This is a genomic window from Pseudomonas sp. BF-R-01 (assembly GCF_019946615.1).
In the GTDB taxonomy this organism is placed as follows: domain Bacteria; phylum Pseudomonadota; class Gammaproteobacteria; order Pseudomonadales; family Pseudomonadaceae; genus Aquipseudomonas; species Aquipseudomonas migulae.
This window is the reverse complement of the sequence record NZ_JAGYFX010000040.1, coordinates 1-55775: the sequence shown is the minus strand read 5'-3', so window position 1 is coordinate 55775 and position 55775 is coordinate 1. Positions and strand designations below refer to the sequence as shown.

Annotated in this window: 51 protein-coding genes and 1 pseudogene; 19 read left to right on the top strand and 33 right to left on the bottom strand. The window is 58.8% G+C overall.

Features of this window, described 5'->3' with window-relative positions:
- Positions 1-133 precede the first annotated feature (133 nt).
- Together KGB27_RS16545 and KGB27_RS16540 are read left to right on the top strand one after the other, a co-directional pair.
- Positions 134-1318: an acetyl-CoA C-acyltransferase family protein gene (locus tag KGB27_RS16545; protein ID WP_008033866.1), complete on the top strand. Its 1185-nt coding sequence runs from the start codon at positions 134-136 to the stop codon at positions 1316-1318.
- 114 nt (positions 1319-1432) lie between these two features.
- A complete protein-coding gene (locus tag KGB27_RS16540) occupies positions 1433-3820 on the top strand; it encodes a DUF3772 domain-containing protein (protein WP_008043081.1) in 2388 nt (795 codons plus the stop codon).
- 1 nt (position 3821) lies between these two features.
- Here the strand turns inward: KGB27_RS16540 and KGB27_RS16535 are convergent, their stop codons facing one another.
- Together KGB27_RS16535 and KGB27_RS16530 are read right to left on the bottom strand one after the other, a co-directional pair.
- Positions 3822-5312: an aldehyde dehydrogenase family protein gene (locus tag KGB27_RS16535; protein ID WP_192229066.1), complete on the bottom strand. Its 1491-nt coding sequence runs from the start codon at positions 5310-5312 to the stop codon at positions 3822-3824.
- 47 nt (positions 5313-5359) lie between these two features.
- Positions 5360-5749 carry a c-type cytochrome gene (locus KGB27_RS16530; protein WP_008033873.1) on the bottom strand — a complete coding sequence of 130 codons (390 nt, stop codon included), beginning with the start codon at positions 5747-5749 and terminating at the stop codon, positions 5360-5362.
- 276 nt (positions 5750-6025) lie between these two features.
- On the opposite strand from KGB27_RS16530, the gene KGB27_RS16525 reads away from it, so the two are divergent.
- The 3 genes and pseudogenes from KGB27_RS16525 (at position 6026) to KGB27_RS31590 (ending at position 9671) form a co-directional block, all read left to right on the top strand.
- Positions 6026-7348, top strand: a complete 1323-nt coding sequence (locus tag KGB27_RS16525; RefSeq protein ID WP_207285952.1) for a hypothetical protein — start codon at positions 6026-6028, stop codon at positions 7346-7348.
- 67 nt (positions 7349-7415) lie between these two features.
- Positions 7416-8813, top strand: a pseudogene (locus KGB27_RS31595) (HAMP domain-containing protein); the annotation flags it as partial.
- Between the two features lie 27 nt (positions 8814-8840).
- Entirely contained in the window at positions 8841-9671 is an 831-nt protein-coding gene (locus KGB27_RS31590; protein WP_411736706.1) for a methyl-accepting chemotaxis protein, read from the top strand.
- Positions 9672-9844: 173 nt separating this feature from the next.
- On the opposite strand, the gene KGB27_RS16515 is transcribed toward KGB27_RS31590, so the two are convergent.
- On the bottom strand, positions 9845-10993 hold the full coding sequence (locus tag KGB27_RS16515) for a hypothetical protein (protein ID WP_223555363.1): 1149 nt from the start codon (positions 10991-10993) through the stop codon (positions 9845-9847).
- Between the two features lie 457 nt (positions 10994-11450).
- On the opposite strand from KGB27_RS16515, the gene KGB27_RS16510 reads away from it, so the two are divergent.
- Positions 11451-12395 carry a hypothetical protein gene (locus KGB27_RS16510; protein WP_223555361.1) on the top strand — a complete coding sequence of 315 codons (945 nt, stop codon included), beginning with the start codon at positions 11451-11453 and terminating at the stop codon, positions 12393-12395.
- Between the two features lie 109 nt (positions 12396-12504).
- On the opposite strand, the gene hpaC is transcribed toward KGB27_RS16510, so the two are convergent.
- Positions 12505-13017, bottom strand: a complete 513-nt coding sequence (hpaC, locus tag KGB27_RS16505) for a 4-hydroxyphenylacetate 3-monooxygenase, reductase component (RefSeq protein WP_008033884.1) — start codon at positions 13015-13017, stop codon at positions 12505-12507.
- A gap of 261 nt (positions 13018-13278) precedes the next feature.
- On the opposite strand from hpaC, the gene KGB27_RS16500 reads away from it, so the two are divergent.
- Entirely contained in the window at positions 13279-13908 is a 630-nt protein-coding gene (locus KGB27_RS16500; RefSeq protein WP_008033885.1) for a response regulator transcription factor, read from the top strand.
- 728 nt (positions 13909-14636) lie between these two features.
- On the opposite strand, the gene feaR is transcribed toward KGB27_RS16500, so the two are convergent.
- The 9 genes from feaR to KGB27_RS16455 all read right to left on the bottom strand — a co-directional run bounded on the left by feaR (position 14637) and on the right by KGB27_RS16455 (position 22637).
- On the bottom strand, positions 14637-15557 hold the full coding sequence (gene feaR, locus KGB27_RS16495) for a transcriptional regulator FeaR (RefSeq protein ID WP_223416539.1): 921 nt from the start codon (positions 15555-15557) through the stop codon (positions 14637-14639).
- Positions 15558-15708: 151 nt separating this feature from the next.
- Positions 15709-16656 carry a PDR/VanB family oxidoreductase gene (locus tag KGB27_RS16490; RefSeq protein ID WP_223555359.1) on the bottom strand — a complete coding sequence of 316 codons (948 nt, stop codon included), beginning with the start codon at positions 16654-16656 and terminating at the stop codon, positions 15709-15711.
- 234 nt (positions 16657-16890) lie between these two features.
- Complete coding sequence (locus tag KGB27_RS16485; protein ID WP_192229059.1) at positions 16891-17631, bottom strand: SDR family NAD(P)-dependent oxidoreductase; 741 nt, start codon at positions 17629-17631, stop codon at positions 16891-16893.
- A 10-nt stretch (positions 17632-17641) separates the two neighbouring features.
- Complete coding sequence (locus KGB27_RS16480) at positions 17642-18142, bottom strand: aromatic-ring-hydroxylating dioxygenase subunit beta (protein WP_207285947.1); 501 nt, start codon at positions 18140-18142, stop codon at positions 17642-17644.
- Positions 18139-19422, bottom strand: coding sequence for an aromatic ring-hydroxylating oxygenase subunit alpha (locus KGB27_RS16475; RefSeq protein WP_207285946.1), 1284 nt, complete (start codon positions 19420-19422; stop codon positions 18139-18141). Before KGB27_RS16475 ends, KGB27_RS16480 begins: the two co-directional genes overlap by 4 nt.
- A 20-nt stretch (positions 19423-19442) precedes the next feature.
- A complete protein-coding gene (locus tag KGB27_RS16470; protein WP_223555357.1) occupies positions 19443-20591 on the bottom strand; it encodes an amidase in 1149 nt (382 codons plus the stop codon).
- Positions 20588-21073 (bottom strand): nuclear transport factor 2 family protein, encoded by a 486-nt coding sequence (locus tag KGB27_RS16465; RefSeq protein WP_223555355.1) that lies wholly within the window; start codon positions 21071-21073, stop codon positions 20588-20590. The genes KGB27_RS16470 and KGB27_RS16465 overlap by 4 nt, the downstream gene beginning before the upstream one ends.
- 3 nt (positions 21074-21076) lie before the next feature.
- Entirely contained in the window at positions 21077-21448 is a 372-nt protein-coding gene (locus tag KGB27_RS16460) for a hypothetical protein (protein ID WP_008033901.1), read from the bottom strand.
- A 25-nt stretch (positions 21449-21473) separates the two neighbouring features.
- The gene (locus KGB27_RS16455) at positions 21474-22637 is read right to left on the bottom strand and encodes an acyl-CoA dehydrogenase family protein (RefSeq protein WP_223555353.1); all 1164 of its coding nucleotides are present in this window, start codon (positions 22635-22637) and stop codon (positions 21474-21476) included.
- Positions 22638-22975: 338 nt separating this feature from the next.
- Here KGB27_RS16455 and KGB27_RS16450 point away from each other — a divergent pair, with 338 nt between their 5' ends.
- The 7 genes from KGB27_RS16450 (at position 22976) to KGB27_RS16420 (ending at position 30068) form a co-directional block, all read left to right on the top strand.
- On the top strand, positions 22976-24457 hold the full coding sequence (locus KGB27_RS16450; protein WP_223555351.1) for a PAS domain-containing sensor histidine kinase: 1482 nt from the start codon (positions 22976-22978) through the stop codon (positions 24455-24457).
- 283 nt (positions 24458-24740) lie between these two features.
- A complete protein-coding gene (locus KGB27_RS16445) occupies positions 24741-25889 on the top strand; it encodes an amine dehydrogenase large subunit (protein ID WP_207285941.1) in 1149 nt (382 codons plus the stop codon).
- Positions 25890-25902: 13 nt separating this feature from the next.
- Positions 25903-26442 (top strand): MauE/DoxX family redox-associated membrane protein, encoded by a 540-nt coding sequence (locus tag KGB27_RS16440; protein ID WP_192229051.1) that lies wholly within the window; start codon positions 25903-25905, stop codon positions 26440-26442.
- A 3-nt stretch (positions 26443-26445) separates the two neighbouring features.
- Positions 26446-27072: a methylamine dehydrogenase accessory protein MauD gene (gene mauD, locus KGB27_RS16435; RefSeq protein ID WP_223555349.1), complete on the top strand. Its 627-nt coding sequence runs from the start codon at positions 26446-26448 to the stop codon at positions 27070-27072.
- 17 nt (positions 27073-27089) lie between these two features.
- Positions 27090-27611: a methylamine dehydrogenase light chain gene (locus tag KGB27_RS16430; RefSeq protein WP_008033908.1), complete on the top strand. Its 522-nt coding sequence runs from the start codon at positions 27090-27092 to the stop codon at positions 27609-27611.
- A gap of 125 nt (positions 27612-27736) precedes the next feature.
- A complete protein-coding gene (locus KGB27_RS16425; RefSeq protein ID WP_223555347.1) occupies positions 27737-28258 on the top strand; it encodes a cytochrome C in 522 nt (173 codons plus the stop codon).
- A 385-nt stretch (positions 28259-28643) separates the two neighbouring features.
- Positions 28644-30068 (top strand): undecaprenyl-phosphate glucose phosphotransferase, encoded by a 1425-nt coding sequence (locus tag KGB27_RS16420; RefSeq protein ID WP_008041091.1) that lies wholly within the window; start codon positions 28644-28646, stop codon positions 30066-30068.
- Here the strand turns inward: KGB27_RS16420 and KGB27_RS16415 are convergent.
- The 13 genes from KGB27_RS16415 to KGB27_RS16355 all read right to left on the bottom strand — a co-directional run bounded on the left by KGB27_RS16415 (position 30065) and on the right by KGB27_RS16355 (position 43200).
- The gene (locus tag KGB27_RS16415) at positions 30065-31216 is read right to left on the bottom strand and encodes a glycosyltransferase 61 family protein (RefSeq protein ID WP_008041090.1); all 1152 of its coding nucleotides are present in this window, start codon (positions 31214-31216) and stop codon (positions 30065-30067) included. The two genes, KGB27_RS16420 and KGB27_RS16415, sit on opposite strands and share 4 nt — an antisense overlap.
- Before the next feature lie 58 nt (positions 31217-31274).
- A complete protein-coding gene (locus KGB27_RS16410; protein ID WP_223555369.1) occupies positions 31275-32408 on the bottom strand; it encodes a hypothetical protein in 1134 nt (377 codons plus the stop codon).
- A gap of 375 nt (positions 32409-32783) precedes the next feature.
- Positions 32784-33518 (bottom strand): WecB/TagA/CpsF family glycosyltransferase, encoded by a 735-nt coding sequence (locus tag KGB27_RS16405; RefSeq protein WP_192229049.1) that lies wholly within the window; start codon positions 33516-33518, stop codon positions 32784-32786.
- Positions 33518-34705, bottom strand: coding sequence for a glycosyltransferase family 2 protein (locus KGB27_RS16400; protein WP_223555345.1), 1188 nt, complete (start codon positions 34703-34705; stop codon positions 33518-33520). Before KGB27_RS16400 ends, KGB27_RS16405 begins: the two co-directional genes overlap by 1 nt.
- On the bottom strand, positions 34702-35904 hold the full coding sequence (locus KGB27_RS16395) for a glycosyltransferase (protein ID WP_223555343.1): 1203 nt from the start codon (positions 35902-35904) through the stop codon (positions 34702-34704). Before KGB27_RS16395 ends, KGB27_RS16400 begins: the two co-directional genes overlap by 4 nt.
- Before the next feature lie 75 nt (positions 35905-35979).
- Positions 35980-36915, bottom strand: a complete 936-nt coding sequence (locus tag KGB27_RS16390) for a DUF535 family protein (protein ID WP_223555341.1) — start codon at positions 36913-36915, stop codon at positions 35980-35982.
- Positions 36916-36922: 7 nt separating this feature from the next.
- On the bottom strand, positions 36923-37900 hold the full coding sequence (locus KGB27_RS16385) for a glycosyltransferase family 2 protein (protein WP_223555367.1): 978 nt from the start codon (positions 37898-37900) through the stop codon (positions 36923-36925).
- Positions 37901-37943: 43 nt separating this feature from the next.
- Positions 37944-38468 carry a serine O-acetyltransferase gene (locus tag KGB27_RS16380; RefSeq protein WP_008041078.1) on the bottom strand — a complete coding sequence of 175 codons (525 nt, stop codon included), beginning with the start codon at positions 38466-38468 and terminating at the stop codon, positions 37944-37946.
- 8 nt (positions 38469-38476) lie between these two features.
- On the bottom strand, positions 38477-39433 hold the full coding sequence (locus KGB27_RS16375; protein ID WP_008041076.1) for a glycosyltransferase family 2 protein: 957 nt from the start codon (positions 39431-39433) through the stop codon (positions 38477-38479).
- A complete protein-coding gene (locus KGB27_RS16370) occupies positions 39430-40041 on the bottom strand; it encodes an acyltransferase (RefSeq protein WP_008041075.1) in 612 nt (203 codons plus the stop codon). Before KGB27_RS16370 ends, KGB27_RS16375 begins: the two co-directional genes overlap by 4 nt.
- A gap of 75 nt (positions 40042-40116) precedes the next feature.
- Positions 40117-41580, bottom strand: coding sequence for a GMC oxidoreductase (locus KGB27_RS16365; RefSeq protein WP_223555339.1), 1464 nt, complete (start codon positions 41578-41580; stop codon positions 40117-40119).
- Positions 41577-41771 carry a hypothetical protein gene (locus tag KGB27_RS16360; protein ID WP_223555337.1) on the bottom strand — a complete coding sequence of 65 codons (195 nt, stop codon included), beginning with the start codon at positions 41769-41771 and terminating at the stop codon, positions 41577-41579. Before KGB27_RS16360 ends, KGB27_RS16365 begins: the two co-directional genes overlap by 4 nt.
- 52 nt (positions 41772-41823) lie before the next feature.
- Entirely contained in the window at positions 41824-43200 is a 1377-nt protein-coding gene (locus tag KGB27_RS16355) for an oligosaccharide flippase family protein (protein ID WP_008041072.1), read from the bottom strand.
- Positions 43201-43295: 95 nt separating this feature from the next.
- On the opposite strand from KGB27_RS16355, the gene KGB27_RS16350 reads away from it, so the two are divergent.
- Genes KGB27_RS16350 through galE form a run of 3 tightly spaced genes read left to right on the top strand, consistent with a single transcriptional unit; the run spans position 43296 to position 48464 of the window.
- Positions 43296-44822, top strand: a complete 1527-nt coding sequence (locus tag KGB27_RS16350) for an O-antigen ligase family protein (protein WP_223555335.1) — start codon at positions 43296-43298, stop codon at positions 44820-44822.
- A gap of 5 nt (positions 44823-44827) precedes the next feature.
- Positions 44828-47443 (top strand): cellulase family glycosylhydrolase, encoded by a 2616-nt coding sequence (locus KGB27_RS16345; protein ID WP_223555333.1) that lies wholly within the window; start codon positions 44828-44830, stop codon positions 47441-47443.
- A 43-nt stretch (positions 47444-47486) separates the two neighbouring features.
- Positions 47487-48464 (top strand): UDP-glucose 4-epimerase GalE, encoded by a 978-nt coding sequence (gene galE, locus KGB27_RS16340; RefSeq protein ID WP_008041069.1) that lies wholly within the window; start codon positions 47487-47489, stop codon positions 48462-48464.
- Between the two features lie 46 nt (positions 48465-48510).
- Here galE and KGB27_RS16335 read toward each other — a convergent pair whose 3' ends face one another.
- The 7 genes from KGB27_RS16335 to KGB27_RS16305 all read right to left on the bottom strand — a co-directional run bounded on the left by KGB27_RS16335 (position 48511) and on the right by KGB27_RS16305 (position 54592).
- Entirely contained in the window at positions 48511-49242 is a 732-nt protein-coding gene (locus tag KGB27_RS16335) for a CpsD/CapB family tyrosine-protein kinase (RefSeq protein ID WP_223437084.1), read from the bottom strand.
- 86 nt (positions 49243-49328) lie between these two features.
- On the bottom strand, positions 49329-50894 hold the full coding sequence (locus KGB27_RS16330) for a GumC family protein (protein ID WP_008041067.1): 1566 nt from the start codon (positions 50892-50894) through the stop codon (positions 49329-49331).
- A gap of 20 nt (positions 50895-50914) precedes the next feature.
- Complete coding sequence (locus tag KGB27_RS16325; protein WP_207285928.1) at positions 50915-52033, bottom strand: hypothetical protein; 1119 nt, start codon at positions 52031-52033, stop codon at positions 50915-50917.
- Positions 52034-52059: 26 nt separating this feature from the next.
- A complete protein-coding gene (locus KGB27_RS16320; protein ID WP_207285927.1) occupies positions 52060-52617 on the bottom strand; it encodes a polysaccharide biosynthesis/export family protein in 558 nt (185 codons plus the stop codon).
- 14 nt (positions 52618-52631) lie between these two features.
- Positions 52632-52829, bottom strand: a complete 198-nt coding sequence (locus KGB27_RS16315; RefSeq protein WP_223451987.1) for a hypothetical protein — start codon at positions 52827-52829, stop codon at positions 52632-52634.
- Between the two features lie 154 nt (positions 52830-52983).
- Positions 52984-53481 (bottom strand): hypothetical protein, encoded by a 498-nt coding sequence (locus tag KGB27_RS16310; RefSeq protein ID WP_207285926.1) that lies wholly within the window; start codon positions 53479-53481, stop codon positions 52984-52986.
- A 283-nt stretch (positions 53482-53764) separates the two neighbouring features.
- Entirely contained in the window at positions 53765-54592 is an 828-nt protein-coding gene (locus KGB27_RS16305; protein ID WP_008033956.1) for an AraC family transcriptional regulator, read from the bottom strand.
- Positions 54593-54726: 134 nt separating this feature from the next.
- On the opposite strand from KGB27_RS16305, the gene KGB27_RS16300 reads away from it, so the two are divergent.
- Together KGB27_RS16300 and grxC are read left to right on the top strand one after the other, a co-directional pair.
- On the top strand, positions 54727-55245 hold the full coding sequence (locus tag KGB27_RS16300) for a carboxymuconolactone decarboxylase family protein (protein WP_223555330.1): 519 nt from the start codon (positions 54727-54729) through the stop codon (positions 55243-55245).
- 27 nt (positions 55246-55272) lie between these two features.
- Positions 55273-55524 (top strand): glutaredoxin 3, encoded by a 252-nt coding sequence (grxC, locus tag KGB27_RS16295; RefSeq protein WP_008041062.1) that lies wholly within the window; start codon positions 55273-55275, stop codon positions 55522-55524.
- The last annotated feature ends 251 nt before the right edge of the window (positions 55525-55775 follow it).

Here is a 55775-nt window from a genome sequence, read left to right as displayed (position 1 = left end):
CACCCACCGCAAATGGCAAAAAACACCACCCCCCTTGAGCACTTTCGACCTATCCCAACCAAACCACCGCCCCTAGACTCTTGCCCCCAATAACAGCGCCAAACGCGCACAAGAACGAACCAGGGAAACCCACATGAACCCATCCGACATTTTCGTTATCAGCGCCGTCCGTTCCGCCATCGGCAGCTTCGGCGGCTCGCTCAAGGACGTGCCACCGATTCAACTGGCCACCGACGTCTGCCGCGCCGCCATCGAGCGCTCGGGGCTGGCGCCTGAACACATCGGCCATGCGGTGATGGGCCATGTGATCCCGACCGAAGCCCGCGACGCCTACATCTCCCGGGCGGTGGCGATGAATGCCGGCCTGCCGAAAGAGACACCCGCCTTCAACGTCAACCGCCTCTGCGGTTCCGGTTTGCAGGCAATCGTCAGTGCCGCGCAAAGCCTGATGCTCGGTGATGCGGGTGCGGCGCTGGCCGGTGGCGTCGAGTCCATGAGCCGTGGCGCGTATCTGCTGCCGCAAGCGCGTTGGGGCGCACGCATGGGCGACATGCAGGCCATCGACTACATGCTCGGCGTGCTGCAAGACCCGTTTGCCGGTTTCCACATGGGCATCACCGCGGAAAACATCGCCGAGCGCTACGGCATCACGCGTCAGGCCCAGGATGAACTGGCCATGCTCAGCCAGCAGCGCGCCGCGCGGGCAATCGCCGAAGGCCGCTTCAACAGTCAGATCGTGCCAATCGAAGTGGCATCGCGCAAAGGCACCGTGACCTTTGCGACCGACGAACACGTGCGTGCCGAGGTCAATGCCGAGCAACTGGCCAAGATGAAACCGGCCTTCAAAAAGGACGGTAGCGTCACCGCCGGCAACGCCTCGGGCCTGAATGACGGCGCCGGTGCGTTGATCATGGCCACCGGTGAAATGGTGCGCGCCCAAGGCCTCAAACCAATGGCACGACTGGTCGGCTATGCCCACGCCGGTGTCGAGCCGGAACTGATGGGGCTCGGCCCGATTCCCGCCACCCGTCTGGTACTCAAGCGTGCCGGCCTGACCGTCGCCGACCTGGATGTCATCGAGTCGAACGAGGCCTTCGCCGCGCAAGCCTGTGCCGTGGCGCAGGAACTGGGCTTCGACCCGGAGAAGGTCAACCCTAACGGTTCGGGCATCTCACTGGGCCATCCAGTGGGCGCCACCGGCGCGATCATCGCGACCAAGGCCATTCACGAACTGCACCGCGTCCAGGGCCGTTATGCACTGGCGACCATGTGCATCGGCGGCGGCCAGGGCATCGCCGTGCTGTTCGAACGCGTCTGATACGTCCACCCTGCCCCCGTTCAACGGGGGCAGCCGAACAAACTATTGCTCGAAGGTTTGACTGATGACCTAACCTCATAGGCTGAATGACTAACAACAGAGTCAGGCACTCCTATGCGTCATGCACTGAAAGCCATGATTTTCGTCGCTTTCACGCTTTTCGGGGCGGGCCCCGGAATGCTGTTGGCGGCAGACCCTGCGGACATTTCAATGCCCAGGGCGGTTGCCGCGCCCCCCAGCGTTTCCCCAAGCGACCTCCAGGCGTTGCAACTTCGGCTGGACGCCCTCAAACAACAGATCTCGCTGGTAGATAACTACAGCCAGCTGGAGGCCCCGCAGGACCTCGTCCAGATGTTCATGCTGGATGTCGATCGCCTCTCGACCTCGCTGCTTCCCCTGCAGACTCAACTGCGCGCGCAACTGGGTGTGCTGGGGCCTGTCCCGCGCGATGACGCCGCGGCCGAGCAGCCCGATATCACCGCGCAAAGGGTCGCGCTCACCGAGCAAAAAAACAAAGTCGACGCCACCCTGAAAACCCTGGCCACCCTGAAAACGAGTGCCACCGACCTCATCACCCAGATTGCCGGCATCCGTCGCAACATGCTGGAAAGCGAACTGACCCTGAGCACCCGAAGCGTCCTGAACCCAGAGTTCTGGTCACCGATCCTGAGCCCCTCGATGGATGATCGACAGCGCTTCGCATCGTTCCTCGGTCAGGCAAGTGAGGTCGTCAAACTGGCCTGGCAACCGGGCCAACGCCTCTACACCAGCGTACTGTTGCTGCTGGCCCTGCTTATCTGGACGCTGGGCCGTCGTCTCGCAGAACGAGGGCTGACGTGGCTTTGCATTCACCGGATGCCAGAAGGACGCCTGCGCCGCAGTTCCCTGGCGCTGGCTTCCGTATTGGCCACGGTGCTGACGGTCGGCCTGTCCCTGCAACTGCTGTTTTATGTCTTCACACGCCAGGCTCCGCTGACGCCGACACTGTCGACGTTTTCCCAGGAATTCGAAAAAGTCGCCTACACCTGCGTGTTGATCACCGCGTTGAGCCGCGCCCTGTTGTCCACGAAACACCCGTCGTGGCGGCTGCCGGCGCTTGCCGATCAGGTGGCGCTGTCACTCAAGCCTTATCCGCGGGTTCTGGCGGGCGTGCTGCTGGTTCTGGTGACGATGATCCAAATTACCAACGCAACCGGCATGAGCAGCGGCATCGTGATCGCCGGTCGAGGGGTCGTCGCACTGGTTGTTACGTGCGTTCTGGTGGATTTATTGTGGCGCACCGGCAAGGTCCGCAGAGCCGTCGTGGCGTCTGGCGAAGCCTATGAAGCCGGCAGGACGTTCGCGGGCGTGCTTTACACCCTCGCCAGTCTTGCGATGGTGATCTGCCTGGTATCCCTCCTGACCGGTTACGTGTCCCTGGCCAGGTTCGTCACCTATGAACTGGTCTGGGGCTTTCTCATCCTCTCCGGTTTCTATTTGCTGATGCAGTGCTTCAAAGATGCCTGCGAATACTTTTTTTCAATCAAAAGTCCCAGCGGCAAAGCGCTCAAGCAGTTGCTCGGCATTGAAGACCGGCGCCTGGAGCAGATCTCGATCGTTCTTTCAGGGGTCGGGCGGGCCGGACTCTTGCTGCTGGCGCTGGTCACCCTGTTCGTCGGCGGGGTCGGCACGACGCTCGGGCAACTGCTCACCAACGTCTTTTCCATTCTCGGCGGCGCCGGGCTGCGCAAACTGAACATCATCCCCGGGCACTTGCTCAATGCCGCACTGGCCTTGCTGATCGGCATCTACCTGATTCGCACGCTGGGCCGCTGGCTGGACAAGGAGCTCCTGCCGAAAACCGAGATGGACCCTGGCATGCGCGCTTCGCTGACCACGCTGTTTGCCAACATCGGCTATGCGTTGGTCATTCTGCTGACGCTGTCATCGTTGGGCGTGCAGTGGACCAACCTGGCCTGGATCGTCAGCGCATTGTCGGTGGGGATTGGTTTTGGCTTGCAGGAGATCGTCAAGAATTTCGTCTCAGGCCTGATCCTGCTGACCGAGCGCCCGGTGAAAGTCGGCGACCTGATCAGCATCAGCGGGGTCGAGGGCGACATCCGCCGGATCAACGTGCGGGCCACCGAAATCCAGCTCAGTGACCGCTCGATCGTCATCGTGCCCAATTCGCAGCTGATCTCGCAAAACCTGCGCAACGTAACCCTGGGCGGCAGCGCCCAAGGGGTGGCGTCACTCGAACTGACCTTCCCCCTGGACATCGACCCCGAACAGGTGAAAGACCTGCTCTACAACACCTACCGCGAGCACGAGACCATTCTCGACAAACCGGCGCCGATGGTGCGCTTCAGCAAACTGACCCCCGAGGGCATCACGCTGACGGTCACTGGCTATGTCGGCAGCCCGAGAATCGTCGGCGTGACCAAGAGCGACCTGCTGTTTGAAATCCTCAAGCGCCTGAGTGACGCCGGTATCGAGCTGGCGAAGCCGGCACCCACAGTGTGAATCAGTGGGCGATGCACACTGATTTCAGCTCGGTGTAGGCCTCGATCACCGCACGCCCGAACTCGCGCCCCATGCCGGATTGCTTGACGCCACCAAACGGCATGGCCGGGTCGAGCAGCACGTGGGCGTTGACCCACACGGTGCCGGCCTCGATGCGCGGCACCAGGTTCATCGCTTTGCCGAGGTCATTGGTCCACAGGCTCGCGGCCAGGCCGTAGCGGTTGTCGTTGGCCAGGGCGATCACAGCGTCTTCATCGTCAAACGGCATCACCCCCAGCACTGGGCCGAACACCTCTTCGCGGGCCACCGCCATGCTGTGATCGATGTCGGCCAGAATGGTCGGCTGCACATAGAAGCCCTCGCCTTCCACCAACTCGCCCCCGGACACCACCCGTGCGCCTTCGCGACGCGCCAGCTCGATGTGCTTGAGCACGCTTTGCTGCTGCTTGCGCGAGACCAGCGGGTTGATCGCCGCTTCGCCGTTCATGCCTGCGCCGATGGGCATCGCCGATACGGCGGCGGCGAGTGCTTCAACGAATTGATCGTGGATCGAGCGATGCACGTAGAAGCGCGAAGCTGCCGCACACACCTGGCCGTTGTTCAGCAGACCGCCGAGGATTGCGCCCTGGACGGCTTTTTCGATGTCGGCATCGGCCAACACGATCATCGGGTTTTTGCCACCCAGCTCCAGCGAGAACCGCGTCATGTTTTCCATGCACGCCACACCGACGCTTTTGCCCACCGCCGTGGAACCGGTGAAGGACACTTTGCTCACCAGTGGATGCGCCGTCAGCACACCGCCGACATTGGCACCGCCACCGGTGACGACGTTGAACACGCCCGCCGGAATGCCCGCTTCCAGCGCCAGTTCAGCCAGGCGCATGGCGGTCAGCGGCGTTTCCATCGCCGGTTTGATGATCACCGTGCAACCGGTGGCCAGCGCCGGCATCAGCTTCCACGCCGCGATCAGCAGCGGGAAGTTCCACGGCACGATCCCGACCACCACGCCCACCGGCTCACGCTTGGTGAACGCGGTGAATTTCGCCCCCGGCGGCAGCGGAATCGACACGTCAAAGGTCTGCCCTTCGATCTTGGTCGCCCAGCCGGACATGTAGCGCATGAACTCCACGGTGGCGTTCAGGTCCAGTGCGCGCGCCATGTTGATCGACTTGCCCTGGCTCAGGGTTTCCAGCTGCGCCAGCTCTTCGGCATGCGCTTCTACCAGCGCAGTGAAGTTCAGCAAGATGCGTTCGCGGTCCGCCGGGCGCAGGCCCGACCATACGCCGGACTTGAAGGCTTTATGCGACGACTGCACGGCTTGCTCGACCACGTCCAGCGGCGCGTCGAGGGTTTCGCACAGGGTTTTTCCGGTGGCCGGGTTGACCACGGCAATGCGCGGCCCTTCGGCGAACACCCATTGGCCATCGATAAAGCAGCCGTGGCGGCGGTCAAGAAATGCAGCAACCTGCGGCAGGATTTCAACGTTGCTCATAAATCACCTTTGGTTCAGACGTGTTGTTCAGCCGGATAACGGGCTGATTACTGTTGTTCTTTGAGGAAACACACGACCGCCTGGCGATCGTCCGCGGAGGCCAGGCCCATGTAGGGCATGTAGGTCCCCGGCACGAAGGCCTGGGGTTGGGTGATGAGTTGCGCGATGTTCTCGGCCTGCCAGTTGATGTCTTTGCTGCGCATGGCCTGGGAATAGTTGAAGCCTTCCAGCGAGCCGGATTTGCGCCCGACCACACCCGCCAGGTTCGGCCCCATCATTCCCGTCATGCCCTTGGTCACCGAGTGGCAGACCGCGCATTCATTGGCGAAGACCTGGGCGCCATGCCCTTGGTCGGGCGCGCAGTCAGCGGCCAGCGCGGTGTGCGCGAGGGTGAGTGAGAGCAGGCCGATGAGGGGCAATCGCAGCGAGGTGAACATAGGAAAACGACCTTGAAAATCCGCGCTCATCCATTGAGCGGCAACACGGGAGCGCCGACGCAGCGGTGCATCGACAGGGTTGAGAGGGATTGTCGATGGTCAGTGATGCGCAGGTTTTGCCCTGCGTGCCAGTCGTATTGGCGAGGCTGCCAAACCGGGCATTTTGGCAAGCACAGCCAACTCTTTGGCAACCACACAAAAGGCCGGAAAAGTTCCGCGCCTTAGTATCGAAAAAGACCGCAAACCTGCGCTCAAGAACAAGAACGGATGCCACACATGCTCAAGTCCCCCTTGCTGCGTCTCTCTACACTTGCCCTGATGATCAGCGCCGGCCATGCCGGCGCGTACGAACTCTACGCCGATGACGACAGTCACCTGAACGCCACGCTGGAAGCGGTCTTCGGCATCTTCCACAGCCAGGAAAACTACGCGCTGTCCGGTCGCCTCGACCCGGGTTCTTCGTCGTGGCGCGAGGGCTACATCAAATATGGCCTGAGCTTCGACAAGGGCCTGGCCGGTGTCGGCACCGCGTATGGCGCGGCGAACCTGCTCAGCTCCGGAACCTGGGGCGACGGCGATGCCGCAGGCTTCAGCGACGGTTCGGAACGCACCACCAAATTCGAAGACGCCTACCTCGGCTGGCGTTCAGGCAAGCTGTTCGACGTGCTCGGCGAGGACGGCGTCGACCTGTCCTTCGGTCGCCAGAACATCGTGGTCGGTGATGGTTTCCTGATTAATGGCGACGCGCTCAACTTGGGCAAAGGTCTGGCCGACGGTGAGTTCAACCGCGGAGGCGCGTACTGGCTGGCGGCGCGCAAAGCCTTTGACGAGACTGCCGTGCTGCGCCTGGGAGGCAAGGAAGGCTGGCGTGGCGACCTGATGTGGTTGAAGTCCGATAACCGCGCACAAGCGAAAACCGAAATGTACGTCGGCACGCTTGAGCATGTCGCCGAAGCAGGCACAGTCGGTTTGACCTACATCGACACCACCGATGTCGACGAAGAATTCGCCTCCCCTTCGCAGCTTGAACGCGACGGCATGAAAACCTACAGCCTGCGCGCAGCCGGCAATGCCGGGGTGCAAAACCTGTTCCTCTCCGGCGAATACGCCAAGCAGGACAAACCCCACACCAGCACCGAAGACGCCTGGTACCTGGAAGCCGGCTGGACCTTCGCCGACGTGGCCTGGACGCCAAATGCCAGCTACCGCTACAGCCGTTTCTCGGAAGGTTATGACACGCTGTTCTATGGCTTCAGCCGTGGCTTCGGCACCTGGTTCCAGGGTGAAGTCGCCGGTAACTACGCCGGCCCGTTCAACACCAACTCGCGTATCCAGCAAGTCAAGTTCACCGTCTCGCCGCTGGAGAACCTGACGGTCGGTGCGATGTATTTCAACTTCGACACCATCGACCGCAACCTCGGCAATACCGATGGCCACGAAGTCGATCTGTATGCCGAATGGCACGTCAACGAGCACCTGACGGTGATGCCGCTGATCGGCCTCTATCAGCCGGACAAAAGCGCCGACGAAGGTGGCACGCAGCTGGGCAGCAACGACAAGAACCTCTACAGCCAGGTGATTTTCGCCACCACGTTCTAAGTTTTGTCCGACGCAATTCCTGTGGTAGCGGGCGAACCCCTGTGGGAGTGAGACCGGCTTGCCGGCGATGGCGGTGTATCAGGCAACACTAATGTCGACTGACACTCCGCCATCGCGAGCAGGCTCGCTCCCACGGGGCTTCGCGGGTTCCAACAAAATTGCGCGGCATTGCCCTTCAACGGAAACGGAGTTTCCAATGCACAAAAAATTCCTGACGATTCAGAGCAAGATCGCCCTGCTCGCCGGCCTCTGCCTGCTGCTGGTGGTGGGTTTGCTGATGGGGTTGTCGCTGTATCAAACCCATCGGAGCAGCCAGCAAGTGGCCGAGGCCAGCAGCGAAATGCTCGCCAACGCCGCCAAGGAACACATGCAGGCGCTGGGCAAAGTGCAAGCGATGCAGGTGCAACGCACCTTCATGCAGACGCACGAATATGGCCAAGGGTTGTCGCGCTATCTGCTCTACCTGAGGCAGTTGCAACATCAGGGCAACCTTACCCGTCCACAACTGCGCCAGGAGCTGAGCACCCAGCTACACCAGGCCCTGATCGACAAGCCCGACCTGCTCGGGCTTTATGTCATTTTCGAACCCGATGCCCTGGACGGCGCCGACGCCGGCTTCGTCGATCAGGCGGCCATGGGCAGCAACGAAACCGGGCGCTTTTCGCTGTATTGGGTGCAAAGCAAACCCGGCGAACTGCAAGCGGTGATCGGCGACGAAGCGCTGCTCGCCAACACCTCGCCCGGCCCCAGCGGCGCGCCCTACAACGCCTTCTACACCTGTGCCCGTGACACCCGCAAAGCCTGCGTTCTGGAGCCATATTTCGACGAGGCCTCCGGCAGCCGCAAACTGGTGACCAGCATCGCGTTCCCGCTGCTGGACCATGACAAGGTCATCGCCGTGGTCGGCCTCGACATCAACCTCGCCGCCCTGCAACAGAACAGCGAAGCCAGCGCGCTCCAACTGTTCGACGGCAACGGGCAGATCAGCATCGTCAGCCCGCGCGGGGTGATTTCCGCCAACAGCCAGGACCTCAGTCGCCTCGGGCAACCGCTGGACAACGCCGAGGTGATGGACACCTTGCGTCAGGGCCAGCCGAAAGTGTTCGTCGATCAACAGCAGATCAAAGTGCTTGAGCCGCTGGCACCGATTGCCGGTGCGGCGCAGTGGGGCGTGCTGGTCGGTGTGCCGCAGAACGTGCTGCTCGCCCCGGTCACCACGCTGCAACAGGAACTCGATGCGCAAGCCGTGCGAAGCACCGCGCTTGAGCTGTTGCTGGGCGGCGGCTCGGCGCTGCTTGGCCTGGTGTTGATCTGGTACGCGGCGTATCGCATCACCCGGCCGCTGCAACTGCTGACGCGAGTCATGGAGGATATATCCCTGGGCGAAGGCGATCTGACCCGACGCCTGGCCGTGCAATCAAGGGATGAAATCGGCCAACTGGCGACGGCGTTCAACCGCTTTGTCGAACGTATCCACCATTCCATTCGCGAGGTGTCTTCGGCGGCGCTCGGCGTCAACGAAGGCGCCAAGCGTGTGCTGCTGGCGTCCAACGCATCGCTGAGCAATTTCGATGAACAATCGACCCGCACCAACAGCGTTGCCGCCGCGATCAACGAACTGGGCGCCGCCGCCCAGGAAATTGCGAACAACGCCTCCGATGCCTCGCAGCAAGCCTCTGCCGCGCGCCAACAGGCCGAAGACGGGCGTCAGGTGGTCGAGCGCACGATTGCGGTGATGAACGAACTGTCCGGCAAAATCAGCGCGTCGTGCGTCAACATCGAAGCGCTGAACAGCAAAACCGTGAACATCGGGCAAATCCTCGAAGTGATCAAAGGCATCTCCCAGCAGACCAACCTCCTCGCCCTCAACGCCGCCATCGAAGCGGCACGGGCGGGTGAAGCGGGCCGCGGCTTTGCCGTGGTCGCCGACGAAGTGCGCAGCCTGGCCGGACGCACACAGACCTCAGCGGCAGAGATTCAGCAGATGATTGAAGCACTGCAAATCGGTGCGCGTGAGTCGGTGACAACCATGACCGAGAGCCAGCAGCACAGCGAGGAAAGCGTCAGCATCGCCAACCTCGCCGGCACGCGGCTGGGCAGCGTGACGCAACGCATTGGCGAGATCGACAACGTCAACCAATCGGTCGCCGCAGCCACTGAAGAGCAGACCTCGGTGGTCGAGGCGTTGAACGTGGACATCACCGAGATCAACACGCTGAACCAGCAAGGAGTGGAGAACCTGCAATCGACGTTGCAGGCATGTACCGAGCTGGAACGCGAGGCTGGGCGGCTGAATCAGTTGGTCGGGAGTTTTCGCATCTGAAGGCAGCGGTGCCTGATCTACCGCTATCGCGAGCAAACGGAACGCCGCCCGGCTGCTCCTACAGTGACCGCGTCCGTCCGGGCACCCCGGTCACCTGTAGGAGCGAGGCTTGCCCGCGATGAACGATAACGCGGTTCCTCAGTAATGGCCTGGACAGCCCGACAATGGTGGCTTCAATTCTTTGCAAGATCCATCTTGTACCCCGCACCCGGCACTCCTTCATGCAACGCTGCCTGGATGTTTCCATACAAGGCATTTGCCTCGGCGGTTGTGATTGAACGCGAACAATCACGCAGTACCACACGCAGAAGCACATTTTCCTGACCCGGCAGCAGCCCCAAGCGCTCAATTGCCTGCACGGGTAAATCCGAGAACGCCCAACGTCCCTTGATCTGCATCTCCTCGATCCAATCAGAGCAATCGCCGGCCGCCTGCAACATTCTTTCGGTCAAAACTTCCTCGCTCAGCCCTGGCGCCACGGCCAACGAAATATCCCGAGCAATCGAAGGTAACCGTGATACAGGACTCCATGGATGCAAATCATGCATCTGCACCTGCACTCGTACGTTCTGATCACGCAGCAAGCGAATATCCGGGATGCCCTTGCGTAGCATGGTCAGGCGATCCAGCCCCATTCCGAGCGCCAGCCCTCCATGGCGCAGCGGATCTATCTTCAAGCGATCTAGCAAAGACTTCGCAATGCGACCGCACTCCAGCACCTCGACGGGAGCGCCTTCATTTAACACATTCACTTCGATTCCACCCTCGGTGTAGTGGTGTGGACTGTCGCTGTAGACCCATGGTTTTTCAGGAACGGCAGACTTCAGGATATCGTTGACCAGGCGCAACAAATGTTCATGCGTCGAAAGCTGCGGATCACCCAACACCCAGATATCCATTTGATGAGGTTCTGCGCAGTGCCAACGATCCCGACTATCGCGGCGAAAAGTGATACCTGGTGCGGCCAGCAATATTGTCTCGCCAGCTTGCCGTGCATCAGCAGCACGCAGAAGTGCTGCCGGAATCTGGCTGGTGGTTTGCGTTCGCAGCAGCGAATACTCGTCGACCCACCGGGTGTGTTCACTGCCAAGCGTGACTTCTTCCGGGTCATAACCCAACAAACCGTAATTTTCTTCAGCGGACACAATGCGCGGCCCTGTTAGTAACTGTGCTTGAGGCCAGCCTTTTTCGGTAAGTCCCTGAAGGATCTCTTTCAGCAGTAATCGGACGGCGTGGTCTGGATCGTTTGTTTCGGTCAGGTCCACCAATAATAGAGCCTGATGGACTGACAAGTCTGTCAGATATTTCTTTGACGCATGCACTATATAAACCCTCAATCGGCACTTGAACATTGAGCAAAAAAATAAAACCCATAAATAAACCTAACGACACAAGATCATCAGCCGCAACCAAAATATGAAAAACATAAAATTTTCAGAACAAGACTACAGATCTATCCTACATAAATAACTGCCTGCAGCATCCAAGAACAAAAACCATCGAAACTATTCTAAAAAACACCCAGCAAACCATTTAATACATCAAAAAAATCTGTATTAATTAATTCTCTCCCAAGCAATTTCGGGAGAAAAAATCCAAAAAATGAAAAAGGAAGATCAAATGAAAAATACCGAGATCGTTAAGGAAAACCTAAACCGGATCACTTCGGGACCGGATAACTTTGGATGGGCACCGTTGGCGTGGGCTCATACTGAAGAGTAACTGATACCAATGCGCGGCAATCATTATTACCGCGCATTGGAAAACAAGGAGGGTTTTATGTCACTACCGAATATGATATCGACACTTTTCGGCCACGAAAAACCATCAATTATTGCAGACTCAGAAGACTTCCTCAGAGAATGCAAGCATTTAGGGTTCAATACGGCCAATATTTCAGACCTGGCAAACCTGCCAAAAAACAGTATTGTCTTTTCGTTTAGTAACGATGCCGCAAAAATGACTTTTGAACTGGCAAAAAACACGAAAAACAAGAAGAGCGTTTTCTGCGCGACTCAAGTGTTCGAGCCAACGGTAGCCAGCGCGCTCTATAGTCTGAAGCTTTTACTGAGCAGCAATTTTGAAAATGCCTTATGTACACAACGGTCTGTGTTAAACATGCTGAATTCAAATGAATCTTTTTTTCTGACTGGCAACGACGCCGATGCACGCGTCACAGTTTTCCCGCACGCCCAACCCTATGCACTACTCGCCGAAGACGTATCACACAATTTTGTTCAGTCCGTGGCAGAGTTCTTTGAAGTCCATTACGCTCACATGAACCCGCAAGAGCCATGTCCATTTTCATTTAGCGGCACGTTAAAAGTCGCAGGAATACTGACCGTACTGAGAAAGCCTAACTTGACACTCCCTGAGGGTTTGAAAACCTCACTCAAATGGTTGAGTGATCGTATTTCGGAGGAAGATACATTCTTATCAATTGAAGACAACACCGTGACGTCTCTAAAAATAAAAAACGAGGATCACATAAAGCTTTTGGATCTAGCGGCCGGCCCTCGGGGGCTCAAGCTGACTGAGTTCGCCATCGGCGTAAACGAGGCTATAGCTCAAAACATAGATTACAAAATCAACTCACAAATGAATGAAGGCATCAGCGGGGTTCATTTAGCCATTGGTGATGGATCTTCCGGCTACCACATTGACTTTCTTAGCCCGGCAGTGACCGTAACCCCAATAAACCAGCGATTTCCCCAGCAACTATAAATGGTACAAAAATCATCAAAACACCTAATTTAATACATTCTTTCAACGTGTCTTTTACAAGACATACCGCTATCGCGGGCTTGCCCGCGATGAACGATAACGCGGTGTTTCAGCAAGCCGCCACAGCATGCTCAATCCGATGAAACAACCGGTTGAAATACACCAGGCTATCGCCCTCCCCACGCACACCTACCTTCGACAATTCCACAAACATCACCGAATGCGACCCGACTTCCTTGCACTCGCTGATCCGCCCTTCCAGCTGCACCAGTGCATCACGCAGCACCGGCACGCCCGTGTCGCCGCCGTCCCACAAGTCCCAGGCAAACCGCTCGGCCATCGGCACCTGGGTCATGCCGGCGAAGTGTCGGGCCAGTTCTTCCTGTTCACCGCACAGCACGTTGACGCATAGCCGGCCGTTGGTGCGGAACACATCGTGGGTGGCGCTGTTGCGGTTGACGCACACCAGCACGGTCGGTGGCGAATCCGTCACCGAGCACACGGCGCTGGCGGTGATGCCGCAGCGTCCGCCGGGGCCGTTGGTGGTGATGATGTTCACCGCCGCCGGCAGTTGCGCCATGGCGTTGCGAAAGTCGATTTGCTGCTGGCTCAGGTTGGCCATGTCGGTGCCCCTTCCTTCAGGATGACCGCGCGTTCGCGGCCCGTGGGTGATGGAACAAGACTAAAGCCCGACGTGGCGCGCAACCATTCTGACGATCCCCATGCCGAGGTAGGCTTTCCGCTAGTCGACTAGGTGGTTTCTTTATCGTCAGGGCCCGTCGCAGTGGGTATTCTGCTGGAATGCACCAACATAGGTGCCGACGTCCGCCGCAGCGTGCACGCGTGCGAAAACAATAATTAGAAATTCTCGTGGCAACGCCTGATGGAAACCCGCAAACCGATTGTTTATATCGTTGATGACGACAAAGACCTGCGCACTTCGCTGGCCTGGTTGCTGGAGTCGGTCAGCGTCCAGGCGCAATGCTTTGCCGGCGCTGAAGAGTTCCTGAGCCAGTACGACCCCAAGCAACCGGCGTGCCTGGTGCTGGACGTGCGCATGCCGGAAACCAGCGGCTTTCAGCTGCAGGAAATCCTCAACCAGCGTGGCAGCACCCTGCCGACGATCTTCGTGTCCGCCCATGGCGACATTCCGATGTCGGTGACCGCGATGAAGAACGGTGCGCTGGATTTCGTCGAGAAACCCTACAACCCGCAGCAGATGATCGACCGCATACAAGCGGCGCTGAAGACCGCCGTGCATGCCCAGGCCGATCAGCAGCAACGCCAGCACCTGCAAGGCAAACTCGCCCTGCTGACCAGCCGTGAACGGGAGGTGTTGATGCTGGTGATCGATGGCAAGGCCAGCAAGGTCATCGCCCGGGAGCTGAACATCAGCGTGAAAACCGTTGATGTGCACCGGACCAAGATCAAGGAAAAGATGGGCGTGACCAGCATTGCCATGCTGGTGCGCGAAGTGCTGCATTTACCGGTGGATGAGCCGTCGCGGCATTAAGGGACCTGCGGCGGCCATGAGGCCGCCATCGCCGGCAAGCCGGCTCCTACAGGGATCTGCAGCGAACTCAAGGTATGTGCACGGCGAAGATCTACTGTAGGAGCCGGCTTGCCGGCGATGAGGCCGGCACATTCAACATCAATGGCGCCTGACACTCCGCCATCGCCAGCAAGCCGGCTCCTACAGGGGTCTGCAGCGAGCACAAGGTATGTGCACGGCGAAGATCTACTGTAGGAGCCGGCTTGCTGGCGATGAGGTCGGCACATTCAACATCAATGGTGCCTGATACTCCGCCATCGCCAGCAAGCCGGCTCCTACAGGGATCCGCAGCGAACACAAGGTATGTGCACGCCGAAGACCTACTGTAGGAGCCGGCTTGCCGGCGATGAGGCCGGCACATTCAACATCAATGGTGCCTGATACTCCGCCATCGCCGGCAAGCCGGCTCCTACAGGGATCTGCAGCGAACTCAAGGTATGTGCACGGCGAAGATCCAATGTAGGAGCCGGCTTGCCGGCGATGAGGCCGGCACATTCAACATTGATGGCGTCTGATGCCCCGCCATCGCCGGCACGCCGGCTCCTACAGGGGTCTGCAGCGAACACGAGGTATGTGCACGGCGAAGATCTACTGTAGGAGCCGGCTTGCCGGCGAAGGGGTCGGCACATTCAACATTGATGGCGTCTGATGCCCCGCGATCGCCGGCAAGCCGGCTCCTACAGGAGAGGTCAGTTGTGGCTGTAGCGCTTGCGATAGGCCCCGGGCGATACGCCGAAGCGGGATTTGAACGCCGAGGAGAAGTAGCTGGAATCAGAGAATCCCCAGGCGTAACACAGCGCCGAGAGCTTCTGCTCGTCAGGTGAGCGGCGCAGGTTTTCCGCGCAGAAATCCAGGCGTCGGTGCTTGATGTATTGCGCCACCACCAGGCCGCGCTTGGAGAACATCCGGTACAACCCACGCACCGAAATCCCTACCTCACGGGCAATCAGCTCGGGGCACAGGTCTTCGGCGCCGATGTGTTCGTCGATGTAGGCGATGATCTTGCGAAACTGCCGCTCGTGGGCATCTGCGCCGCTGTCGCGGGCACTGATCCCGGGCAACAACAGGCTGACCAACGCATCCAGCACCGCTTCGCTTTCCTGCATGTCCAGGCCTTCCTGCTGCCGGGTATCCAGCACCAAGCGGTTGGCCATCGCCGCCAGTGGTGTACTGGCCGCGATGCGTGTGGCGCAGTTGACTGCATTGAAATGCGAACCGCGCTCGACCACCTGACGCGGCAGGATCAGCGACAACTGTCGGGAATCCTCGTTGTAGGTCATGTCACTCGGGCGGCAGGCGTCGATCAGGGCGATGTCGCCCGTGCCCAGTTGAGCGCGGTTGTCGCCCTGCTCCAACCGGGAACTGCCACGCATCTGGAACACCGCGTAATAGTGGCCGTCGCTGCTGACGCTGACGTCCTTGCTGGTGCGATACAGGTGCACGTGCGCCATGTCGACGACACTGAGGTTGATCGCGCCGCTGCGATATTCCGCCAGCTCACCGTAGAAATCCGTATCCAGGGCCCGGGCATCGAAACGCCCGCAGGCCTGGTTGACCTGGCTCAGCCAGCTTTCGAACGCCTCGTTGCGAACCGCCGAAGAAGTCATCATCACTGCAAAGCCTCACGCATTTTATTGTTATTTTTCGACCGCTTCGTCGAGCGGTTCGGCAAATGTTACTTACCTTGGCTGTCTCCTCCTTCGACGGCCGCCGGGCCCTATTCAACAGGCTCCGGCGCTGGCTTGCCAGCCTTCCCTTGCGTTAGATGTCCAATACCAGACGGGCGGAAACGGCGCGGGAAACGCAGGCGCAAATCTGTTTGTTGGACGCCTTTTCCTTGTTCGACAAACAGTTGTCGCGGTGCTCCGGCACACCGTCCAGCACCTCGACGATGCAGGTGCCGCAGATGCCTTCGCGGCATTCAGTGTCGATGTCACAACCGTGAGCCTGCAACACATCGACCAGACTCGCGTTGGCCGGCACCTGAAGCACCACGCCGGAACTGGCCAGCTCCACTTCAAAACCGCCACTCGGACCGGCATTCGCTGCGGGATCGGCCTGGAAATGCTCAAGGTGGATCGCATCGTCGCAGCGGCTGCGCGCCGCCACTTCCACCACTTTGTTCATGAACGGCGCCGGGCCGCAGGTGTACACGTGTGCGGCACTGTCTGCCTGGTTCAGGCATTCACTCAACGTGGCATCCATGTCACCCGGCTCGATGCCGTAGTGGAACTGCACATGCCCGGCGAACGTGCTCGCCAACAGCTCGGCGAACGCTGCGTATTGCGGCGAACGGGCGAAATAATGCAGGCGCCACGGCTGGCCGTTTTCGCTCAGCCGATAAGCCATGCTCAGCAGCGGCGTGACGCCGATACCAGCCGCGCACAGCACATGCTCGGTGGCCGTCGGGTCGAGGCGGAACAGGTTGCGCGGCGCCCCCATTTCCAGCTCCATGCCCTCTTCCACCTCGTGCAGCGCCGCTGAACCGCCACGGGACTGCGCTTCTTTTTTTACCGCTACCAGATACGCGCGGCGGTCCTGGGGCGGGCTGCACAGCGAATATTGACGGGTCACCCCGGTCGGCCCGGTCAGGTCGACGTGGGCACCCGGTTCATAGGCGTCGAGCGGCTGGCCGTCACTGCGCACGAGGCGAAAGGAACGGATATCCAGCGCTTCGTCGACGATCCTTTCGATCTTCACCTTCATCATTGCATCACCTGAAATACGGTTGATTTTGTTATCACGGCGCCGGTGGGCGCCCTGTGTTTTATGCTGCAAACGACGTCTTTTGTAGGAGCCGGCTTGCTGGCGATAGCGGTCTTAAGACTTGCATCGCCAATGAGGACGTCATCGCCAGCAAGCCGGCTCCTACAGATTTGTATCGCCGATGAGGGCGCCATCGCCGGCAAGCCGGCTCCTACAGGGTTGTGTGTGAGGCCTTGCTTAGCGCATGAACAGGCCGCCGTTGATGTCCCAGCACGCGCCGGTTACGGAGGCGGCGTGGTCGGCGATCAGCAGCAACACGCTGTCGGCGATGTAGCCGGGGTCGCCGAGGGTGCCGGCCGGGATCATTTTCAGGATCTGTTCCAGACGCTCCGGGGCCACGGTTTCGCGCACCACCGGCAAGTCCAGCGGCCCCGGCGAAATGCTGTTGACCGTCACGCCTTGCGGGGCCAGTTCACGGGCGAAGACTTTGGTCAGCGTCGCCACGCCGCCCTTGGCCGCAGCGTAATGCGCGCCGGTGGCGGTGCCGCCGTTTTGCCCGGCGAGCGAGGCGATGTTGACGATGCGGCCAAAACCACGCTCGGCAAAGTGCGCGCCGAACACCTGGCACGCGACAAAAGTGCCGCGCAGGTTGATTGCCATCGACTCGTCGAACTCCTCAGGGGTGATGTCCATCAACGCCGCGACTTTCGACACGCCGGCGTTGTTCACCAGGATGTCGCAGCCGCCCCAATGCTCGACCAGCACGTCGCGGGCATGCTGGAAGTCGGCCTTGCTGCGCACATCCAGCTCAATGGCGACAGCACTGGCACCGCTGGCATCCAGCTCGGCAGCCAGTCGCCGCACGCCCTCGAGACGCACGTCCGCCAGGGCGACGCGATAACCCGCCCCGTGCAGACGGCGGGCGATGCACTCGCCCAGTCCGCGCGAGGCACCTGTTACAAGGGCTACTCGACTCATGATGTTGCCCTCACAGAAGGAAGCCGAGCGCGCTCAGGCTGTCGGTGGAATTGATCAGCCGCACCACTTTGCGCTCCAGGGTCGGCACGCCATCGGTGAAACGGATACGGTGGTTCAGGTCGGCCACAAACGGCGTGTGCACGCCGCGTTTGTAGGCGTACAGCAACTGCGCCGAGTTGACTTCGACGATGTCGCCAGCGGCTTCCACCAGGCGGAAACGCGAGATCGTGCGGATGGTTTTCGCCGCGTCCACCGCCGACGGTGAATAGCCGGCAGTCAGGCGTTCGATGCGCAAGTCACGCATGCGCGCATCGTCGTAGGCGTAGTTGAGGTTCGCTTCGAAGTCCTCGGTGTCCGGGTCGATCGGCACGATGTACTTGCCGCTGTCGCTCCACAAGGTCGCCCATTCGGCGTAGTTCTTGTGGTCGAGCAATTCGGCTTCGCGCCAGATGAATTCGATGGCCTGGGCCAACGGGCCGGAAAAACCGTTCAGGGTGTCGTGATTGCTCATTGGCTCATCATCCTTTTCCACATGTCATAGGCACCGCGCATGCCGCCTTCGTCGGTGGCGTGGCTGACCTTGTCGCCGTTTTCGGCGGTGATTTCGCGATTGAGGCCACGGTTGACCAGGATCGGCGCGTCGACGCCGGCGTACGAACCGCGCTGCACACGATCCCAGGCCTCGGCATCGTCCGGGCTACCGAAACCGAACGGCCCCTGGAAGTGCTCGTGAATGCGCATGCGTTCGCGGTTGGCGATTTCCGGGCCGCCGTCCATGCCGAGGGCAACGTGGCGGATCTCGGTTTCGGTCACAGACACCGGGCGCAGCACGCGGAAGAACGACATCGACATCGCGACGTTAGGGAACAGGTTCAGGTTGAAACCGGCGCCGTGCAGCGAGCGCACGATGCGACGGACTTGCGCAGGCTCCATGGTTTTCGACAGCTCTTCCGTCACGTGAGCGAAGCGCTCCTGCAACTGTTCCGTGCCGTCGTCGTGATCAAGATCGACATGCTCCGGCACCATCACCATCACGCTATGGCCGTTGCCCAGCGAATGGGTGACCGCTTGCTCGTCGGTCATGAACGAGAGCATTTCCGAGGTTTCTTCATCCACCGACGACATGAACGACTTGTGCACGATCGGGAAGTGATAACCGTCGGTGGTGTTTTCCAGCTGGATCTTCCAGTTGCCCTTGAAGCTGAACTTGTGTTCGCCCTGGGTCTTGATCGGGAAACCGGCGCCCTGCTTCATGAACAGGTCCATCCAGTGTTTGGCGCCGCCAAGAAAATCTTCCAGCGGCTCGATCTCGTCGTTGTAGCTGGCGAAAACCATGCCGGCGTAGCTTTCCACGCGCAGGCTGGTCAGCGGCAGCTCGGACTTTTCTAGAATGCCTTCGTAGCCGTCCGGATACGGCAGCGCACGGAGCTTGCCGTCCAGACCGTACGACCAGCTGTGATACGGGCAGGTGAAGCCGGTGGCGTTGCCCTTGTGTTTTTCACACACCGTGGCGCCACGGTGCCGGCAGCGGTTTTCCAGGACGTTGATGTTGCCCTTCTTGTCGCGCACCACAATCACCGGGCGACGGCCGATGGTCGCGGTCTTGAAGTCGCCGCTGTTGCGCACTTCGCTTTCGTGGGCAACCCACACCCAGGTGCGGTAGAAAATCTTTTCCAGCTCGGCTTCGAACAGCGCCGGGTCGTTATACAGCGAGACGTCTACGCGGTCGTGGCTGACCAGTTCGTCCGGGCTTTTCGATGATGCGATCAGCCGGTATTCATGAGTGCTCATGCGGTTCTCCTCATGGCTTTTTATGATTTCTTGTTAGGGGTCGACCGTTCGCCGGCCATGCTCTGTTGCAACTGCGCACCGAAGGCGCAGACCAGTTCGTCCTGACCTTTACGACCGACAATCTGCAGGCCGACTTTCAATCCGCTGCCCTCCAGTTCCACCGGCACCGTCAGCGCCGGATGGCCGCTGAGGTTGAACGGCCGCACCAACGGGGTCATGCCGGCCACCGCTTTGCTGGCGCTGCGGGCTTCGATCAGCGTCGGTGGCAGGCTGGGCATCGTCGGCAACAGCAGCACCGCGAATTCTTCCAGCGCGGCGTCCACTTGCTGGCTGAAGCGCGCGCGGACTTTCTCCGCTTGCGCCAGGTCCGCCGCACTCGTGCGACTCGCGGCCAGCAGGCGTTGCTCGACATCCGCGCCGATCAGGCCTTTGCCGGTGATGTGGCCGAACGCGGCCCAGTTTTCGAAATTGATGACGGTGAGTCCGGCGGCGAACGCGGCTTCGAAATCGCTCAGGTGCAGCTGGCTACGACGCCAGCCAGCACGGTCGGCGGCGGCGCCGAGGCATGCTTGAAGATGCGGGTCGCAGTCGACTTCAAGAAAACCCACCAACGCGTTGCCAGAGGGCAAACCCTGCACCTGGAAGCCTGGGCAAATCACTTGCATCGCCGCGATCAGATCCGCCATGTCGGCGGCAAACGGCCCGACACAATCGAGGCTGGACGCCGCTGGATGCGCACCGACCCGACTGACCCGCCCATAAGTCGGTTTCAACCCGGCAATGCCGCAGCACGCCGCCGGTACACGAACCGAGCCGCCGGTGTCAGTGCCGATGGCGATGTCCGCCAGGCCGGCGGCGACCGCTGCGGCCGAACCGCTGGAAGAGCCGCCCGGCACGCGGTCCGGTGCTTGCGGGTTGATCGGCGTGCCGGTCAAGTCGTTGATCCCGGTCACGCCAAACGCCAACTCGTGCATATTGGTTTTGCCAACGATTTGCCAGCCTGCGTCGAGGATAGCGTCCACCACGTCGGCGTTGCGCAGCGCCGGTTCAGCATCGGCAAACGCACGACTGCCCGAGCGGGTCGGATGGCCGGCGATGTCGATCGAGTCCTTGATCGCGACCCGCTTGCTGTCGCCACCGAGTAAAAATTCGCTGATAAACGTGCTCATGCGCCCGACTCCGAGGTGAAGAGGTCCGAATTGAACAAGCGTTGCGTGCGGAAATGCGCGATCAGCCAGACACCCTCGACACAGCGAAAATCGATGTTCAAGCGCGTGCCGAACAACTCGCTGCGCCCATCGGCGTAGGTCGACACCTGCTGCATGATCCACTGCCCCTGCGCGGTGCTGCCGTCGACCAGGATCGACTCGCTGGTGAGGTAATGCAGGTTCAGGCAAAAGTGCTCCGAGGGCGGCAAGTAACCGCCGACGAACGCCGCAATCGCCTCACGCCCGCGATGCTCGCCGAAGGTCTGCGCGGTGACGCTGCCGACGCCTTCCCACACGGCGTCGATGCAGAACAATTGCGCTAGCTCGCTGACGTGGGTGATCGCCCTCGGCACGTCGCACAGGTCCATGTAGCGCGCCATCAAGCGGCGCACCTGGCTCTCCCCTTCGAGCGTCGCCAGACGCTGCAACAAGGCCTCGTTCATGGCTTACACCCTGGCGGCATCGGGGATGGTCAGTGGACGACCGATGCGCGCTTCGACCTTGGCGTAACGCCACAGGCTGTACTCGTTCACCGGCGTGGTGCGGAACAGGTTGCAGGCATCGATCACCGACTGGTGGCAGTCGACGTCGGCCATGATGTAGACGGTCCATGGCGAGGTGGTGGACGGGCCGACCATCAGCCGGTCATCGTCCATCGCACCGAGTACGGTGATGCCGGGCATGGCGCCGAGCGAGCCCATCATCTGGCTGAAGCCTTTCCACACGCTCAGGCCTTCGCCGGTGGGCAGGTCGAAAAAGTTCTGGGTGATGCCGATGCAGAAGACGACGCGCAGCGGTTCTTGAGTGGTCTGGGACATGAATATTGATCCTTGAAGAGAGGGTTCAGATGTAGCCAGGGAACGGCGGCACGCCGAGGAACACCGAGCCGGCGCCGTCGTACAGGCCTTCGCTGAGGAACGCGTGCTGGGTGACCACCATCGAGTCGCGCAGGTAGCGCTGCAGCGGGTGGCGCAGGTAAATCGCGGTGGTGCCGGCGAGGCTGTACGCGCTCTGCACCACGGCGGCGCCCGCCTGGGACACGTGAATCGCGGACAAGCGCAACAGGCTGGTTTGTTCGGCGGTGACCGGGTTGCCGGCGAGGATCGAATTCCACACTTGCTCGGTGGCGTTGTAGAAGAAGCCACGGGCGGCGGCCAGTCGGGCTTCGGCCTTGGCGATCTCGATGCGCACGTAGGCGCGGTCGGCCATTTTCGGTGCGCCGGTGATGCCGCTGCCGGCGGCCATGCGACTGACTTCGTCGAGGGCGGCACGGGCCAGGCCAAGGTTGACCACGGCCAGCACTTGCGCGGCGTAGGCAATCGACGGGTAGCGGAACAGCGGCTCGTCGATGGTCGCGGCACCGCCACGGATGAAGGTCCAGCGTTCGTCGACGTGTTTGTCGCTGACGCGCAGGTCGTGACTGCCGGTGCCTTTGAGCCCGACCACATCCCAGTTTTCGATGATCTCGACCTGGTCCGCACGGAACACCGCAGTGCGCGGCTTGCCACCCGCCGCGCCAATCCCCACGCCGAGCAAGTCGGCGCCCTTGCAGCCGCTGGCGAATTTCCAGGTGCCGTTGACCTGCCAGCCACCCTCGACTGCTTCAGCGGGTTGCAGCGGGAACAGGCCACCGGCGAACACCAGGTCCGGGCTTTGGGTGTAGATTTCGGCGAGGGTTTCCGGCGGCAATGCGGCGAGGTAGACGCCGGCGCTGCCGAAACTGGCGACCCAGCCCGCAGAGCCGTCAGCTTCGGATATACGCTCGATCATTTGCAGGAACAGCGCCGGCGCCAGGGCGTCACCGCCGAAGCATTTCGGCGTGGCGGCGCGGTAGATGCCCACGTGCTTGAAGCGCTCGATCATGTCCCGTGGCACGTGGGAACCGGCGTCGAATTCATCGCGACGCTGGCGCACTTCCGCCAGCACCTGCTCAAAGGCCTGACGGTGGACGGTGTTGCCGTCGACGCCTGGCAGAGGGTCTTTCTCCGCGACAGCTGAACGCAGCATGGGCTTCTCTCCGTTTTACTTATTGTTAGTGGGCCGAGGCTGGACAACACCGATCCCTGTAGGAGCGAGGCTTGCCCGCGAACGAGGCACCGCGGTTTCAATGGCAGACCGCGTTATCGTTCTTCGCGGGCAAGCCTCGCTCCTACAGAGAAGATGCGTGGCTGCCCTTGCATTGAGGCCCAGTGTAAAAACCGCGTCGGGTCGCCACTATTGGTGCGTGCAGCCTCTTCACTAAAGGAATCCCCTAGCCCGCCCCCGGTTACCTCTGAGCGCATCCCCACGCGCAAGCGGGTATAAAAAGCCATACTTTCCCTTCACCGGTTCCTCAGGACTGCGCGATGTACCTGCCAAAACCGCACGACTTTTTCACCCTCATCGAAGCCATGCCGCTGTGCATCATTCTTCACGATGCGCAGAGCAAGGAGATCCTCTGGGCCAACACCGCCGCCCTCGACGCGCTGGGTTTTACCCTCGAAGAACTGACGCCGCTGAAAGCCCCGGACATGACCCGCGACGCGCCCAAGTACCGGCGCTCGGTCGGCCTGCGCTGGCTGGAAGGCGCAGCGCGCACGGGCCAGCGCGCCATCGAGTGGTGTTATCGCTCCAAGCAAGGCGTGGAAATCCTCTCCGAGGCGGTCGCGACGCTGGTGCATCTGGAGGGTCGCGATGTGCTGATGGTGCAGTTCCGCGACATCTCCAGGGAGGACAAGGTCAAGCGCGACCTCAAGCGTTTCGAAAGCCGGCTCAAGGCATTCATGCAGGACCTCGCCGAAGGTGTCGCGGTGCTCGGCCCTGAAGGTGATATCCGCTTCATCAGTGACTCCGGCGCGCACCTGCTCAACAGCGAAGAACACACACTGATCGGCGAAAACTTCCTGTCATGGTGCGACGACGATTCACGTGGGCGGCTGCTGCAACAGCTGGCCAGCGAGACCCCGGAACATGCGCCGTTCCGCGTGCACTACCACCTGCAACGCCGCGACGGTGAATGGCGCTGGCATGAGGCGACGTGTCGTTTTATCGAGATCGAAGACGACCTGGTCGGCCACCTGCTGCTGTTTCGCGACGTCACCGAACAAGTGCGCGCCGAAGAAGCACGGCGGGTCAGCGAGCAGAAACTCGAATACCTGGCGCGCTACAACGCCATGGGTGAAATGGCCGTGGCCATTGCTCATGAGCTAAGCCAACCGCTGGCCGCCACCCGCAACTTCATCGAAGGCGCGGTGATTCGCCTGGGCAAGGAGTCCGCCACGGATCAGGGCGTCGCCTGGGGTTTGCAAAACGCTGTGCGGCAAATCGAGCATGCGTCGCTGATCATCAAAAGCGTGCGCGATTACGTGGTCAAACTGGAGCAGGCCGAAGAGCTGATCGACCTCAACGAACTGCTGCGCGAAACCCGCTATTTCATCAGCCTGCGCGCCGATCCGAGCCTGGTCCGCGTCGAGATTGTCGCCAGTCCCGCGCCGCTGTGGGTGAGCTGCGAGAAGGTGCTGATCGGTCAGGTCATTCTTAACCTGGCGTTCAACGCGATTGAAGAAATGAGCGATCTGCCTGTTGAACGACGGGTGCTGCGCATTCACGCCAGCCGCGAAAACGACGTGGCGTTGGTGCGCATCGAAGACTGCGGTCGCGGCATTCAGGCCCAGGCGCAAGAGAAGCTGTTCGACGGTTTCTTCTCCTCCAAGGTCAGCGGCAACGGCATTGGCCTGGCACTGTGCAAAAACATCATCGGCCGCCATCGCGGCGATATCTGGGCGCAAAACCTTGAGCCCTGCGGCGCGGTGTTCACCTTCACCCTTCCCCTCGCAACTCCCGCCTGACACCCCCGAAGAACCTGAATCAAACCACGAACCTGTAGGAGCCAGGCTTGCCGGCGAAGGCGTACTCAAGGACGCCTTCGCCGGCAAGCCTGGCTCCTACAGGTCAGTGGTTTTGGCTTGCAATTGCGGTGTGTGCAGCCGGTTTTTCGAGACTGGCACAGACACACAAACGCTTGGCAGCCACAGCAATTCCCCCCTTCTGCCAGCGAGGCAGAATCGAACTGCAAAAATCTGCCAATGCACTTGCGATTTGCACGAACAATAATTCAGGGAGTTCCCCCTAATGCGAGCCACCAGGATCACCGTACAGTCAGCGCTGAGTCTCAGCCTGCTGGTACTGGGTTTGAACAATGCCAGCGCGGATCTGCCCGCTGACACGATCGGCCAGACTGTTCTGGCATTTCCGCCGGAAGTTCATCGGGCCTTTATCGTCGACGTCGAATTCGAAAGTTTCGTGGCGGGCCGTGTCACCGTGGTCGACCCCGATAAAAAGCGCGTGCTCGGCATGGTGCCGACTGGTTTTGCTGCGCCCTCGACGCTCAGCCACGATCAGAAAACCCTCTACAGCGCCGACATCTGGTATTCGCGCGGCACCCGTGGCACCCGCACCGACGTGCTGACCGCGTGGGACAGCTCGACCCTGTCGCCGGCCTGGGAAGTGCTGATTCCGAACAAGCGCGCCGAGTCGCTGACCCAACGCTACGGCTTGAAGACCAGCGGTGATGACCGCTTTGTCTACGTCTACAACTTCACCCCATCGACCTCGGTGACCGTGGTCGACACCCAGGCCAAAGCCGTCACCGCCGAACTGGCGATTCCCGGTTGCGTGCTCAATTACCCGATCGGCAATCGCCGCTTCGCCTCGCTGTGCGGCGACGGCAGTTTGCAAGTGATCACGCTGAACGATCAGGGCCAGGAAACCGCACGCAGCCGCACGCCGTTCTTTGACCCGAACGCGGAAAAACTGGTGGAACGCGCGGTGAACGTCGGCGACACCTATTACTTCACCACCACCACGGGCACCGTGCGCCCGGTGGATTTCTCGGCCGACGCACCGAAAATCCTGCCGTCCTGGTCGTTGACCAGCGACGAGGAAAAGAAGGCCGGCTGGGCACCGGGCGGCTGGCAACTGATGGCCGTCGCGCCGAAGCTGAACCGCTTGTACGTGCTGATGCACGACGCGCACGAACCGATGAAGTGGGAAGACCCAAGCCCGCTGATCTGGGCGTTTGATCTGAAAACCCACAAGAAGGTCGCCACGCTGGAGGCACCGGTTCCGGTGTGGAGCATGCAGGCGACCGGCGACGACAAGCCGCTGCTGCTGGGCGCCGACGTTGCAGGCGGTTTGCAGATCTTCGACCTGAAGACCAACACGCTCACCGGCAGCATGGCGAAGGTCGCGAAAACCGCGACTCAGGTCATGAGCTACTAACCGAGGTTCGGCCATGCACTTAGATCCGATCTTCATCATTGCCAGCGCCCTCGCCATCGCGGTGTTGCTGGCCAGTGCCGCGACCCACAAGGTGCGCGCACCGGCACGTTTTGCCCGGCAACTGGCGGACTACCAATTGCTGCCCGACGTGGCCGTACGCCCCGTCGCACGCGTCATTCCGGTGGTTGAACTGGCCATCGCCTTTGCGCTGCTGGTACCGGTCAGCCGTGCCTGGGCAGCGTTGGGCGCCGCCAGCCTGATCGCGCTGTACGCCGCGGCCATTGGCATCAACCTGTGGCGCGGCCGTCGCGATATCGACTGCGGCTGTGCCGGCCCGGACCAGGCCCAACCGCTGCGCCCGGTTCTGCTGCTGCGCAACAGCGCGCTGGTGGCGCTGGCGTTGCTGGCCAGCGTCTCGCCGGTGGTTCGTGACCTGGGTTTTTTCGACGGCTTCGTGACTGTCGCCGCCAGCGCCGTCGCGCTGCTGATTTACGCCGCAGCCGATGGCTTGCTGGCGAACTCCCCTCTTCTGCTCAAACTGATTGGTAGGTGATCAATGGAAGGCTTAATCGTTTCCAACGTTCTGCTCTGGGTACTGCTGGTGGCCGTGGCGTTTGCCGTCATGGGCCTGGTCCGGCAGATTGGTGTGCTGCACGGCCGTCTGGCCCCGGCCGGTGCATTGATGATGGACAAGGGCGTGGCGGTCAATGAAGCCGCGCCACAGGTCACCGCTTCCGACCGCAAAGGGCGCCCGGTCAACTTCGGCTATGCCGGCGAGAAATCGCAACTGCTGTTCTTCCTCTCGCCAACCTGCCCGATCTGCAAGTCGCTGCTGCCGGCGATCAAATCCATCGCCAAGGAACAGGCCGATCGCCTCGACGTGGTGTTCATCAGCGACGGCGATATGGACGCCCAGCAAAAGCTGATCACCGAACACAAACTGGAAGACGCCACTTATGTGGTCGGGCCTGAAGTGGGCATGACCTACCAGATCGGCAAGCTGCCGTACGCCGCGCTGATCGACAAGAGCGGCACCCTGCGCGCCAAAGGCCTGGTCAATTCCCGCGAGCACCTGGACAGCCTGTTCGAAGTCGAGCACCTGAAAAGCGCGACGCTGCAGGAATACCTCAACAGCCAGCCGCATGCACACGACCACAGCCACAGCCACGGCCATAGCCACTGATAAGGCAGGAGACTTTCATGAAACTGCTGGATCTGTTGTTTGAGCGTTCGACTCGTCGTGTTGCCGACACAACCTCACGACGCAAACTGCTGTCGCGCATGGGTTCTCTGATGGTTGCCGGCGCCGCGTTGCCGCTGCTGTTGCCGCTGGATCGCACCAGCAAAGCCCTGGCCGCCGATAACCCGAAAGCCGGTGACCCGGGTGATCCGAACACCTGCGACTACTGGCGCTACTGCTCCATCGATGGCTTTTTGTGCAGCTGCTGCGGAGGATCGGTGACGTCCTGTCCGCCAGGCACGGAAGTGTCGCAAGTGACCTGGATCGGCACCTGCCGCAACCCGGCCGACGGCAAGGATTACATCATTTCGTACAACGACTGCTGCGGTAAGCAGAGCTGTGCGCAGTGCGCCTGCACCCGTAACGACAGTGAAGAACCGGCCTATCGCCCGTTCAACAACAACGATGTGAACTGGTGCCTGGCCGCCAAATCGCACATCTACCACTGCACCGTTTCGATCATTCGTGGCGTCGCGGTTTAACGCTTGATTGCGGTTGGCTATTTGTAGGAGCCGGCTTGCCGGCGATGGCGTCTCTGAAAACGCTATCGCCAGCAAGCTGGCTCCTACAGGTCCGTTTTTCTCCTGTACAAGTGGAGGTGCTGCTTATGGGTAGGTTGCTCATCCTCGGTCTTGTCTGCGCCATGACCGCCCCGCTCGTTCATGCCAGGGCCATCCCGGACCCGGCGCAACGGCATGCGCCGGGCAATGAAACACTGCAAAAACCGATTGCCCAGGCCGGTTACAGCGTTGGCGTGAACTACCAACTGCAATGCGCCGGTTGCCACTTGGGCAATGGCATGGGTTCTGCCGCGAATGACACGCCCCGGATGGCGGGGTTTGTCGGCAACTTTCTGAAAGTGCCGGGCGGCCGCGAGTTTCTCGTGCGCGTGCCGGGCATGTCGCAGTCCGCGCTGGACAACGCGCAACTGGCCGACCTGCTCAACTGGTTGATCCGTGCCGACGGGATGGCGGGCAAAAGCACGCCAGCTGACTATCAGCCTTACAGCGCCGACGAAGTGTCGGCACTGCGCGCAGAAACCATGCTCAACCTCCCCGGCACCCGCGCCGGCCTGATCCAGCAAATGCGTGCGCAAGGCATCGCAATTGAAGACGGGATGAACAACTGACAACGGCTTGAAGCAAAGCCGTCATTGCAAAAACGGGGGCCCGTTCCCCCGCCCTTCCGCTGCGCCAACTCTCCTCTGCGATAACAAGACGACCTTGCGGAAAACGCCGTGCAGGCGTCTCTCCGTGGTTTGCCCGGCACCTTGTGTCCGAGTGCATTTTTATATATGGATGTTGTCTGAATCCGTAGCTATAGAATGAATGTGTGCACAGTGGTGCTAAAGTGACAGCACCTGTCTTCGTCTCACCGGATTTACGCATTTGAGGGTGCAAACCTGTCACAAGTATGAGCAGCTTGTCGGTGACGCTGAGGCTCTCAAAATGAGGGCTGTGTTGACCTGAATCTCGTCATCACCGAGCGCAAGGGAAAGCAAATGAGGTCTAAAGATGATATTTGAGCCTAACAGTACCCGTTCCGTTCTCCAGCGAAGAAGCAGTACCAGTATCGTTGTTCAGGCCGGTCTCGATTGCGTTGCGGTAACCGGTGTTGCGTGGTTCTTGATCAATTATCACATCGGCTTCATCTCGCAAGACTACGTCATCATGCTCTTGCTGCTGCTTGGCGCGCTGGCCGTCGTGTACGACCACTATGCCATTTACCGCAGCAATGTCGGGTTCACTGTCAAAGCCTTCAAGCTTCTGAAGGCATGGACCGCGACTTTTGGTTTTCTCGTTGCCATGGCTTTCCTGACCAAAACCAGCGAACGGTATTCGCGGCTATTGGTTGGGGAGTTATTTGTTCTTGGCTATTTCGCCCAGTTGTTTTTGCACCTCGCCTCAAGGGAAATGCAGAAGAAATTCCTGGCCCACCCGACGCAACTGGAAAACTCGCTGATCATTGGCTCGGGCGAGTTGGCGAGCTACCTCCACAAGAAAATCAGTAACAACCCCTGGCTCGGTGAACGCATCGTTGGCTGTGTGTTGATTGGCGCGGACGATGACTGGGCAAAGGAAGGCGTAGAAGGCGCACCACGCCTGTCGATACTGGGCAATATCTCTGATCTTGATGAGTTGGTTGTCAAACACGCCATTCGTACCGTCTATTTTGTGACCCCTGTGGGCGGCTCCGAAGTTATCCAGAAGGTTTATTTAAGCCTGTTCGACAAACACGTCAGGGTTAACTGGGTGCCTGACATTTTCGCCTTGAAGTTGATCAACCACAGCGTTCGCGAGATTGCCGGCATTCCCGTGCTGACCTTGTCCGAAACTCCGCTGATGGGGATGCGACTGTTCCTGAAGAATCTCGAAGACAAGGTCGGCGCTTTTCTGATCCTGCTTTTTGCGGCGCCAGTGCTGGCGTTAGTTGCCCTTGCGATCAAGATCGATAGCCCCGGTCCCGTGTTCTTTCGTCAGCAACGCATGGGGTGGAGCGGCGAAGTTTTCAGTATCTGGAAGTTCAGAAGCATGGTGGTCCATCAGCCGTCGGACGGCACCGTCAAGCAGGCACAAAAGAATGATCCACGCGTGACCAGGGTGGGCGCCTTTATTCGCAAAACCAGCCTCGATGAGCTGCCGCAATTGTTCAACGTGTTGATGGGCGAAATGTCGCTGGTGGGGCCTCGCCCGCACGCGATTCAACACGACGTGCAGTACTCGCCCGATGTCTCGGGCTACTTTGCGCGACATAACATTAAACCGGGTATCACCGGGCTGGCGCAGGTACGGGGCCTTCGCGGTGAAACGAAAGATGTAGAACAAATGATTCGCCGGGTTGACTCAGACATCGAGTACATCAACAACTGGTCGCTCTGGCTCGACTTCATCATTCTTTTACGGACGGTATCTGCCTTCTCCGGCAAACAGGCCTATTAATCCGTGGTGAAACTGTAGGAGCAGCACGATGACGGAAACAGGTCCAGCGTGCGCTCGACCTCATCGGGGTCGATAGTAAAACCATTGCCCGCGGGAGTACCGACGACAAAACCAAAGTGTTGATGGTCACGATCGGTCAGGTACTTGAAATAGCAGATGAAACGCTCAGGAGGTTGCAACACCAGCAGCGAACCACCCGGCGGCAATACATTAACCCCATGGATCAATTGACTGCCCTCGACCCCTATCACGGTCCTTGCACCGGCACAGGTCGCGACAATGGTCGCAACATCGCACAGCGCCGGGTCGAGAATGCGAAAACCCCGACGATCACGCAGACGCTCAGCCAACTCCATTTCGTTACGCAACAAGCGCAAATCGCCGCGACCACCTCTCAGGATAAACACGCCTGGATGAGCGCTCGTGTTGACGTGGGACAGCAACTTTTCGCCCATTGCACGGAAGCGCAGATGCTTGTGGCGATTTTGACTTATGTCGTCAAAGATCACGAGTTCACGAAAAAACGCATTACGTAAACGAACCGGCTTCATGCCAAGCCAGTCCTCATAACCGGAGGTGTGAAGGATGCCGTTCCTGGTGGTGGAAACAATGTTGGCGGAGGGAGCCGTGGTCACTGGAACGCCTTCGTTGCAGGCCAGTGAATAGGTCAGGCAATCGTCCGTCAGCCAACTGCCAAACCACTTGTTGCCCCCCGCCGTGCAATACAACGCGCCGCGCTCGATTTCGTTTTCGACGCGAACCCCCGGCAGCCGGCCAACGCCAGGCGTCAACCAGGATTTGGCGCTTCCTTTGTAGAGCGCGCCATCGATCATCCAGACATCTTTGAGCAAATAACCCCGGGTCGGTCCATGTTCAACACGACCGATGCCTTCCATTGTGCGACGAGGATGTTCATGAGGATAAAAAAGTTGCTCTTCCCATCCCGTCACACGTTCAAGTTGATTGGGAAGAAAGAAGGCGGGTTGAGCAAACGCGACTTCACCCGGCGCAATATCCCAGGTTTTCACTGCCATACTTTGCAGCGTTAATGCTGGTTTCCGGGCAAGGCGTGTTTTAAAGAGGTGTTTATAAGCCGCCAGGCTCCACTTCGCCGGGCCGCTACTTGCCAACGCGCTGAATTCCGACATAGACACCCCCGGCGCAATATGATTACACAGTATTTACAGCCAACTATTTTTCAATTTCTCAAGTGCAGAGAATAGTTTGCAGAATGGGCGGCGACTTCAAATGAGCATAGCGACTACGCAAGTTATCGAGCAGCGCAGTGTCCGGCTCCCTGGAACAATGGAGATACAGTTTGGATAGTCCCCCAAAGCCCATTTCACGATATCGATTTGCAACTTCTTCATCACTTGGCCCGTCGGGTATTCCAAGATGAAGTGTCAGATGTTTGCCTTCTACAGCAAAAAGCGGTGTCTCCCACAGAAACTGCGCAGCGCCGGTCCTGGGCAGCCGAACAAACACGTAGCCATGGTTTCCCAGCGTATCGACATCACCGCCGCGCCTTCTTTTCCACTCAAGAAGCCCGTCGTCCGGACGTGCCAGACACGTCCCGATATCGTAGTAATCAAATCCGTTTTCTATCGCCCACTCGAGCGCCATGAACGTGGTGATGGAATTGACTTCACGTAATTTCCTGGCATCTGAAAACACCTCGTCAGGGTAGCCAAAACGCACGGTGCTCCAATAGCGCTTGCCCGCGCGGGTGACGACGCACCCCAGATGGCAGGCAACAACCTGGTCTTCCAACACCACCAGATCGAGGCGTCCGGCTCTTTTAGCCACCCGTTGAACTTCATGTGATGCGATTTGCGAGGCGGCTGCGCCATGACGGGCCCTGGCGTAGGGTTGAAGCATTTCCCGATCCGCCGTTTCAATCTCATCATCGTTCAATGCTTGCTTCATGCCGTAGCGCAACCGGTTCTTGCGTAGATTGCGCCGTAACTCGGTGTTGTATCGCGCCGTAATCTCATCAATGGATCTGCGCAGTGGCACGACAGCACTCAGGTATTGCGGCACATACAATGCACCCCAGGTCGGCATGTCACTGACAACGACCGTGCGGTCTGATTTCGAGAGGTTATCAACCCCCTGAGTCTCACCCCCCAAGAGCACCTTCACAAATTCCCGCTGGGATTTTCTGCCCACGTAAAGAATGTCGTAGCGGCTGTCTTCCCGCAGTTTGAACCTGGCGATTTCCCAGCGCCAAACACAGGCGCGCGCGGCTATGTCACGTAACCAGGCGAGCGCTTTTCTTAGCTCAAATCGCATGGAAGGCGACATTAACTTGTGTATCAGTTTTGATATATATGCGTTCATTTGCTTATTAGCACACATCAAGAAGCGTTCATTTGAGTTTTCAAACCAATAGATCAAACACTCGAAATGAGAGTCGATAGCTCACCACGCTTTTCAAAATATGCGGCAAACCATAACTACCCATATGATGTGCGCTGTTTTTTGAATGTACGTCCAGCTGTCTTTCTTGCGAGAAACTCGCCATTCACTCTCTGTAATCAAGATTTTCTGACGTCATTTATTCGTCTCCAACCTTAACAAAAAAACGCTCCAACTCATCCACCGAGTCGGTAATACAAGGGTGAGTAAAGATGCTGGCGCAGAGTTTTGCAAGATATTTCAGACGTGCTTTTCAGGCAGCCAGAATATTAAAACTGACGTCAAATTCCTGTTACGTCAGGAACTTCGACAGATGAGTGTGCGTAACAAAAACTTGGGGTTACCCACGATATAGCGAGTGAATAATCGCTTTGGCTCACTGAGCAGCCGGAACACCCACTCACAACCGAGGCGACGCACCCATTGCGGAGCTCGCGTCACCTTGCCGCCGAGAAAATCCAGGATCGCCCCACCGCATACCACCAGGCATGGCACGCCACTGGCGGCCAGTCTCGCGGCAACGACTTCCTGCTTGGGCATGCCCATCCCCAGCACCACCAGTTCCGGCAGTGACTGACGGGCAAGGTTGACGTAATCATCCACCCCTGCAAAACCATGGTGAGCAGAGACGACATTGACCGCAAACACCGCTTCGCAATGCCGCACCGCGTTGGCCAGAAAGGTCTCTTCAGTCCCCCAGAACGCCACGCGCCGGCCCTTGTAGGCGGCCAGTAATTTGGGGATGAAATCGGTGCCGTTCATATTCAGACCCGGCTCGAGACCGAGTCGGCGATACAGGATGGCCATGCCGGAGCCATCCCGTAACAACACGTCAGCCGCCGACAGCGCGTCGTAATAAGCGGGGTTGGCCGTCACTAGGTTCATGGCATGGGCATTGACGAATCCAAGCACTGTCGTCCCCTCGGACCGGGACAATGCATCAATCAATTGTTGTTCGTCGCCAGCATCGCGAACCACCCTGAGTTTGCGCAGGATGGTTTGCCAGTTGTGCTGCCAGGATAAGGGGCTCATCAGGTGTCATCTCGCTTCGAACGCACCCAGTCGACCTGGCGCTTGAGCACAAAACCAATGTACAGCGGGATTTTCTTCAACGCGTAGAACGGCGCATACAACAAGGCTGAAAACGCGATGATCCCGCGACCGAACCGACTCCATGCCAGCAAGACAGTCACGCCCAACAGTGCGAGCCCGAAAGACGCGATCAAGGCTGGCGCCAACGCGCCGCCGAGCAACACCACCAGCCATGAGAGGCTGAAGGCGACCACCAGCAGCAACGTCAGCAAGGCCAGCGGCGGGACCAGTAAATCCGCGGTCATTGCCAGAAGATTCAAGTTGCCTTTGCGGATAGCCTCTAACAGCAACCTTGGCGCATCACTGAGGATGACCCCGAGATGACCATGCTCCCAGCGTGTGCGCTGGATGCTCAGGCCTTCGTCGCTGCGCGGAAAATCACTGCTGACCAACGCACCGGGGCAAAACAGGGGCGGTTTGCCGCTTCGGCAGAAATCCAGGCCCATCTTCAAATCTTCGACGATGTGGCCACTGGCTAATTCGATCAACGCCAGATCCCGCCAGACGAACGCCATTCCCGAGCCCATCAACGAACAAGGCAACCCCAGTCGGGCCCACCCCTGCGCTCGCACCTGATTCTTCACGCACCAGGCGAATTCGGCAATTTGCACTTTCAACCCGGAGCCTGCCGGCGCATGCATCAAGTACAGGGCCTGTGCTGGACGCCCGGAGTCGATGCAGCACAGTGCCAAACGCTCAATCGAGCCTTTACCCACCCGCGAATCGGCATCGACAACAATCATCACGTCCGGTGCATCGCTGGCCAGGTAACGCACCCCGAAGTCCAGTGCATACCCCTTGCCTCGCTGCTGAGCATTGCTGCGCTCCACCACCTCGGCACCTGCGGCGCGGGCCAGCGCGGCCGTGTCGTCAGTACAGTTGTCCGCGACAACCACCAGGCGATCGCCCGCCAGCAGTTGCGGCAGAATGCTGTTCAACGTCGCGACGATCAGCGAGGACTCGTTGTGAGCCGGCACCAGCACCGCCACCCTCGGTCGCGATCCTTGCGCCGGTGCAAGCGATCGCACCGGCAGGCCGGCCAGCAGCACCTGCACGAACAACACCCACACCGGCAGGACGATGAGTATCAGCAGTGCACTGAACAGCCAACCCAGTAACGTGATCATGCGTGCGCCTTGAACAATTCAGCCAGCTTGGCTGCTTCGGTATCGATATCGTGCCGCTCCAGCACCCGCTGATACGCGGCATCGCCCATCCGCTGCAACACCTCGACAGGTTGCGCGAGGCAGTCGGCCAGCGCCACCGCCAACTCATCCACGGCACCTGCGGGAAACAACCAGCCGTTCTCGCCCTGACGCACCAGTTCGGGAATGCCCGCCACGCAGGTCGTCAGCACAGGCCGGCGCAAGGCCATGGCTTCCATGATGACCACCGGCAAGCCCTCGGCGAAGCTCGGCAACACCAGGGCCCGCGCCGCCAGGATTTGCGCCCGCACCTGATCGCTGCTGATCCAGCCGGTAATGCGCACCTGCGCCTGCAGGCCGTGTCGCGCAATCAGGGTTTCGATCTCTGCACGCATTTCCCCGTCGCCGGCCAGTACGATCTCGAACACCACGCCTTGCGCCGCCAGTTTTCGCGCTGCCTCAAGCAACAACAGTTGCCCCTTCTGCTCGCACAAGCGCCCCACGCACACCAACCGTGGCACAGACGGCACAGCGACAGCCGCCACCTCATGAAACGCCCGCTCCAGGCCGCAGTGAACCACCTTGACCTTTTCCCAATGCGCATGCTCCACCCAGCGAAACAACTGGCTGCGCCCATAGGAACTGATCGCTGCGACAAACGCCGCGCGCCGGACTTTCTCGCCCAGATGGATAAATTGTGGTTTGTCGAACTCTTCCGGGCCGTGCACGGTAAAGCTGTACGCAGGCCCGCCGAGCGCACGGGCCAACATCACCACCTCGGTTGAATTGGTGCCGAAATGCGCATGCACATGCCTGGCACCGAACGCTTGCAACCAGGACAACAACCGGCACGCCTCGAACAAATAGATCACATGGTACGGCCACGGCCGATCGGCACGCAGGCCCATGCGCAACGCCAGCCACAGCGTCGAAAAAAAGCGTCGCGGCTGCGCGCGCAGCACTTGCAGCACCGGCCCTGCCAGCGCTTTGACTCCGCCCTGCAACACATAGTGGGTCTGGGCTTGCTCGGACACGTCCTCGGCATCCACCAACTGCGCATCCCAGCCGCGCAGGGCAATGCGCTGCACTTCAAAGCCCTGACGCTCCAATGCCAGAATCTCGCGACGAATGAAGCTATGGCTGACTTTGGGGTATTGATTGATGAAGTAAGCGATACGCATAAGCACCAAGCTTGGCTGTCGTTGCGGTGAATGATTACAGCGGGGCATCCCACAGTAGTTCAGCGGCCTGGAACGTCAATCAGCCCCACGCGGGTGGCTATAACTGCCAATCAACACGCCGTCTATCTTTTTGAACGTGTCCTCCAGCAACTCATAACGCCTGCGGTACATGGCGCGTTTTTTCGACGCGATACTCTCAAGCGGTTTGCTCGACGGGGCCATGGGGATTTCAAAGAAGTCTTCCCGCGCTGACGGCGTCGCGCCATGCTCCAGCCAGATCACATCGTAATTGGCCGCCAGGTCCTGGTTTTTTTCAGCACCAAAATAGGCGTGCCGGTGATGACGGAACCCATCGCTTACTGCGTAGATCTTTTCAACGCCAATCCGGGTCGCGATGTATTTAATGACTTCAATCAGAAAGCTTCGTGGCCGAAGACCTTCGAAACTTTTTGTCAGCTCCCGGTAAATGTCCAGGGAGCGTTCGCTCTCTACCCCTTTGTGAATCCCTTGCACGGCACCGATGAAAATACACAGCTCACCCTCGGTGCAACACAAGGTGAACGCAATCGATGCAATGCGTAAATCACCCTGAAACAGGTTCAACACCAACTCGCCTTCGCGCATAAACCAAATGGGTCGATCCAGCACCAGGGAACAATCGGCAGCGAAGGCCGACAAGTCACTCAACACCAGACTTTCACTTCGACCAAACAGCAATAGCTGCGGACAGCTTTTCGTCACCACCTCATAGTGCGACGCCAACACACTCAGTCGGTCCTGAGGGTTCCAGCTTTTGCTGATGTAGGGCCAATGAACGACCCCCACACAATCCCCGCCCAACTTCGCAAAACCGGCGCTGCCCAAAGCGTTCGACATGCGCCCGGTGAACAGCTTGAGGTCAGCCCAGTTCTTCGCCACTAAAATCATTAATTCGAGCTTGTTTTTCACGGCTCTCAATGAATAACCAGCGTGTAAAGAAAACGCGTTTTTCAGCAGTTGCCAGTTATTCATTTAAGTCTCACTTGTATTCGATCAACGCGGACTTGCGAGCGCCGAACCTGTTCAAAAGAAACTTCAATTGCCCCAGCATCTCGGGAAATTTTCCCAGCACCAGAAAGAATGCCTGCAACCAGTTTTCCCGCGCGGATCCCGAACCCCGACGGGCCAGGCGCACGACCTGCAATGGGTAGACCAGCAACAACAGCAGGCCAGCCCCTCCCAGCACCAGGCTGGCGAGAACAGTTGCCAGCGGAATGCCCAGGCCCCAGAACCACGCGCGGCGTGACTCACGCAGCCAATGCTGCTCGGGGGCCGCCCCATGCAAATAAGCACCTTCGGCAAAAGCGTAGCCGCCGCGCAGGGTTCGCTTCCACCATTGGCCGAACCGGGTCATGGTCGCATCGTGCAGGGTCATTTCCTCAGGCAGCCGCCAGACTTTCCAGCCCTTGGCACGCAGCCGCACACACAACTCGGGCTCTTCCCCGGCAATCAGATCCGGGCGAAACCCCGACACATCGGCGAAGGCGTCAGCCCGCATCAACGCATCGCCCCCGCAGGCCTTGGCCTCGCCTATCGGCGTGTCCCATTCGAGATCGCACAACAGGTTGTAAATCGAATGCTGAGGAAAGCGTTCACGGCGCCGCCCACACACCACTGCCACCTCAGGGTGCGCGTCCAGAAAGGCTTGCGCCTTTGACAGCCAGCCGCCGACGACCTCGCAATCACCATCGACGAACTGCACATGACGCAGCGAAGGCAACACGCGTTGCACGCAGGCAAATCCTTCATTGCGCGCGCGTGCAGCGGTAAAGGGGATGCTCATATCCAACTCGACCACCTCGACGCCAAGCGCCTGCGCCATTGGCACCGAACCATCGGTTGAGCCGGAGTCGACATAAACGACCTGCTGCACGGCATCAACCAGCGACGCCAGGCAACGCTGCAACCGCAGTCCTTCATTACGACCGATCACAACGACACCCATGCCGGTAGTCATGACGCTCACTCAGCGCCGCCATCGAAACAGGCCTTCGGATAACTCATGAGTACTCCTCTGTTTCTACTGACTTCCTTTTCTTGATGGTCGCGGGCACACCCACGGCCACCGAATCGTCGGGTACGTCGATCAGCACCACGGCGTTGGCGCCGATCACGACATTGTTACCAATGCGGATGTTGCCCAATACCTTGGCCCCGGTGCCGATATCCACATTATTGCCAATAACCGGGGCAATCGGCTCGTTCACATTCTTCAGGCCTACGACGACGCCATTGCGGATCCGGCAATCATCGCCAAACTGCGCATAGCCACTGATCACAATCCCGCCGAAATGATCGATGACGAAGTTGCGCCCGACCACGACTTCACAGGGCAACTCGATGCCCGTCATGATCTGCACCAGTTTGAAGAGCACTTTATAGATAAAGGAGAGCAGTTTACGTAGCAGTGCCGGGCGCACACCGTAGCGCCAGCGCCCAAAGCGATAAACCAGCATGACCCAGAATCCCTGAGCGCCCCAATCACCACCATAGGCACGCAAGTCCGCCCGTATATTCTCGAACATTGATTGACCTACCGTGTGGGTTGGGTAGCGAGTCGGGTTTCACGCAGCAGCGCCCAAGTGGCACGCGTATGCTGCCAGCACGCCGCGATGGCGGCTCGGCCACGACCTTTGAGCAGCGCCTTGAGCGCCAGAATCAGATCCCCCAGGCAAACCAGGAACATATGCCAGCCCAACCCCAGCAGGCCGTGGTGCTTGCGGAAGTACAACAGCTCGCTTTCGATTTGCATCCTGGGTATTTGCCGACTGACCGCGTTGAGTTCAACCACCGTTTTGGCGCTTTCACCACCGATATGTACCACCGTGGTATGCGGGTAAAAAACCACCTTCCAACCGGCCTGTTTGACGCGTTTGCAGTGGTCAACTTCCTCGTAGTAAAGGAAGTAGCGCGGGTCGAACAAGCCCACCTGGTCGATGACTTCCCGGCGAATCAGGTAATAGCACCCGGGCACCCAGTCGCATTCACGGACCGAGTCGTGATCCCATTCCATGTCGTCGACCCGCTTCACCACCGGGAAAAAGCGTTCAAGCCCTGCACGGGAAAGGAAGACATTCAACGGCGTGGGGAAATAGCGGCAGGAGGGTTGCAAGTCGCCTTCGCGTCCGACCAACCGAACGCCAAGCACGCCGCAATCAGGATGAGCCTCCATGTATTCGAGGGTTTTGTTCAGGGTGTCGGCGGCAACGAAGGCATCGGTATTGAGGAGTAACGCGTACTTGCCCTGCAAGTGTTCAACCAACTGATTGTTGGCACGGCCAAAGCCCACATTTTTGTCATTGGCCAGCAGCAACGCCTCCGGGCAAATGGAGGCCAGACACTCCAGCGAATTGTCGGCAGAGGCATTGTCCACCATCAAGTAGCGCGTCAGATCCGCACTGTTTGACTGGCGCAATGCATCAAACATCGGCTGCAACAGCTTCGCTGTGTTGTAGTTGACGACCAGCACATCAAGGGGCGTATTGATCATTTGGGTGACTCGCCAAAAAAGTACTGCACTCGCATGGCCATCAGCGCCGGCTCCACGCCTGGATCATAGGCACCGTTGCGTTCTCTGATCAGGTCCATCCACGGATAGTCGTTGCAGCGCGTCTCGAATTTTTTCATCAGCTCGTCAACGGTACAAATGACCCTCGCTGGATTGCCCGCGACCACGACACCAGGCGGAACATCTTTCCTGACAACAGCACCTGCGGCGACAATTGAGCCCGGACCTACGGTCACACACGGCATGATGATCGCAGCATGCCCGACAAAGCAGTTGTCACGGATGTCGACAGGTCCGACAGCATCGAGTTTTACGTTGTAGATAGTGGAGAAGAAAACGGCACCATCGTGGCAGAACAGCGTGCAATCCGCTAAAGCGATGTTGTTGCCGAGGCGCACCAGCGAAGGGTCAGCGATATTGCACCCGACATTGATCCACACATTGCTGCCGACGGAATGCAGTGATCCCCAGCGCGCCAGATATCGAGCCCACTCGAACCCGTCAGGATTACAAAACCGTTTAAAGAGCCAGCGTCCCCGCCCCGTTTTGTTGACGTAATAACTTACAGCACGTCTTGCCAGCCCTATCATCCTGTCAGCCTCACAAATCCTGCGATGTTCATCCGTGCCAGAGCCAGGTACACCCCGGTTTTTTTGATTGTAGTATCAGGAATATCTGCCCGCCGGGCCCGCTTGATGATTGAGATGATCTGCCAGCCTCAGGGTAAGCTGTAAAAGCGGCATGGTCGGATTGCTCGCACCGGCTGTAGGAAAGACACTGCTGCCCGCCACGTAAAGATTCTCGGTGCCGAACACTTTGCAGTTCTCGTCGACCACACCGGACTCAGGCGCCGAGGCCATCCGTGTAGTCCCCATATGATGAGCATGGGGCGTCACTTTCAGTGGCACAGAGACGTCATACACGTACTCATGCAGCTTGACGAAGCCCAACCCCGTTTCGGCAAAACACTTCGCCACCTCCAGCCCTATCGATTTGATGGTATGCCTGTCTTCGAGGACCAGCTCCCAGTTGATGTTGACCTTGCGCATCCCCAAGACATCTCGCGCCTCGAGCAAATTGACGCGGCTGTTAAGGTTGGGAAATTGTTCGATGAGGGTGGTAATCACCCCGTCGCCAGGGCAATTGAAATTCGTAATGAAATCGATCTTGTGCCCCATTCCGACGTCGCAGACGAGGGTCTCCAGAAAACCCTTGATGGCCGCTGTTCGCCCATAGGCTTTGACCTCCGCCAGCAACGCAGCAGAAACGTTCCCTTTACCTGACTGAAAGTGCGCGACAAACGCATCGGTGGTGAAATACTGCCGAGGCTCGGTACTCTGCCCCTCCCCCAGAATGAAGGTACCCAGCTCGAGGTTCAGGTGTTCCATGAAACATCTGCCGACGAAACCGTCCTTGCTGACAATGCCGGCGGATGCCAGGGACTCGCTGTTCATCAGCTGCCGGGCATTCTCGATGGCGCCCGTCGCCAGAATGAATTGCTTTGCCTTCACTCGTTCCCGGTGCTTCTCGTAATCGGACACAACGATGGTGGCTATGCGGCCGGTCTTGGCATCGAACTCAAGATCGACACAGTTGCAATTGATGAAGACATCAAGCCCCTCGGTCTCTTGAAGTTCCTTGGCGTATTTTTGTGCAAATCGTGTCGGCGGGCTCAGCAGGAAACGATCCGCGTCAAAGTCGTTGCCATCCATGGACGCATTAATGGCCTTGAATCCGGAATCCGTCGGAAGATCCACAATAGCCATGGCCGCTGGCAGATAACGCTCGATCTCGGAAAACGCTATGGGCCAGCCGGGCAGTTTGACCGGAGGAGCCATTTCGAAGTCTGACTTCTCGAAGGGACGGCAACGCCCCGCCCAGTGGTTGGACGTGCCGCCGAGAAAGCGCAGGCGTGTTTCATGTGCGTAGACATCCAGGCCTGTCGAGGGGCAGTCATAAAGGGTTTGCGAGGGCTGCGAATATTCGTGCCCCCCGCCCTCGATCAGCAACACGTGCCGACCATTCCCGGCCAGGCGCAACGCCAGCGTGATGCCCGCCGGCCCGGCCCCGATGATGCAGAAGTCATAATGATCGCGGAGTTCTTTCTGCGATTGGTAATCTTTGATCATGTTCGCGTTTGCCGAAAATACTGGGCCGGCAACACCCAGCCGTTGACGACGACAAACCCGTTTTTTTCAGAAGAAGGCGAAGCAAGGAGCGAGGGCAGTCCAAATGTCATCCCCCCCAGACTTAATAGAGCGAACGCCTGGAGGAGTTCTCTGCGCCCCATCGCGGAGATATTCAAATCAAGTTCACTCATGCTTCAAGCTCCCCGACATTGAAATTGAAGACTGCAAAAGACTTGAATCAAGTCAAAGCCAATTGGCAAGGCCCAACACTAACTCCCCAAACCCGACGCCTACCAGCACCATTGGCAGTACAGCCAGCTCTCGTTTGAGATTGAACAGCCCCACACGACGGTTCACATAAACAATTAGCACAAGTGTAGGAAACGTATGCAGCGCGACACCCCAAATTGCATATTTCACGCCGCCAACGGCCAGCAGCAGCGGCAGTAACACCCATAACGAGATGGCGCGAATAATGTTATCCATGGCCTGGTACTTCGTGAGCCCCAAGGCAAGCCAGGCTTGATGCGCCACGCCATAGCGCAAGATGAAGAAAGACAGTGAGAGCACGGCCATCATGTTGCCGGCCTCGGCATAACGCTCATCATATAACCAGTGAATGATGAGAGGGCTGATGACCCACAACAGCCCGCAAATAAACAGCAAGGCGATGTCGATAATCAGTCTGAAGCGGTCATACAAAGCGCGCAGCCGTACGGTGTCATTGCTTCTTGCCGCCTCGCTGAAAGCTGGCAACGCCACGGCGCCAACCAGCCTCTGCGCGCCGAGAGTAATAGCCCCCAGAATCAGCACGGCAATGGAATAAACACCCAGTTCGGCGGCCGACATGCTGCCGCCGAACCAGATGCGATCGCCATTCATGGCCAATACGCCCACTGCCGACGACAACAATATCCAGCGCCCGAAGACGACCAGCTCCTGGAGCGCACTGCGATCCCACTGCAGATGGTTATGCGGGCCCTTAAACCAGAAATGCCCCAGAAGCAGACTGACCAGGGCGGAAACCAGACCCGCCCCCACCAGCGACCAGATAGACCGGGTGAAGTAGCCGATAACCAGCATCACCAGCAGGCCGGAAATCTGGGACGCAAACTCGGCGAGCACGACTTTCTTTTGCTGGAATGCACGAACGGCCACGTCGACCTTTGTCGACTGAAAACCATAGATGAGCGCGGACAAGCCAGTAACGGCCAACACCAGCGGCAACTCCGGTGCGGCATAGGTGGATCCAGGCGACCACAGATTGATGACCTGCGCAAACCAGGCCAGGCCTGCAATCAGAAGCGTCAAGGCAAAAAGGATAAAACCGCGCACGATCTGCACGGTCCAGACGGTATTGAGAAATACCGGATCGTCACCACGCGGGCTCTGGATGATGTTCTGGCGCAAGCCCACATCGGAAAGCAAATGGATAACGACCGAAACGGTGGTAGCGATAATCATGATGCCGAACATCTCCGGCATCAGCAGGCGAGCCATGATCAGGTTGCCGCCCAGGCGCACGGCTTGAGAGGTGACAAGTGCTCCGAGATTCCATGCTCCGGCGAATATCGCTCGCTTGCGCAGGCTCAACGATGGCGATAAATCAACTGAAGGCATAACATCAATCCCGGACTCTGTGGCACGAACGTTACTATAGCCGCAATCAGGCAATCCACTATGCTTCGCTCACCACTCAATAAGTTTAAAAACTCATGCCTGAGCACTTACGCGCGTTAACCGTCATTCTGGTTCTGGCCGGCATCGTTTTTACCCTTTCACGCCGGGCTGCAGCGGACCTTATCCCCTACAGCGACTTCACGCGTCGCCGCAATCTGTGGTTCGTGTTGACGCTCCTGGTCTTCGTCTCGCACAGCTTCTGGGTGTATGCAGCCGTTGCCGCCGTCATCATGACCGTCGTGGGAAAACGCGAGCGCAACCCCATCGCGCTGTTCTTCTTTCTGCTGTTTCTGGTCCCGCCGGCCTCGGCGCAGATTCCAGGCTTGGGCGTGATCAACTACTTTTTCGATCTCAACCATATTCGCCTGCTGTCCTTGTGCGTTTTGCTGCCGGCGTTTTTTGTGCTGCGCCAGCGTGCAGACACGCTGGCATTCGGGCGGACCTGGCCTGACAAACTGTTGGCCGCCAACATCCTGCTGGCGAGCCTGCTATTGCTGCGCGAAACCACGCCCACCGACACCTTGCGCCAAGTGCTCTACATGTTCATCGAAGTTTTTCTGCCGTACTACGTGGCCAGCCGGGCACTGAAAAACCTCAGCGACTTCAAGGACGCACTGTTGGCCTTTGTCCTCGCCTCCATGGTGTTGTCGATTATTGGCCTGTTCGAATTTGCCCGCAGCTGGCTGCTGTACAGCGCGTTGATCGATGCCTTGGGCATGCAATGGGAAATGTCCGGATACCTGAACCGTGGCGGTTCATTGCGCGCCAGCGCCACGACCGGCCAGGCGATTGCGCTGGGCTTCGTGATCAGCACAGCCATCGGCTTTTATATGTATCTGCAGGAAAACGTGCGCAGCAAGTTCCAGCGCCGCCTCGGCGCACTGCTGCTGGCCGGCGGGTTGTTTGCACCGCTGTCGCGCGGCCCGTGGATCGGGGCCGCCGTCATGATCGCAACCTTCATCGCCACCGGCCGCAGCGCTTTCAAACGCCTGATTCTGCTGGCGTTGGTCGGCGTGCTCGCCCTGTCCTTGCTGGCGGTCGTGCCTGGCGGGCAAAAAGTGCTGGACCTGCTACCGTTCTTAGGCACGATCGAAGTAGAGAACATCACGTACCGGCAACGCTTGATCGATAACGCAATGATCGTGATCCAGCGCAACCCCTTGTTCGGCGCTTTCGACTTCCGCAACACGCCGGAAATGCAGTCCATGATTCAGGGCCAGGGCATCATCGATATCGTGAACACCTACATCAACGTGGCGCTGCAGGTCGGGTTGATCGGGCTGACACTGTTCGTGGCTTTTTTCGCCACGGTGCTCTTCGGTCTGCGCAAGGCAATGCGTTCTTTCTCCGACAAGGACGATGAGACGCGCCGACTGGGGCGTGCGCTCTTCGCGACGCTGGCGGGCATATTGGTGACCATCGTTACCGTCAGCAGCATCACGGTAATCCCCGTGGTGTATTGGTCGGTGGCCGGGCTGGGCGTTGCCTATGTCCAGATGGTTCGCAAGCTCAGGCAAACCTCACCTGCAACCGCTGTAAGTGCCCATCCTCAACTCCGGTAATGCCAATGCCCAGCTTGTTTCGCCGCACACCTCTGCTGCTCATCGCGCTCCTGTGCGTTGCCATCTGGCCGTTCAGGAGCTGGGCGTCGGACTGGGTCGCGAGCGTGGATGAGCGCAGCGGCCTGCCGATGCTGACACGCGGTGGCAGCCCCGTCTTGGCATCGACATTCACCTTCTGGGGAAGCAACTGGGAGTGGTTGTATTTTGCGTCCCGGTTCAAGGCAAACGCCCCCCACAGTTACTCCCTGGAAGGCCAGAACAAAGACCTGGACTTCGACTTGACGGCGCAGATTCAAAAGGACGGCGAGCAAAAGCTGACCTGGAACTTTGCCCTCGATGCGCACAGCACGAAGTCGGGTGTAATGGGCGGAGGCATCGTCTTCAAGTTTGACCCGGCACTGTTCGCTGAAGAGATGGGCGAACCGGTGCTGCTCCCCGACAACAGCGGCTGGGCCTGGGGAAACGCACAAGGACGACGCATCGAGATGCGTTTTGAGCCGGCACTGGCGAGTGTCTATTTTGAACCCGGCGACCGATCCGAGGTGCGCGCTTTTTTCTACAAAACCACGATCAGGCCCGGCCAGCAAAACATCAAAGCCACCCTGAGCGTCTCGGGTGATGTGACACTCGGCCCGACCCTGACCGAGCGCTTTGGCCTGACGGACCCGACACGTTGGCCGAACGACAACATCGACATAAAAACCTCACCGGTCGATCTGTCGTTTCTCAATGCTGACGAAAAACCTGCGGGCAAGCGCGGTTTCGTCAAAGCGTCCGGCGAGCAGCTGATGTTCGCCGACAACACCCCGGCGCGTTTCTGGGGCACCAACATCACGTCCTACGCGCTGTTCCAAACGTCCGACGATGCAATCAAGCAGCAAGCCAAACGCCTGTCGGCACTCGGTTTCAACCTCGTGCGACTGCACCACCATGACTCACCCTGGGTCAGCCCGAACATTTTTGGCGAGCGCGACCTCACGCATGACACTCAGCAACTCAGCGCGCAGTCGCTGAAAAAAATCGACTGGTGGATCAAGTGCCTGAAAGACGAAGGTATTTATGTCTGGCTCGACATGCACGTCGAGCGAGCCCTTATGCCGAAGGACAACATTTTTGCCTTCGATGAGCTGCCAAAAAATGAGCAGAACAACGCCAGCCTCAAGGGTTACGCGTATGTAAACATCACCATTCAGCAGGCCATGAAACGCTTCACCGAAGCCTACATGACCCACGTAAATCCCTTTACCGGCCTCGCCTACAAAGACGAGCCGGCAATCGCCGCCGTCCTGATCACCAACGAAAACGACGTCACTCAACACTTCGGCAATGCCCTGTTGCGAGACAAGGGAGTTCCCAAGCACTGGAAACTCTACAAAAACCAGGCCGATGTCTTTGCCAGCCAGCACAATCTATCGCAAGGACTGACCTGGCGTTCGTGGGAGCATGGCCCCTCCAAACTGTTCCTTAACGATCTGGAACAGCGTTTCAACGTAGAGATGATTCAGCATCTGCGCGACCTCGGCGTGAAGGTGCCCATTGCCACCACCAGCAGTTGGGGAGGTGACGGCCTGAGCTCATTGCCGGCCTTGACCAGCGGTGATGTCATCGACGTTCACAGCTACGGCGGCGCGGGCCAGCTGGAGAAAAACCCGCTCACCTCCGACGGCATCATCGACTGGATCGCCGCCGGCCAGGTGACAGGCAAACCCCTGACCGTCACCGAGTGGAACAACGAACCATTCCCGACACCCGACCGCCACTCGTTGCCACTCTATGTCGCCGGCACCGCCAGCCACCAAGGCTGGGACGCGCTGATGCAATATGCCTACAGCCAGCAATCATTCGACGGCGACTGGGTAACGGCCGATAACTGGCACGCCTACAACGACCCCGCCATGCTGGCCACCCTGCCCGCCGCCGCCTTGCTCTATCGTCGCGGTGACGTCAGCGAAGCCAACACGACGTACGTCTTCGCACCGACGCCCGACACCCTGTTCAACAAACCCGTGTCACCGGCCAATTCTGCACTGCTGCGCACGGCGATGGAGATAGGCAAGCTGCAAATCGCCATGCCACAAACGCCGGAACTGGCCTGGTTGCAGCCGGGCATTATCCCGAGCACTGCCAAGGTGTTTCATGACCCTGACCAGTCGTTGCTGGACGCCAATGCCAGCGAGTCCACGACGGATACGGGCGAGCTCAAGCGCAACTGGAAACAAGGCATCTACACCATCGATACACCCCGTACCCAGGCTGTCACCGGCTGGATCGGCGGCGAATCGATCAGCCTCGGCAACATCAAGGTGCAAGTGAAAACGGCGAATGCCAGTGTGGTGGTGCAGAGCCTGGACAACGCACCCGTCGCACAATCGAAGGATTTGCTGATTTCATTGGGCACCCGCGCCATCCCCAAGGAAGACGACAAAACACCGTTTTATGTGGAGCCTCTGGAGGGCACGCTGAGCCTCCAGGCGCCGCCTGGCCTGACGCTCTTCACCCAAGGCACGCTCGCACAAATGAAGAAACTGCCCGCAACCTATGTTGATGGACGCTATACGATCAAGTTCGACGACCTGCAGGCGTCCAATTGGTTGTTTTTGAGAAAAAACGCCACTCGCTGACGCTGCAATCCGCTTGCACAGGAACAGTTTCCAGGAGGTCAGGATGAAGTTTTTGGTGATTGGCGGCGCAGGCTACATCGGCTCGCACATGGTGAAACAATTGCTGCGTGCGGGTCACGAGCTGGTGGTGGCAGACAATTTTTCCACCGGCTACCGCAGCGCCTTGCCGGGCGGAAAGCTGGTCGAACTGGACATCGCCGACGCGCAAGCCCTGGACGATGTTTTTGCTGCTGAACATTTTGATGCGGTGTTCCACTTCGCTTCATTTATCCAGGTCGGCGAATCCGTCACCGAGCCAGCCAAGTATTACCGGAACAACCTCGCCGCTACGCTGACGCTGCTACAAGCCATGGTGCGCGCGAAGGTCAAACACTTGGTTTTTTCCTCGACCGCCGCCGTCTATGGTGACCCGGTATACGTGCCCATCGACGAAGAACATCCCAAGGCCGCCATCAACCCTTATGGCCGCAGCAAGTGGATGGTGGAGCAGATACTGGAAGACTTCGACCGCGCCTACGGTCTTAAATCGGTGTGCCTGCGCTACTTCAATGCCGCCGGCGCCGACCCTGAAGGACAGCTGGGTGAACGCCATGAACCGGAAACCCACCTGCTGCCACTGATCCTGCAAGCGGCCTCGGGCCGACGCGAATCCATCACCGTGTTTGGTCGGGATTACGACACGCCGGACGGCACCTGTATTCGCGATTACGTCCACGTGGTCGATCTCGTTGCCGCTCACGCACTCGCCGTGGATTATCTGCTGGCCGGTGGCGCAAGCACGGCGTTCAACCTCGGTAACGGCCAAGGGTTTTCAGTACAGGAAGTGATAGACACTGTGCGTCGCGTCACCGGCCAGGACTTCTGCGTCAGTGACGCGCCCCGCCGTGCCGGCGACCCGCCACGGCTGGTGGCCGACCCTCGAAAGGCCAACGCGATACTGGGCTGGCAAACTCAATTTGCCTCGCTTGAAGAGATCGTGACGCACGCCTGGAAGTGGGAGCAGAAGCACCCTTGGCACTGACAGTCGGCGCTGGCGCATAACGCGCCGCGCGCCGAAGGGTGACGCGCTAGTAGTAAGAGCGGTTTTGCGGCTCGGCTTTGTTCAGCACCGTGCCAATCAGATTGGCTGAGCCCAGGTGATGCAAGCTTTCCTCGATCTCTTTCTTGCTGTTCATGCCGTTGGCGACCACGAGCAGGACGCAGTCGAATTTCGGCAGGACGGTAATGACATCGTCCGAGCTGAGGATTGGCGGCAAGTCGAAAATCACGATACGCGAGTTGTAGCGTTCACGCAGATCACTGATCAAATGGGTCACTGCGGGCGATGACAACACCTCGGTGGAGAGAGGAATCGGCTTACGGGTCGGCAGGACGACAAAACGCGGCAAGGTCGGGTTGACCAGAACCTCTTGCAGTTCCGCTTCGTCGGCCAGGTACTCATTGAGCGATTTATCCATCGGCAGACCCAGGCAGGCACCCACTGTCGGACGGCGCAGGTCAAAATCCACCAGCAATGCAGTCTTGGTGGTGTGATGGGCGATGCTCATTGCCAGGTTGATCGCCAGGACCGTCTTGCCTGCCTCCGGCGTCGGCGAGGTGATGGCAAGCGTACGCCAGCCGTTTTCTTCCATGATTTTCAGAACTTGCGTGCGCAGCAGGTCGAACGCCCCGCCCATGTTCGAGTTCTTGTTGTACGCCACAATGCGGTTGCGCTCGAGATGATCCGGGCGCAAAGGCACAACTTTGGTTTGCACATAACTGAGCGCATTCAGACCTGCAGAGTGCCCGGTTGCGGTCATGGCTTTTGGCGTGGCCACGAGGGCCGAGGACGACTGTTTTTCATCATCTTCGGTATCGGTCTTGTTAAATTCCATGGCTGTATTCCTTATGCAAACCGGCCCAAAGCTTTAAAAATCAAAAGATCCAGTGGCATGTAGAGGAAGTGCACGAGCACCAGAAAGATCACGAATGCCACTATCCCACAGATGATCAAGCGCGTTCGCCACCTCTTGCGATTCGCCAGCTCCGCCTTGGTGTGAATGTAGGGAATGGCAACCAGTACACGCCGCCCCAACACGCTACCCAGGGCTTCAGCTCCGCGCACGCGCTGAGTCAGCATTTCCAGGAGCATCACCAATGCGCCAGCGCCCACAGGGGCAAGAACGAAGCCCATGGCAACCACTTTCTTGCGGTTCGGCCGTACTGGTTTTTCAGGCATCAGCGGCGACTCCAGGAGAACAAAACGCTCGGCTTTGTTTTCCTGTTCCAGGCTTTCGGAAATTCTCGCATTCATCTCCTTGGCGCGCATTTCCTCGTATTTCTTTTTCGCGTTGTCATGGTCACGCATCAGCGTGATCAGGCCGCGCTCGACTTGTGGCATTTCAATAATCTGCGCTTCGTATTCGGCTATTTTCTGCTGCGTCTGCTGCTTCTGATCGGCCAGCGACTTGATACGCGCGTCGGTGGCCGCGATCCGCGCCTGAGCCTTCGCTACATCCATACTGACGGACACTACCGAACTCCCCGCCACCGACTTGTTCGCCTCAAGTGCCGCAATCTTGCGTTTCACGGCACGCACATCGGGGTGGGCTTCGGTATACAGCGTCAGCAAACGGACGTATTCCGCCTTGAGGCTGCCCAGATCCTGCGGTTTGTCAGCGGCTGCACCCGCCACGCCAGGCTTGGTCGCTACGCCGGCATTGGCGGCGACAAGCTCCAACTCATTGAAGCGCAAATCCTCACGGGCAGCCTTGTAGTCACGATCGACTTCCTTGAGGTCGTTTTCGGCGCGGGTCAACATGTTCGTGAGCAATTCCCGATTCTCGGGCAGCGATTTGCTGTGCTCCTCCTTGTATTTCGCCACGCGACTGTCCTGGGCATTCAGGGCAACCTCGAGCTTGTCCGCCTCCTGCTTTGCGAACTCTGTGTTTTCATTGGCGCGCTCGGTGCGCTGCCGGATGTTTTCATTCAGGAACAGCGTCACCAGCTCGTTGGCCACTTTGTTGGCAATCTCTGGTTGGCGGTGCTCAAAGGAAAGACGAAACGCAATCGTCACTTCCCCGCGACCCTTGACCGCGGCGCTGACCAGGGTGACCCCGATCGTATTGCGCATTTCATCGATTTTCTCGGAAACGCTCAACTGCCGGCCTTGCGAAGAGAACAAGTTGTATTTGTCGATGATCGCTAAAAGATTCTCCCGGGTCATCACACGCTGGCGAATGACCTCGATGCGCTCATCGGCAAAGGTGCCGTTGTTTGTCGCGACCAGTTCAGGCGAGATCTGCTGCGACTCGATCAGGATCGTGCCAGAGGACTCGAACGTGGGCGGCAGCGACATCGCGACCGCGATGCTCACGCCAAGTATGGCTGCGCAACTCACGATCAACAGCACGGCGTGGTGTTTGACGATGGCGATGTAGTCGTTGACCGACATTTCGTATTCAGAGGCCATATTTCTCACACAACTGAATTTCAGAGACCGGGGTAACTGTAAATCAGTGTCATCCCGACAATATTTGCGCTGGCATCCGGCAAGCCGTCCTGCTGACGCTCCTTGTACGTGAAGGATAGGCGCGCAATCCAAAAAGGCGAGAGTTCTTGACTGATCCAGGCACTGTAATTAAGCAAAGTGTTTGGCGTCTGGCCTTTAGTGTCCTGCCAGGAGGCATCAAAACCGGTGCGTCGGATCTCATCGATGGCGTAACTGAATGTTCCCTTCAGGTTATCCGCCTCGACGAACCCGCCGTCACCGCTGGCGACCGTACTGCGACCGGCGTCGACGATTGCATCGAACCGCTCGCCGGTGTATTGCAAGGTCAATCCGCCCTGCCCCTTGGGGCCGTCACCCGAGCCGGAAACCTGATTGACGCCCGCGTACACCGTACCCTTGAACTGCTCGGAGAGCTGGAAGTTCACGCCGACCGTGGGTGTATAGCTGTTTGAGGAGGATGCCACTGCAGAGCCCTTCTCAGGCTCATAGCGCCTGACGCCCAAACGGGTGAACACCTCGGTCTGCTCGCTCCACGCGTAGCTCCACGTAAAGCGGGTGGCCAGTTCGTCGTAGTTGATCAGGGTCGGAATGTCGTAAGTGACATGAGTGTAGTCAGTCTCGTTGAGCAAGGTACTTCGCTCGCTGAGAGCCGTATGCCAGTTGCCGCCCAAGGTATACAGCTTTTGCGTGCCGTCGGCTGCCACCACGCCGGTTTCCTGAACGGCAGTAGAGAGCGTTGAACTCTCTTCATACCTGGCCTTGAGCCCAAAACCGCCCGTTTCGGTTTCCCGCTGCCACCCCAGTTTCAATCGGGGGTCTTCACGGTCCGTCACGATGTCGGTATCGGAAGAACGCACGACGTATACACCGAGACCGAATTGAAACTCATCCCGACCGGAAGTACCGACAAGGCCGTACTCGGGAGCGATGATGGTGCGGGTCACACCCTGCTCGCCACTCGTGAGCAACAGTGGATTGCTGTCGTACTCGACAGTCGAAGGCACCGCGATTGATGATTGCCAGGTCGCCGCATGGGCCACACCGGAACACGACAGGATCAGGGTTGCAGTGGCAACCCCGGTAGTTCGAAGAGCAAGCAAGTTAATCCTTAATGCATCGCGCAAGTCTAAGGCACGACCAGCGTATCGCCGGCCTGGAGGAGAATATTGGTGGACATGTCACGCCCGGACATCAGATCGCTGTAATTGACTGGCAGGATCTGTTGCTTGGTCCCGTTGAGTCGCACGACCTTGATTTCATCCTTGTCGGCAAACTTGTCGAGCCCGCCCGCCACGCTCAAAACCTGCAGCACTGACGTTTGACCTGATAAATGGACACTGCCTGGCTTCAACACTTTGCCCTGCACGTACACGAGATTGCCATCCGTGCTGGTGACGACAACGCTCACCTGCGGATCGGGTATGTACTTTACAAGTTTGGCAGCTATTTTCTCTTCGACTGCGGTGGTATCGAGACCCGCCACATCGACTTGCCCTGCCAGCGGGAAGGTAATGCTTCCGTTGGGAAGAACGATCACGTCCTGCTTGAGCTTGTCTTCGCCCCAAACGGAAACGGCAAGCTTGTCACCCGGACTCAACCGGTATGCAGCATCGTTTGCGACGGCATTGGAAATGCTGGGCATAACTGCCAGCGCGCAGACCACAGGTAACCAGAAACGCGACATCGGGATCCCTCCGCCTAAGTAGCCTTGCCAAGAGTCTTGCATAAAAACCGGGGTAAATCACTCTTGCTCATTTTTAGGTCAAGGAAACGATCAAGGGGTTGTTTTTTGCGCTCAACGCCGTGCGGTTTTCGTCGGCCTGACGCCTCTATTGCCTGCCGGGAAACAGCTGGCGAAGGAAGTTTTTTATTTAACAATAAGTTGTCGTTAAACATATCGACCTCGATGTCTGCCTGCCAAATTAATAGCACTCTGTTTAATAGAGCCCGTCATTCAGCTAATACATCGCCAAACCCACTAGCAGATCAAATTGATATCAATCACTAGTGTCAATGCGCCACACAATCGCCAGCAAAAACAAAAAGCTAGCTACACCTTCCGCCGGTTGGCAACCATGACAAAACCGAATAACGCGGATGAAAACAACCAGGCGGCAGCAGCTAACGGAACTGCATTCGATTGATTGGTGAGGGCATCATCCCCGCCACTCAAAACTTTACTTTGCGTACCTGAATCTGCCGTTAACTTGTCAACGGCAAGTTGCGCCATTAATCCGTCACAGGAAGAACTATTGACGGTAGCGCCCACCTTGGTGGCGGATTCTATAAGGCTGTTGATTTGATTTTTTGCTGTATCAGCGAAGCTGATATCGCTGGCCGAAGCTGCCGCACCAGGACCGTTTGCAACGGTTGAAGGGGCACCACCCTGCTCGGCGGCGGTCATGCCCGCTTTTGGACCATACGCTTGGCAAGCATCGCCCATGCGGTTAATTTCACGGGTCAAATTGGCCGTTTGTGCGGTGGCAATGGCCGCACCATTAAAGAGCACGCAGAACAAAACGGATTTGAGAACCAGTGATGAACGCATTGAAGCCCGCCTCCCTGCACACAGGGTTTTCCTGATATCGAATGAAGGATTCGTTACCCAGCTGATTGGAGCCTATAAGCACATAGCCAGCACGTCAATGGTCTGTCACAACAATAAATTAAAATAAAAATCAAGGCAGAATGGCGTCAATAAATCGACAATTAGTCCTCATCACAACAAGGGTCTCTATCTCCTTGAAACGACTCAAACATGGGCATCAGCCCTACCGAAAACGGGCCTGAACGCGTTGCTTTTTCCTCGCCGAAACACCGGCGACAAAAAACTATCGACGCTGGCCGCCATGCATCCACTCTCGCGGACTGACGCCGGTCTTGCGCCGAAATGCCCGGGCGAGCGCCGAAGGGCTTTCATACCCCACTTCATCGGCAATCAGGGCAATGGACTTGCCTTCACGCAAGCGTTTCTGGGCCAGGCTGATGCGCCAGCTCACCAGGTAATCCACCGGGGTCTGCCCCACCACCTGACGAAAGTGTTCGGCAAAACTGGCCCGGGACATGTTGGCCGCCGTCGACAACTCAGCCACAGTCCAGGACTTGCCGGGCGTGTCGTGCATCAGGCTTAACGAGCGTGCCAGGCGTGGGTCGGCGAGACCGGCCATCATGCCGGGGCTTTGTTCGCGATTGGTCAGAATGTGCCGCAGCAACTGGATCACCAGCACTTCGAACAAGCGGTCCATCATCGCTTCGCGACCGCAAATGCCGCCGAAGGCTTCGTTGAACAGCCAGTCCAGCGTACCGGCCATGGTCGGCACTTCATCGAGATCAAGCACCAGGTAATCGGGCAACGCCGCCGCCAGCGCATTCCCCGCACCGCCATCGAACGTCAGCGAGGCGCACACCAGTTGCGTGTCGGACGTGTCAGCGGCAATCAATCGGTGGCGGTAAGGCCGTGGGAAGAAAATCAAGGTGGGTGTGTTGAGCTCAATCGCGCGCTCATCGGCCAGTTTCAGGGTCAGCTCGCCGGATTGCAGCAGATGGAGGTGCCCGCAGGCCTGATCACCGTCAAAACCGGTGGTGCCGCAAAAGGTCCCGCTGTGGAAGGTACCGGCGCTGACGCCGAAATGGCTGAGCAAGGTGGACAAGCGATCCATGGACAGGCTCCTGGCGGCATATTTGGACGATCAGTCGCATATCCTCGACGATTTGCAGCCAATAGACCAGCACTCGTCATTAGCATGGACCCCGTACCCAGCGCACACCGCGCCGTCATCTACGGAGATCCACCATGAGCCGCATCAACACCCTGAGCCTCGAACACGCCACCGACACCACTCGCCCGCTGCTGGAAGGCGTGCAGAAAAAAATCGGTTTTTTGCCCAATGTCTTCAAGACGCTGGCGCATGCTCCCGCCGTGCTGTCCTCTTATCTGCAACAGTCTGCGACCCTCGGTAAAACGTCACTGAGCGCCACCGAGAAAGAATCGATCTTCCTCGCCACGTCCCAGGTGAATGGGTGCGACTACTGCCTCGCGGCCCACACATTGTTTGCCGGCAAGGCCGGGTTATCCGCGCAAGACATCCTCAGCGCCCGCAGCGGCCAGCTCAATGCCTTTGCCACCCTCGCCCGGCAGATCACCGAAAGCCGTGGCCACCTGGGCAGCGAGCAGATCGCAGCGGCACGGGCAGCCGGGATCAACGACAGCAAGATTGTCGAAGTGATCGCTCACGTGGCCTCGCAGACCTTGACCAATTACCTCAACAACGTCGCCCTGACCGAGATCGATTTTCCGGCCATCGATGCTTGAACGACTGTCTATTCGGGAGAACCGCTGATGAACACCGTGACGCTCTATACCACTGACACTTGCCCTTATTGCCGCAACGCCAAGATTTTGCTGGCGAGCCGAGGCATTGCGGCACAGGAAATAAACGTTCAATCGGAACCTGGGAAGTTTGAGGAGATGCTCGGCCGCAGTGGTCGCCGTAGCGTACCGCAGATTTTTATCGGTGATGTGCATGTTGGAGGGTTTGACGAGCTGGCCAAACTTGATCGTCAGGGGGGGTTGATGTCGATGCTTGCTTGAGGCCGGTGATTTTTTGGGGGTGTACATATCCGTTGTTGTGGTAACGGCTGCTATTGGTTCCGCTTTTACAGCGGGTTACTTGGAAAAGCGCCAAGTAACCAAGCGCCTGCGCCCCTGACGTACGGTGGCTCGCTAAGGCTCGCCATGCCCTCGCTCCGGTCCTGCTCCGTGGGCCCGCCGCCATCGGCCATCCATGGCCGGGGGCGGCTAACCCGGCATCCATGCCGGGTTGCCCACTGCGCAGAACCTCC

Coding starts and splice junctions, on each gene's coding strand:
- KGB27_RS16420 (WP_008041091.1), top strand. CDS start 28,644: ATGATATTTGAGCCTAACAGTACCCGTTCCGTTCTCCAGCGAAGAAGC.
- KGB27_RS16455 (WP_223555353.1), bottom strand. CDS start 22,637: ATGCTGCGTTCAGCTGTCGCGGAGAAAGACCCTCTGCCAGGCGTCGAC.
- KGB27_RS16350 (WP_223555335.1), top strand. CDS start 43,296: ATGCCTGAGCACTTACGCGCGTTAACCGTCATTCTGGTTCTGGCCGGC.
- KGB27_RS16335 (WP_223437084.1), bottom strand. CDS start 49,242: ATGACCGCAACCGGGCACTCTGCAGGTCTGAATGCGCTCAGTTATGTG.
- KGB27_RS16410 (WP_223555369.1), bottom strand. CDS start 32,408: ATGAACGCATATATATCAAAACTGATACACAAGTTAATGTCGCCTTCC.
- KGB27_RS16540 (WP_008043081.1), top strand. CDS start 1,433: ATGCGTCATGCACTGAAAGCCATGATTTTCGTCGCTTTCACGCTTTTC.
- KGB27_RS16370 (WP_008041075.1), bottom strand. CDS start 40,041: ATGATAGGGCTGGCAAGACGTGCTGTAAGTTATTACGTCAACAAAACG.
- KGB27_RS16425 (WP_223555347.1), top strand. CDS start 27,737: ATGGGTAGGTTGCTCATCCTCGGTCTTGTCTGCGCCATGACCGCCCCG.
- KGB27_RS16305 (WP_008033956.1), bottom strand. CDS start 54,592: ATGGATCGCTTGTCCACCTTGCTCAGCCATTTCGGCGTCAGCGCCGGT.
- KGB27_RS16415 (WP_008041090.1), bottom strand. CDS start 31,216: ATGTCGGAATTCAGCGCGTTGGCAAGTAGCGGCCCGGCGAAGTGGAGC.
- KGB27_RS16525 (WP_207285952.1), top strand. CDS start 6,026: ATGCTCAAGTCCCCCTTGCTGCGTCTCTCTACACTTGCCCTGATGATC.
- KGB27_RS16360 (WP_223555337.1), bottom strand. CDS start 41,771: ATGAGTGAACTTGATTTGAATATCTCCGCGATGGGGCGCAGAGAACTC.
- KGB27_RS16500 (WP_008033885.1), top strand. CDS start 13,279: ATGGAAACCCGCAAACCGATTGTTTATATCGTTGATGACGACAAAGAC.
- KGB27_RS16480 (WP_207285947.1), bottom strand. CDS start 18,142: ATGAGCAATCACGACACCCTGAACGGTTTTTCCGGCCCGTTGGCCCAG.
- KGB27_RS16300 (WP_223555330.1), top strand. CDS start 54,727: ATGAGCCGCATCAACACCCTGAGCCTCGAACACGCCACCGACACCACT.
- KGB27_RS16445 (WP_207285941.1), top strand. CDS start 24,741: ATGCGAGCCACCAGGATCACCGTACAGTCAGCGCTGAGTCTCAGCCTG.
- KGB27_RS16315 (WP_223451987.1), bottom strand. CDS start 52,829: ATGTTTAACGACAACTTATTGTTAAATAAAAAACTTCCTTCGCCAGCT.
- KGB27_RS16390 (WP_223555341.1), bottom strand. CDS start 36,915: ATGAATAACTGGCAACTGCTGAAAAACGCGTTTTCTTTACACGCTGGT.
- KGB27_RS16365 (WP_223555339.1), bottom strand. CDS start 41,580: ATGATCAAAGATTACCAATCGCAGAAAGAACTCCGCGATCATTATGAC.
- KGB27_RS16450 (WP_223555351.1), top strand. CDS start 22,976: ATGTACCTGCCAAAACCGCACGACTTTTTCACCCTCATCGAAGCCATG.
- KGB27_RS16430 (WP_008033908.1), top strand. CDS start 27,090: ATGAAACTGCTGGATCTGTTGTTTGAGCGTTCGACTCGTCGTGTTGCC.
- KGB27_RS16310 (WP_207285926.1), bottom strand. CDS start 53,481: ATGCGTTCATCACTGGTTCTCAAATCCGTTTTGTTCTGCGTGCTCTTT.
- feaR (WP_223416539.1), bottom strand. CDS start 15,557: ATGATGACTTCTTCGGCGGTTCGCAACGAGGCGTTCGAAAGCTGGCTG.
- KGB27_RS16530 (WP_008033873.1), bottom strand. CDS start 5,749: ATGTTCACCTCGCTGCGATTGCCCCTCATCGGCCTGCTCTCACTCACC.
- hpaC (WP_008033884.1), bottom strand. CDS start 13,017: ATGGCCAACCTGAGCCAGCAGCAAATCGACTTTCGCAACGCCATGGCG.
- KGB27_RS16355 (WP_008041072.1), bottom strand. CDS start 43,200: ATGCCTTCAGTTGATTTATCGCCATCGTTGAGCCTGCGCAAGCGAGCG.
- KGB27_RS16400 (WP_223555345.1), bottom strand. CDS start 34,705: ATGATCACGTTACTGGGTTGGCTGTTCAGTGCACTGCTGATACTCATC.
- KGB27_RS16475 (WP_207285946.1), bottom strand. CDS start 19,422: ATGAGCACTCATGAATACCGGCTGATCGCATCATCGAAAAGCCCGGAC.
- KGB27_RS16545 (WP_008033866.1), top strand. CDS start 134: ATGAACCCATCCGACATTTTCGTTATCAGCGCCGTCCGTTCCGCCATC.
- KGB27_RS16440 (WP_192229051.1), top strand. CDS start 25,903: ATGCACTTAGATCCGATCTTCATCATTGCCAGCGCCCTCGCCATCGCG.
- KGB27_RS16330 (WP_008041067.1), bottom strand. CDS start 50,894: ATGGCCTCTGAATACGAAATGTCGGTCAACGACTACATCGCCATCGTC.
- KGB27_RS16405 (WP_192229049.1), bottom strand. CDS start 33,518: ATGAGCCCCTTATCCTGGCAGCACAACTGGCAAACCATCCTGCGCAAA.
- grxC (WP_008041062.1), top strand. CDS start 55,273: ATGAACACCGTGACGCTCTATACCACTGACACTTGCCCTTATTGCCGC.
- KGB27_RS16490 (WP_223555359.1), bottom strand. CDS start 16,656: ATGATGAAGGTGAAGATCGAAAGGATCGTCGACGAAGCGCTGGATATC.
- KGB27_RS16320 (WP_207285927.1), bottom strand. CDS start 52,617: ATGTCGCGTTTCTGGTTACCTGTGGTCTGCGCGCTGGCAGTTATGCCC.
- KGB27_RS16380 (WP_008041078.1), bottom strand. CDS start 38,468: ATGTTCGAGAATATACGGGCGGACTTGCGTGCCTATGGTGGTGATTGG.
- KGB27_RS16395 (WP_223555343.1), bottom strand. CDS start 35,904: ATGCGTATCGCTTACTTCATCAATCAATACCCCAAAGTCAGCCATAGC.
- galE (WP_008041069.1), top strand. CDS start 47,487: ATGAAGTTTTTGGTGATTGGCGGCGCAGGCTACATCGGCTCGCACATG.
- KGB27_RS16460 (WP_008033901.1), bottom strand. CDS start 21,448: ATGTCCCAGACCACTCAAGAACCGCTGCGCGTCGTCTTCTGCATCGGC.
- mauD (WP_223555349.1), top strand. CDS start 26,446: ATGGAAGGCTTAATCGTTTCCAACGTTCTGCTCTGGGTACTGCTGGTG.
- KGB27_RS16485 (WP_192229059.1), bottom strand. CDS start 17,631: ATGAGTCGAGTAGCCCTTGTAACAGGTGCCTCGCGCGGACTGGGCGAG.
- KGB27_RS16385 (WP_223555367.1), bottom strand. CDS start 37,900: ATGACTACCGGCATGGGTGTCGTTGTGATCGGTCGTAATGAAGGACTG.
- KGB27_RS16465 (WP_223555355.1), bottom strand. CDS start 21,073: ATGAACGAGGCCTTGTTGCAGCGTCTGGCGACGCTCGAAGGGGAGAGC.
- KGB27_RS16470 (WP_223555357.1), bottom strand. CDS start 20,591: ATGAGCACGTTTATCAGCGAATTTTTACTCGGTGGCGACAGCAAGCGG.
- KGB27_RS16535 (WP_192229066.1), bottom strand. CDS start 5,312: ATGAGCAACGTTGAAATCCTGCCGCAGGTTGCTGCATTTCTTGACCGC.
- KGB27_RS16345 (WP_223555333.1), top strand. CDS start 44,828: ATGCCCAGCTTGTTTCGCCGCACACCTCTGCTGCTCATCGCGCTCCTG.
- KGB27_RS16510 (WP_223555361.1), top strand. CDS start 11,451: ATGTCACTACCGAATATGATATCGACACTTTTCGGCCACGAAAAACCA.
- KGB27_RS16375 (WP_008041076.1), bottom strand. CDS start 39,433: ATGATCAATACGCCCCTTGATGTGCTGGTCGTCAACTACAACACAGCG.